The sequence below is a fragment of the Micromonospora sp. WMMD730 genome, assembly GCF_049178955.1.
GTDB classification, from domain to species: Bacteria; Actinomycetota; Actinomycetes; order Mycobacteriales; family Micromonosporaceae; genus Micromonospora; species Micromonospora wenchangensis.
Map to the genome: position 1 here is coordinate 1,085,444 of NZ_JBMHML010000002.1, position 57,671 is coordinate 1,143,114.

Annotated in this window: 46 protein-coding genes, 1 tRNA gene and 4 pseudogenes (1 of these 51 cut by a window edge); 28 read left to right on the forward strand and 23 right to left on the reverse strand. The window is 73.1% G+C overall.

Translation table 11 applies throughout. The features are described from left to right. The first annotated feature begins 58 nt into the window (after positions 1 to 58). Positions 59 to 628, forward strand: coding sequence for a TetR/AcrR family transcriptional regulator (locus ACN265_RS05015; RefSeq protein WP_421406192.1), 570 nt, complete (start codon positions 59 to 61; stop codon positions 626 to 628). Positions 629 to 731: 103 nt separating this feature from the next. On the opposite strand, the gene ACN265_RS05020 is transcribed toward ACN265_RS05015, so the two are convergent. From ACN265_RS05020 to ACN265_RS05030, 3 genes and pseudogenes are all read right to left on the reverse strand, one after another. After that, on the reverse strand, positions 732 to 2,153 hold the full coding sequence (locus ACN265_RS05020; protein WP_377687069.1) for a hypothetical protein: 1,422 nt from the start codon (positions 2,151 to 2,153) through the stop codon (positions 732 to 734). Between the two features lie 630 nt (positions 2,154 to 2,783). Continuing rightward, a complete protein-coding gene (locus ACN265_RS05025; protein WP_421406194.1) occupies positions 2,784 to 4,226 on the reverse strand; it encodes a pentapeptide repeat-containing protein in 1,443 nt (480 codons plus the stop codon). Positions 4,227 to 4,902: 676 nt separating this feature from the next. Then, a pseudogene (locus tag ACN265_RS05030) lies at positions 4,903 to 6,084 on the reverse strand (YfjI family protein); the annotation flags it as partial. Positions 6,085 to 6,245: 161 nt separating this feature from the next. Here ACN265_RS05030 and ACN265_RS05035 point away from each other — a divergent pair. After that, positions 6,246 to 6,884 carry a hypothetical protein gene (locus ACN265_RS05035; protein WP_421406196.1) on the forward strand — a complete coding sequence of 213 codons (639 nt, stop codon included), beginning with the start codon at positions 6,246 to 6,248 and terminating at the stop codon, positions 6,882 to 6,884. Between the two features lie 180 nt (positions 6,885 to 7,064). Here ACN265_RS05035 and ACN265_RS05040 read toward each other — a convergent pair. Continuing rightward, positions 7,065 to 7,137, reverse strand: a tRNA-Arg gene (locus tag ACN265_RS05040). Positions 7,138 to 7,288: 151 nt separating this feature from the next. On the opposite strand from ACN265_RS05040, the gene ACN265_RS05045 reads away from it, so the two are divergent. Next, positions 7,289 to 8,032: a hypothetical protein gene (locus ACN265_RS05045; RefSeq protein ID WP_421406198.1), complete on the forward strand. Its 744-nt coding sequence runs from the start codon at positions 7,289 to 7,291 to the stop codon at positions 8,030 to 8,032. Between the two features lie 74 nt (positions 8,033 to 8,106). Here the strand turns inward: ACN265_RS05045 and ACN265_RS05050 are convergent, their stop codons facing one another. Both ACN265_RS05050 and ACN265_RS05055 read right to left on the reverse strand, forming a co-directional pair. Next, a complete protein-coding gene (locus ACN265_RS05050) occupies positions 8,107 to 9,165 on the reverse strand; it encodes an alpha/beta hydrolase (RefSeq protein WP_421406200.1) in 1,059 nt (352 codons plus the stop codon). A 161-nt stretch (positions 9,166 to 9,326) separates the two neighbouring features. Next, positions 9,327 to 9,749, reverse strand: coding sequence for an HPF/RaiA family ribosome-associated protein (locus ACN265_RS05055; RefSeq protein WP_204928057.1), 423 nt, complete (start codon positions 9,747 to 9,749; stop codon positions 9,327 to 9,329). 395 nt (positions 9,750 to 10,144) lie between these two features. Here ACN265_RS05055 and ACN265_RS05060 point away from each other — a divergent pair, with 395 nt between their 5' ends. The 3 genes and pseudogenes from ACN265_RS05060 (at position 10,145) to ACN265_RS05070 (ending at position 13,849) form a co-directional block, all read left to right on the forward strand. Next, a complete protein-coding gene (locus tag ACN265_RS05060; RefSeq protein WP_421406202.1) occupies positions 10,145 to 11,017 on the forward strand; it encodes a single-stranded DNA-binding protein in 873 nt (290 codons plus the stop codon). Between the two features lie 160 nt (positions 11,018 to 11,177). After that, positions 11,178 to 12,155, forward strand: a pseudogene (locus ACN265_RS05065) (cobalamin biosynthesis protein); the annotation flags it as partial. A gap of 149 nt (positions 12,156 to 12,304) precedes the next feature. Further along, positions 12,305 to 13,849 (forward strand): cobyric acid synthase, encoded by a 1,545-nt coding sequence (locus tag ACN265_RS05070; RefSeq protein WP_421406204.1) that lies wholly within the window; start codon positions 12,305 to 12,307, stop codon positions 13,847 to 13,849. A gap of 135 nt (positions 13,850 to 13,984) precedes the next feature. Here ACN265_RS05070 and ACN265_RS05075 read toward each other — a convergent pair whose 3' ends face one another. Continuing rightward, positions 13,985 to 14,386 (reverse strand): rhodanese-like domain-containing protein, encoded by a 402-nt coding sequence (locus ACN265_RS05075; RefSeq protein ID WP_204928144.1) that lies wholly within the window; start codon positions 14,384 to 14,386, stop codon positions 13,985 to 13,987. On the opposite strand from ACN265_RS05075, the pseudogene ACN265_RS05080 reads away from it, so the two are divergent. The 4 genes and pseudogenes from ACN265_RS05080 to ACN265_RS05095 all read left to right on the forward strand — a co-directional run. Then, positions 14,321 to 15,128 (forward strand): annotated as a pseudogene (locus tag ACN265_RS05080) (uridine kinase family protein); the annotation flags it as partial. The gene ACN265_RS05075 and the pseudogene ACN265_RS05080 sit on opposite strands and share 66 nt — an antisense overlap. A gap of 129 nt (positions 15,129 to 15,257) precedes the next feature. Next, a complete protein-coding gene (locus ACN265_RS05085; protein WP_357928129.1) occupies positions 15,258 to 16,610 on the forward strand; it encodes a dipeptidase in 1,353 nt (450 codons plus the stop codon). Between the two features lie 77 nt (positions 16,611 to 16,687). Further along, positions 16,688 to 16,894 (forward strand): hypothetical protein, encoded by a 207-nt coding sequence (locus ACN265_RS05090; protein ID WP_088646578.1) that lies wholly within the window; start codon positions 16,688 to 16,690, stop codon positions 16,892 to 16,894. Positions 16,895 to 16,998: 104 nt separating this feature from the next. Continuing rightward, positions 16,999 to 18,591, forward strand: coding sequence for an ATP-dependent DNA ligase (locus tag ACN265_RS05095; RefSeq protein WP_421406207.1), 1,593 nt, complete (start codon positions 16,999 to 17,001; stop codon positions 18,589 to 18,591). A gap of 22 nt (positions 18,592 to 18,613) precedes the next feature. On the opposite strand, the gene ACN265_RS05100 is transcribed toward ACN265_RS05095, so the two are convergent. Both ACN265_RS05100 and ACN265_RS05105 read right to left on the reverse strand, forming a co-directional pair. Further along, on the reverse strand, positions 18,614 to 19,462 hold the full coding sequence (locus ACN265_RS05100) for a hypothetical protein (protein WP_421406209.1): 849 nt from the start codon (positions 19,460 to 19,462) through the stop codon (positions 18,614 to 18,616). A 372-nt stretch (positions 19,463 to 19,834) separates the two neighbouring features. After that, entirely contained in the window at positions 19,835 to 20,650 is an 816-nt protein-coding gene (locus tag ACN265_RS05105; protein WP_357928042.1) for an SURF1 family protein, read from the reverse strand. A gap of 129 nt (positions 20,651 to 20,779) precedes the next feature. On the opposite strand from ACN265_RS05105, the gene ACN265_RS05110 reads away from it, so the two are divergent. After that, the gene (locus ACN265_RS05110; RefSeq protein ID WP_421406210.1) at positions 20,780 to 22,210 is read left to right on the forward strand and encodes a cobyrinate a,c-diamide synthase; all 1,431 of its coding nucleotides are present in this window, start codon (positions 20,780 to 20,782) and stop codon (positions 22,208 to 22,210) included. A 40-nt stretch (positions 22,211 to 22,250) separates the two neighbouring features. Here the strand turns inward: ACN265_RS05110 and ACN265_RS05115 are convergent, their stop codons facing one another. Next, on the reverse strand, positions 22,251 to 24,383 hold the full coding sequence (locus ACN265_RS05115; RefSeq protein ID WP_204928052.1) for a transglycosylase domain-containing protein: 2,133 nt from the start codon (positions 24,381 to 24,383) through the stop codon (positions 22,251 to 22,253). 167 nt (positions 24,384 to 24,550) lie between these two features. Here ACN265_RS05115 and cobC point away from each other — a divergent pair, with 167 nt between their 5' ends. The 3 genes from cobC to cobA are packed head-to-tail and all read left to right on the forward strand — an operon-like array spanning position 24,551 to position 28,157. Beyond that, a complete protein-coding gene (cobC, locus tag ACN265_RS05120) occupies positions 24,551 to 25,684 on the forward strand; it encodes an Rv2231c family pyridoxal phosphate-dependent protein CobC (RefSeq protein ID WP_421406211.1) in 1,134 nt (377 codons plus the stop codon). Continuing rightward, a complete protein-coding gene (locus ACN265_RS05125) occupies positions 25,684 to 26,850 on the forward strand; it encodes a nicotinate-nucleotide--dimethylbenzimidazole phosphoribosyltransferase (RefSeq protein WP_421411376.1) in 1,167 nt (388 codons plus the stop codon). The genes cobC and ACN265_RS05125 overlap by 1 nt, the downstream gene beginning before the upstream one ends. Continuing rightward, positions 26,847 to 28,157: a uroporphyrinogen-III C-methyltransferase gene (gene cobA, locus ACN265_RS05130; RefSeq protein WP_421406212.1), complete on the forward strand. Its 1,311-nt coding sequence runs from the start codon at positions 26,847 to 26,849 to the stop codon at positions 28,155 to 28,157. Before ACN265_RS05125 ends, cobA begins: the two co-directional genes overlap by 4 nt. Before the next feature lie 82 nt (positions 28,158 to 28,239). Here cobA and otsB read toward each other — a convergent pair whose 3' ends face one another. Beyond that, positions 28,240 to 30,801: a trehalose-phosphatase gene (otsB, locus tag ACN265_RS05135; RefSeq protein ID WP_204928139.1), complete on the reverse strand. Its 2,562-nt coding sequence runs from the start codon at positions 30,799 to 30,801 to the stop codon at positions 28,240 to 28,242. 41 nt (positions 30,802 to 30,842) lie between these two features. Further along, positions 30,843 to 32,243 (reverse strand): alpha,alpha-trehalose-phosphate synthase (UDP-forming), encoded by a 1,401-nt coding sequence (locus ACN265_RS05140; protein WP_088646585.1) that lies wholly within the window; start codon positions 32,241 to 32,243, stop codon positions 30,843 to 30,845. A gap of 326 nt (positions 32,244 to 32,569) precedes the next feature. Between ACN265_RS05140 and ettA the strand changes: the two genes are divergently transcribed. From ettA to ACN265_RS05160, 4 genes are all read left to right on the forward strand, one after another. After that, the gene (gene ettA / locus ACN265_RS05145; protein WP_421406213.1) at positions 32,570 to 34,246 is read left to right on the forward strand and encodes an energy-dependent translational throttle protein EttA; all 1,677 of its coding nucleotides are present in this window, start codon (positions 32,570 to 32,572) and stop codon (positions 34,244 to 34,246) included. 2 nt (positions 34,247 to 34,248) lie between these two features. Next, the gene (locus ACN265_RS05150) at positions 34,249 to 34,695 is read left to right on the forward strand and encodes an acyl-CoA thioesterase (protein ID WP_421406214.1); all 447 of its coding nucleotides are present in this window, start codon (positions 34,249 to 34,251) and stop codon (positions 34,693 to 34,695) included. Next, the gene (locus ACN265_RS05155) at positions 34,668 to 35,387 is read left to right on the forward strand and encodes a hypothetical protein (protein WP_420116629.1); all 720 of its coding nucleotides are present in this window, start codon (positions 34,668 to 34,670) and stop codon (positions 35,385 to 35,387) included. Before ACN265_RS05150 ends, ACN265_RS05155 begins: the two co-directional genes overlap by 28 nt. 131 nt (positions 35,388 to 35,518) lie before the next feature. Next, the gene (locus tag ACN265_RS05160; protein WP_204928047.1) at positions 35,519 to 36,100 is read left to right on the forward strand and encodes a YbjN domain-containing protein; all 582 of its coding nucleotides are present in this window, start codon (positions 35,519 to 35,521) and stop codon (positions 36,098 to 36,100) included. Between the two features lie 39 nt (positions 36,101 to 36,139). On the opposite strand, the gene ACN265_RS05165 is transcribed toward ACN265_RS05160, so the two are convergent. From ACN265_RS05165 to ACN265_RS05175, 3 genes and pseudogenes are all read right to left on the reverse strand, one after another. Beyond that, positions 36,140 to 36,562 (reverse strand): globin, encoded by a 423-nt coding sequence (locus ACN265_RS05165; RefSeq protein ID WP_420116628.1) that lies wholly within the window; start codon positions 36,560 to 36,562, stop codon positions 36,140 to 36,142. Positions 36,563 to 36,613: 51 nt separating this feature from the next. Beyond that, entirely contained in the window at positions 36,614 to 37,975 is a 1,362-nt protein-coding gene (locus ACN265_RS05170) for an MFS transporter (protein WP_204928045.1), read from the reverse strand. 475 nt (positions 37,976 to 38,450) lie between these two features. After that, a pseudogene (locus tag ACN265_RS05175) lies at positions 38,451 to 39,386 on the reverse strand (mechanosensitive ion channel family protein); the annotation flags it as partial. 375 nt (positions 39,387 to 39,761) lie between these two features. Here ACN265_RS05175 and ACN265_RS05180 point away from each other — a divergent pair. Then, positions 39,762 to 40,307 (forward strand): HNH endonuclease, encoded by a 546-nt coding sequence (locus ACN265_RS05180; RefSeq protein ID WP_204928044.1) that lies wholly within the window; start codon positions 39,762 to 39,764, stop codon positions 40,305 to 40,307. A gap of 119 nt (positions 40,308 to 40,426) precedes the next feature. On the opposite strand, the gene ACN265_RS05185 is transcribed toward ACN265_RS05180, so the two are convergent. The 3 genes from ACN265_RS05185 to ACN265_RS05195 all read right to left on the reverse strand — a co-directional run bounded on the left by ACN265_RS05185 (position 40,427) and on the right by ACN265_RS05195 (position 42,371). After that, positions 40,427 to 41,251, reverse strand: coding sequence for a class F sortase (locus ACN265_RS05185; protein ID WP_421411378.1), 825 nt, complete (start codon positions 41,249 to 41,251; stop codon positions 40,427 to 40,429). 48 nt (positions 41,252 to 41,299) lie between these two features. After that, positions 41,300 to 41,824: a hypothetical protein gene (locus ACN265_RS05190; RefSeq protein ID WP_232378786.1), complete on the reverse strand. Its 525-nt coding sequence runs from the start codon at positions 41,822 to 41,824 to the stop codon at positions 41,300 to 41,302. Positions 41,825 to 41,927: 103 nt separating this feature from the next. Then, positions 41,928 to 42,371, reverse strand: coding sequence for an Lrp/AsnC family transcriptional regulator (locus ACN265_RS05195; RefSeq protein ID WP_204928042.1), 444 nt, complete (start codon positions 42,369 to 42,371; stop codon positions 41,928 to 41,930). Between the two features lie 147 nt (positions 42,372 to 42,518). Here ACN265_RS05195 and ACN265_RS05200 point away from each other — a divergent pair, with 147 nt between their 5' ends. Continuing rightward, positions 42,519 to 43,421 carry a tryptophan 2,3-dioxygenase gene (locus ACN265_RS05200; RefSeq protein ID WP_421406215.1) on the forward strand — a complete coding sequence of 301 codons (903 nt, stop codon included), beginning with the start codon at positions 42,519 to 42,521 and terminating at the stop codon, positions 43,419 to 43,421. A gap of 105 nt (positions 43,422 to 43,526) precedes the next feature. On the opposite strand, the gene ACN265_RS05205 is transcribed toward ACN265_RS05200, so the two are convergent. Next, positions 43,527 to 44,465: an alpha/beta hydrolase gene (locus ACN265_RS05205; RefSeq protein WP_421411380.1), complete on the reverse strand. Its 939-nt coding sequence runs from the start codon at positions 44,463 to 44,465 to the stop codon at positions 43,527 to 43,529. A 405-nt stretch (positions 44,466 to 44,870) separates the two neighbouring features. Between ACN265_RS05205 and ACN265_RS05210 the strand changes: the two genes are divergently transcribed. Together ACN265_RS05210 and ACN265_RS05215 are read left to right on the forward strand one after the other, a co-directional pair. Beyond that, entirely contained in the window at positions 44,871 to 45,155 is a 285-nt protein-coding gene (locus tag ACN265_RS05210) for a hypothetical protein (RefSeq protein WP_088646597.1), read from the forward strand. Beyond that, entirely contained in the window at positions 45,142 to 45,555 is a 414-nt protein-coding gene (locus ACN265_RS05215) for a DUF5130 family protein (protein WP_145921345.1), read from the forward strand. Before ACN265_RS05210 ends, ACN265_RS05215 begins: the two co-directional genes overlap by 14 nt. A 188-nt stretch (positions 45,556 to 45,743) precedes the next feature. Here ACN265_RS05215 and pepN read toward each other — a convergent pair whose 3' ends face one another. Further along, complete coding sequence (gene pepN, locus ACN265_RS05220; RefSeq protein WP_421406216.1) at positions 45,744 to 48,290, reverse strand: aminopeptidase N; 2,547 nt, start codon at positions 48,288 to 48,290, stop codon at positions 45,744 to 45,746. 222 nt (positions 48,291 to 48,512) lie between these two features. On the opposite strand from pepN, the gene ACN265_RS05225 reads away from it, so the two are divergent. From ACN265_RS05225 to ACN265_RS05235, 3 genes are all read left to right on the forward strand, one after another. Next, entirely contained in the window at positions 48,513 to 49,136 is a 624-nt protein-coding gene (locus ACN265_RS05225; RefSeq protein WP_357928069.1) for a DsbA family protein, read from the forward strand. A gap of 115 nt (positions 49,137 to 49,251) precedes the next feature. After that, positions 49,252 to 50,454, forward strand: coding sequence for a DUF1015 family protein (locus ACN265_RS05230; RefSeq protein ID WP_421406220.1), 1,203 nt, complete (start codon positions 49,252 to 49,254; stop codon positions 50,452 to 50,454). Between the two features lie 73 nt (positions 50,455 to 50,527). Further along, a complete protein-coding gene (locus tag ACN265_RS05235) occupies positions 50,528 to 51,013 on the forward strand; it encodes a ribose-5-phosphate isomerase (RefSeq protein ID WP_088647123.1) in 486 nt (161 codons plus the stop codon). A gap of 63 nt (positions 51,014 to 51,076) precedes the next feature. Here ACN265_RS05235 and ACN265_RS05240 read toward each other — a convergent pair whose 3' ends face one another. Next, a complete protein-coding gene (locus tag ACN265_RS05240) occupies positions 51,077 to 51,406 on the reverse strand; it encodes a hypothetical protein (RefSeq protein ID WP_204928037.1) in 330 nt (109 codons plus the stop codon). A 123-nt stretch (positions 51,407 to 51,529) separates the two neighbouring features. Here ACN265_RS05240 and ACN265_RS05245 point away from each other — a divergent pair, with 123 nt between their 5' ends. Both ACN265_RS05245 and ACN265_RS05250 read left to right on the forward strand, forming a co-directional pair. After that, positions 51,530 to 52,075: a hypothetical protein gene (locus ACN265_RS05245; protein ID WP_421406221.1), complete on the forward strand. Its 546-nt coding sequence runs from the start codon at positions 51,530 to 51,532 to the stop codon at positions 52,073 to 52,075. Positions 52,076 to 52,365: 290 nt separating this feature from the next. Next, on the forward strand, positions 52,366 to 53,163 hold the full coding sequence (locus tag ACN265_RS05250; RefSeq protein ID WP_204928035.1) for a serine protease: 798 nt from the start codon (positions 52,366 to 52,368) through the stop codon (positions 53,161 to 53,163). A gap of 93 nt (positions 53,164 to 53,256) precedes the next feature. On the opposite strand, the gene ACN265_RS05255 is transcribed toward ACN265_RS05250, so the two are convergent. Beyond that, complete coding sequence (locus tag ACN265_RS05255) at positions 53,257 to 56,307, reverse strand: Hsp70 family protein (protein ID WP_421406222.1); 3,051 nt, start codon at positions 56,305 to 56,307, stop codon at positions 53,257 to 53,259. A 154-nt stretch (positions 56,308 to 56,461) separates the two neighbouring features. Further along, positions 56,462 to 57,286, reverse strand: coding sequence for a DUF3152 domain-containing protein (locus ACN265_RS05260; protein ID WP_421406224.1), 825 nt, complete (start codon positions 57,284 to 57,286; stop codon positions 56,462 to 56,464). A gap of 140 nt (positions 57,287 to 57,426) precedes the next feature. Between ACN265_RS05260 and ACN265_RS05265 the strand changes: the two genes are divergently transcribed. Next, a protein-coding gene (locus tag ACN265_RS05265) for a SigE family RNA polymerase sigma factor (RefSeq protein WP_204928032.1) crosses the window boundary here: on the forward strand, positions 57,427 to 57,671 show its 5' portion. 253 nt of this gene lie beyond the right edge of the window; 245 of the gene's 498 nt are visible here — the first part of the coding sequence; it begins with the start codon at positions 57,427 to 57,429; its stop codon lies beyond the right edge, outside the window.

Here is a 57,671-nt window from a genome sequence, read left to right on the forward strand (position 1 = left end):
ACCATCTCCACTTCCAAAATATGGAGACAGTCTCCACTTGTCAACGCGAGGCCCCCACATGACCGACCCCAAGCCGCTGCGCGCCGACGCCCGCCGCAACCGCGACGCCCTGCTCGCCAAGGCCCGCGAACTGTTCGCCGAGGGTCGCTACGACCTGCGCTTCGACGACTTCGCCAAGCTGGCCGGGGTCGGCGTCGGCACGCTCTACCGGCACTTCCCCACCCGGGAAGCCCTGGCCGAGGCGGTCTACCGGGAAGAACTCGCCGCCATGTGCGACCGGGCCCGCGAGGCGCAGAGCACCCTGCCCGCCGACGAGGCGCTGGAGTCGTTCCTGCGGGGATTCGTGGCCCACCTGCACGACCACGAGGGCCTCGCCCGCACCCTGTCCACACTGATGGCCGCCCGCTCGGGTGCGCTGGCCGAGGGCGCCGAGGCCCTCGGTCGGGCCGTCACCGACCTGCTGGCCGCCGCCGTCCGGGCCGGGAAGATCCGCGACGACGTGGGAGCCGGCGCGGTCATGATGGCCCTGCAGGGCATCTGCGCGGCCTTCGGCCACCCGGCCTACCGGCCCGACGCGGACGGGGTGATCACCCTCGTCCTCGCCGGACTGCGCCGACCGGCGCGATGAGCGCGGCCCGCGCCCCTACCGCTGGTGGCGGGGGAACGCGGGCCGGGCAGGAGGCCGGGGCGGGGTACGGGCCGCTCGTGGCCGCCCATACCCCGCCGATGGCTCAGGTGTCGTAGCGGCAGGTGCCGCCGGTGTTCGCCGTGCAGTCGTTGAGCTGGAGGCTGTCCAGGTTGATGGCCTGGTTGCCGGTGGTGGACTGCGGCGGGACGTTCACGGTGATCCGCACGCTGGCGGCGTTCGCCGGGGCGGTGGCGGTCGTCCGGTACTCCAGCCAGTTGCTGGCGAGCGTGTCGGTCGCTCCGGTGCTGGTCGACAGCAGGGTGCCACCCGAGTTGTACCAGGCGAGCTGGAGCTGCGTGTTCACCGCCGTGCCGCTGCGCAACCGGGTGAACAGCTTGTACGTCCGGCCGGCGGTGACCGTCGCCCGGTTCGTCAGCGAGATCGACGACGTGTTGGACGGCCCGGTGTACGTGTTGAGCTGGACCGACCGACGACCGTCGAAGTAGGTGCAGGAGTTCGTCGAGATGCCGCAGGCGGGCGTCACCTGGTGCCAGCCGCCCGACGTGGTGAACGTCGACGTGCTGCTGCTCGGGGTGGCGGCCTCGACCGTACGCTGCTCGGCGGTGAGCAGGTCGTTGTTCGCGCCCACGTCGCAGCAGACCGGGGCGGTCAGCATCGGGTGGTTCGCGACGTTCACCTTCGCCGTCGACGGGCTCGGGTCGATGTAGAAGCTGGCCGACAGCTCACTCGGGTCGTAGTAGCTGCGGAACCCCGGATCGGTGTTCCAGTTGTCCCACCAGCCGTACATGATGTCCGGCACGTAGGAGGCCCCCGTCTCGGCCATCCAGGCGTGCCCCGCGCCGAGCACGTGCAGCAACTCGTGCCCGGCCACACCGGTCGTCCACGACTCGGTCACCGCCGAGCAGTGCACGCCGCTGGAGTTCCCGCCGGACGGGCACTGGTAGGCGTCGGAGTTCGACGCGAAATCGGTGAAGACCAGGTAGATCCGGTTGCTGTCCTGGTATCCGGCGGAGATCAGGTCACTGCGGACGGTGCTGGCGGGGGTGTTCGGGTTCGCCCCGGCGTCGATCTTCTCGGGCACGACCAGGGACCGGGCGTAGCCGGCGTACGTGCTGGTGTCGTAGCCCGTACGGCAGCTGAAGTTGTAGTGCTGGTCGTAGTTGGTCGACTCGTCGAGCGCCCAGTCGATCCGGTCCACCACCTTGGCGATGTACTCGACGTTGGCCTCGTAGTTGTTGCCGACGCCGTCGTGCCAGGCATAGATCACCTGGACGGCGGGGGTCGCGCCGGTCGGTGCGGCCGGGTTGGCGACGGTGGACTGGCAGCCGCGCTTGGGCACCGTGGGCATGCTCGGCTGCGCGTACGGCTGGGCCGGCTCGGTGCCGGGCCCCCAGGCCAGGGCGGCGGTCGGGGCGGAGAGCACCGCGAGAGCGGTGGCCAGGGTGGCGGCGGCGACGGCGGTCAGGGTGCGCGGTCGTCGGGTCCGGAACGGGGACCGGGGCAAGGATGCTCCTCGGTTGGTGGTGGACACCGCCGGTTGACGGTGCGTGTCCATCCAAACGAGCTGCGTGACATCCATCAATGTTGATGGATGGTGAAGAAGGTCTCTCCCAGGACCTGGATAAACGCTTGCCCTGCGACGAGTAACCTGTAGTGACCGATCCGTCACCTGTGGTGGGGTGGGTTGGTGTGGAGGTCGGCGTGGGTGCGCCCGGCAGGATTCGAACCTGCGGCCTTGGGATTAGAAATGGTATTCACATCATGATCCCTGGTTCCAGTAGCTTCTCTAGCTGCGGAAATGCCTTCACGGGGGTGCTTGACTTTCTGCAGTCGACTCGATTTCGCACCACGAATAGCTCCATGCCCATCGGGACGACGGGGTCGGAGGTGACCGAAGCGTGGTAACTCTCCGTGCCATGTTGGAGGTCTCAGCCTGCGACGATGCCTCACCAGAATCCAGTTCGAACTTCTGTTCTTTCTCAAGACGGCCTGCAGCGGGCCGCCCGCACCGCCTGGGCGCGCGCTGGCCGCTGCCGTTCTGCGGCCTTCACGCCTCATGCCCGGCGGCTGGCGAGGAGAGCGGGAGTCCGGTGGGCCGCCGCAAAACGAGAGATTGGCAATGAGGCTAGGGAAGTTATCCGGCATCCGAGTTGGATACTTCATCATTTGCGCCTTCGGGCTTGGGTGCGCCGCTGGCAGGGTGCAAGGCGGTTGACGGCCGGATTTGCGATAGTGGAGTGCCGTGAACTAGTTTCCAGCCGGAGGGCAAAATGCTTCTATTGGTAGGATCCTGGTTCAAGATCGTAGAACCCTTGAGTTCGACTCGACGCACGAATTTCGCTGAAGGAAATCGGGCCGCGGCAGCGAACTGAACGCGCGAAAATCTAGCGATTTTCTCGAAGGTTGCCCCCGTGAAGGAAACGCTAGCCTGAAAGATGGCCTTATCGAATCGCGTGGTTTCATTGAACGTCGTTCCAATGAACGATGTGCCGCTGCCGAACTTCGCCTCTTGTAATCTAGCTATGCCCTTGAATGTGGCGTTGTCAAATCGTGCCCCTTCTCTAAACCTTGCCCCCTGGCACCAGAAGCCGCCGAGTAGGGTGCAGCGTCGAAAGTCTGCCCTAATCACGTCCGCATCGTTAATTCCGAAGGCCAAAAGGGTGGCCCCTCTGAGATCGAGATGCATGTGTTCCCAGAAGCTAGGGTGATGTTTCTGGTCATCGGGGTTTTCGGTGCGGCGAAGGTGTCGTGCCAGGATCCTCTGGGCGGTCAGGCGTACTTGCAACTCACCGAGCGCTAATTGCCGTCTTGACAAGTCTTCTGGCGAGTCGGAACCTGATTGATCTCCCTCGTGCGTAGGTGCGTCGTCATACGGCATGCGCAGGTAGGCGCATAGAACATTCACGACGGTCTGCTGTCGCCCTTGATCATTCTGGCCGACGCGTTCCAGTGCGTACAGCCCTCCAAGTCGCACGGCGGCATCTGAGTGGCCGAGTTGTTCGACAGCTTTGGTGTATAGCTCAGTGACGCGACGCTCGGCAGCATCAGTCTCAGTGTGCTTCTGCGCCTTCAAGGCGAGCTGGTGAGTTCGCTCAGATAGCCGTTGGGTTTCCAAGGCGAGCTGGTGGGTGTGTTCAGCGAGCATTTGCCGTCGAACCCCGAGCAGCAATGCTGCAACTGCGCCAGCTGCGGCGAAGAAGCCGAGGCCGTACTTCAATGCCTCAATCTGTAGCCTGGCTCTTTCGATTCCAGCCTCTCCAGCAGCAATGGCCAACATTGTGCCAAGCAGGGCAGCGCCGATCACAGCCACCAACACCGCGCTGGCAAGTACCCCTCGGTTCGACAGAAGCCACGGAAACTGCACCGCAGGCTTGTCCTCTTCGCCGCGTGCAACATGGAAGGGTCGATGGGACCAAGCGCCCGCCGCCAGGAGGATGAGTGCAGGCACACCCGCTGCGAGTAGGACGACATGCCCGGACGCGACTGTCCACATTGTCTGCCAAATCGTCCAGTGCCAGGCTCGGGCGTCGACCAACACTGCCGCTGCGAACAGCGTCGCACCGCCGACGACGAGCACCCTTGCCGCTGTCCGTGTAGTCATCACGTCTCGTATCCTGACCGACCTTGCCAAGCTTGGCAGCCCTCAATCTGCCTTGACTGAAGCACCTGCCGTTCTACTTCCGAGCCCGGTAGAGCGGCAAACAAGGGGTGTACAGGGCAATACGTAGGACGGGGTAGGCCAGGTACACCGCATGGTCGCGCTCGTGGCGTGCCTCCCTCTGGCCCGATCTACCTGGTTCTCAAGCTGATTTTGCACGGGTAGCCCATAGACTGAGGCGGATCACTGCCGGAGCCTGGATCTATGGGAGGGGTTCGTTTTGGCAGCTCAGCGACGTAAGCCCTGGTTTCCAATCGCCTGGTCGGTGCTCGCTCTCCTCTGCCTATCGCTGACAGTCGCTTCGGCGGCGGACCCGGACGGGCCGTGGTGGGTGCCCGTGACCTTCGGAGCCTGCACGCTGGTCGCAGCGGGCAGTGTTATCGCCTGGCTGCGGGAGGGACGCAAGGGGAACCGCCCAACCTAGCGTTGTCGTCCATCCGATCTGGCCGGAGACCAGCGGGACGACGAGAAGGGCCGCCGCTCGCAGCAGTGGGCGGGCGCGGCGGCAGCAATCGGTCGCTGGTCAAAATGGCGAGAATGGCAGAAACCCCGACTCAGCGGGGTTTCTGCCATTGCGGCCATTTAGACCAGCGGGTTACGCGGGTCTGCGGCTGACCGTCGCGGGTAGGGCGTGGATGGTGCCGGTGGTCTGGTGTACGTCGGGGTGGACGAGGAACGCGGGCGACGGTGGCAGTCCGGCACCGGTCCGGGCCGGCAGGTCGAGCTGGCGCACGTACCCGTGGATTTCCAGTAGGGAGAGCACGGGGTCGAGGTCGGCGGCGGTGGGGATCTGGCTGCGGACGGCCCGGTACAGCTCCTTCTTGGTGAACGTGGTCGAGCCGGTGCGTTCGATCCAGGCGAGCGCGAGTCGGGCGTACCGGGTGCTCTTGTCGGTGCCCATGTCGTCGAAGGCGGCCAGGGCGTGAGCGGCGAAGTAGTCGCGGAGCAGTGCGGCCCGCTCGACCGTCTCAGCCGTGACCGGCTTGCCCCATCCGTCGCGCAGATGTTCGGCGAGGTGGATCAGCCCGGCAAGGCGGACCACTGCGCCGGTGTACTTGCTGCCCCAGTCCACAATGTGTCCCCACGCCCCGCCGGGGGCGAGGCGCGGCTCTACGGCGCGTTCGATGTCCAACACGCGATCGTTGGCTTCCGGGGTGAGTGGAAGTGCGGCGGGGTCGGTCCATTCGGCGAGGGTGGCGACCAGCGCGCCGAGGTTGGCGGCGTAGGCGGCGGCGATGGGTTCGGGTACCGGGTCGGCACCGACCTTTCGACGGCCGACCGTGTTTTCCGGCAGGCTGAACAGGATTCGGGCCAACAGCCCTTTGCCCCGGAAGCCGGGCATGTCGGCGATGTCGCGCAGCACGTCGGGTTGTACGGCCAGGCCGAGGGTAAGCGCGGGGTGCTCGACGTGCTCCGGGGCGCGGGAGCGACGGTTGACGCGCAGCATGTCCCCAGCGTGGCCCTTCAAGAACACTTCCAAGTTGGGGGTGCCGGAGTAACGGCCGGCGATGGTGGCGAAGATGCCGCCTTCCGGGGAGAGCACGGCGAGGCGTCCGCCCTGCTCGGCGAGCAGGGATGCGGCTTCCTCGCTGGTGACGTCGTCGGCAATCAGTTGCGGCAGGACAGGGACGGTGACGGCGTCGGCGTTCATCGCGGCGGCGGTCGCTTCGGCGAGCAGGGTGTCTCGGCCGGAGGTGTCGGCGTTCGCGGCGATGGCGGCCTTCTCGGCCGTCTTGCCGGCGACGCGGGCGGCCAGCTTGGCTTCCACGATCGCCGGTTAGTGCCCAGTCGCAGGGTCGAGGCGCAGGGATTTGGGCCCCTGTGCTTCCGGACGGGCAGGCCCCGCTAGACCGCCGGCTAACCGGCTGGTTTGTGCCGGTGTCGTCCGGTGGCCCCCTAGGCCTGCGTCCATTGCAGACGGGTATCAGACTGCACGGCATGGAACCAGTGGCCGGAGGAGTCGTCCTCAAGGCGGCGATCAGTGCGGCTATCAAACAGCTCCCGAAGTTGGCCCAAGGTGGCCGCCTACCGCCCACGATTCGTACTGCGGCTTATGAACACTTCACAGCATCCGTCTGGTCGATCGTCACCGGCATGATCTCAGTGCGGGCGATCGAACCGTTTGCGCGTCCCAGGATCAACTACTACCACAAGATGTTCCAGCGACTGCTTGAGTCGTCGATGGCTTCGCAGGCTGATTTCTTGGGTGCCTTCGGATCTCTTCGACTTGTCGCGCCGACCCGCGTGGCTGATGCGGCGGAGCGAGTTGCGGTTTGCGTCGGCGACCTAGCTGAGGTCGAAGTGGGTGACGATGCGTCATGGGCCGAACGACAATCAGCTCTTGGTGCTGCAATGCTCGACTTCACTCTCTTGTGCCGAATAGACCTCGGAGTCGCAAGGCACCCGATCGAGCCGAAGATGCATTGGTACCGTCCGGCGTCATGGATTCGTTCCGTCCATTGGTGGTGGTCGCGCTCACGTCGCGGCGAGTGGCCTGCCCTGCCAGAAGGCACGCATGCGGCAGGTTCACCCAAATCCACGACATTAGAGGCCAAGGCGCACGATCAGCGGAGGTGACCGGCTGTCTCCTGCCGCTGCGGCGCGAAAGTTATCCGTATAGACCCTTACGCGGAGTGACCCTCTGGGGAGCTTCGTGATCTCGCCGCGTTGCCGCTTCATGCCTGGCAGAGGGCCGACAGTAGCTCGATGGCTCCCCGAGTGGCCCCAAGCGAGCTGATCAGAAGGGGAACGTAGCGGTGCGCCCGGCAGGATTCGAACCTGCGGCCTTGGGATTAGAAGTCCCCTGCTCTATCCGCTGAGCTACGGGCGCGCGGCGTACGTGTCGCGCCAAGAGGGTACCGCCGACCCCCCGCCGTACGGCGGAACGGGTCGCATCCGGACACGCGTGATCAGCGTCGCACGGCACCCCCGATCCGGGCACCCCTCTTCCGCCCGGCGCGGCGGGCCGTACCCTCGGGTCCGTGCTACTGGAACCCGACGCCGAAGACGAGGTCGCCTACGAGCTGTGCCAGCTCCTGGGCCGTGCCATCCTGCCGGTCGACACGGCCGGCGACCCGGGCACCGCCTTCTTCCTCGGCCATCCGGCCGGCGAGTTCCTGCTCACCGCCGACGTGGTCGCCGGGCAGGCGCAGCGGCTCGGCCTGCGGTCCAGTGTCACCGAGCCGGCCGGCGTGGCGGGCGCGTCGCTGCCGCTGGCGGATCTGCCGGCGGGTTGGAACCGGGACGCGCGGCTCGGCGTGGCGGCCCTGCCCACCGGCGAGCTGCACGGGTACGCCGCCGGGCAGGGCTGGCGGTGGCGGGTGCAGCCGGTGCCCGCCGCGGTCGCCGTGACGGCGGACGATCTCGACGCGTTCGGTGCCGGGCCGGTCACCGCGATCGTGCTGGCCCTCGGCGTCGGCGGCGACGGCAGCCGACCGCTGGAGGTCGCCGTCGAGCGGGCCGTCCGCGACGGCGACCGGCTGCGGATCACCGCCGCGCTCCCCGCCGGCTACGTCGGCGCTCCAGTCTTCGGGGTACGTTCCGACGCTGCCGGGGAGGTCGGCCTGCGCTGCCTCGGCGTGCTCCTACCCGCCGACGAAGCGCCCGCCGACGACGCGCCCAACGGCGAAGCGCCCAGCCGCGAAGCGTCCAGCGACGAAGTGCCCGGAGGCGGCCACCCGGTGGCGACGCTCGACCGCGTGCTCGCCGCCCTGCCCACCTCCTGACCGCCGCCCGCCCTGCCTGTCCAGGCGGCTTGATCGACTCAAGTGGGCCGATGTGGCGTCATCCCGCCTGACGGTTAGCGCTGCATCGGCTCAGATGAGTCGATCATCGACCCGGAGGCCCCGGGCTCAGGGCCGGAGGAGGTAGCGGGCGCGGCCGGGGGGTGATCGGCGTCCGGCAGGGTGGGGCCGGCATCGAGGAACGCGTCGGCCCACCGGCCGACCTCGGCGAAGACCCGTTCGCGTACGGCGGGGCCGGAGAGGACCAGGTCGTGCTTGCCGCCGTCGAAGCGGGCCACGGTCACGTGCCGGCCGAGCCGGGGCGCCCAGCGGACCATGTGCTCCACGTCCAGCACCGCGTCGGCCAGGGCCGCCGAGTCGTGCCAGCGGGTGCCCCGGAAACTCCGGGTCGAGCAGGCCACCAGCACGGGGACGGGAATGTCCAGCCCGGCGCGGAGCTGCCGCTGGGCGGCGCGGATCGCGGTCAGCCAGCCGGCCCGGACGGGGAACCCGGCGAGCGGCTTCCAGGCCAGGTCGTACGTCCACTCGCCGCGATGCTCGGCGTGCAGGCTCTCGCCGTACACGGTGCCCAGGCCGAAGGGGAGGATGCGGTGCGGCGCGCGACGGCCCAGCCGGGAGACGGCGGCCGCGAGGGGTCGACGGACCAGCCAGGGGGCGTTGAGGTCGAAGAAGGGGCTGTTGAGGACGAGCCCGTCGACCGCTGCGGCGTCGCGGCGGGCGTGTGCCCACAGCGAGATGATCAGGCCGCCGGTGGAGTGGCCCATGGCGAGCAGGGTGTCGTGCCCGTCCTCGTCGCGGATGATCTTCGCGGCGGCGTCCAGCTCGGGGAAGTAGTCGCTCAGGTCGCGGCAGAAGTTCGGGGTCTGGTGGGGTAACAGACTACGGCCGTACTTGCGCAGGTCGAGGGCGTAGAAGTCCCAGCCGCGCTCGGCGTAGAAGTCGGCCAGGTGGGTCTGGAAGAAGTAGTCGACGAAGCCGTGCACGTAGAGCACCGCCCGGCCGGTCGGGCGGTCGGCGCGCCGCCGGACCAGGGTCGCGACCACCGGACCCTCGTCGTCGGTGCCCAGGTCGATCGTCTGCCGCTCGTACGGCGGCCCCAGCACGTCCTGTTCCACGACCGCGACGCTACGCCCGCAGGCTACCCGGCGGTAGCCCCGGGTCGGACGTCGTGGGGACGGCGTCGGCGCAGCCCGCTCAACCGCTGTCCGGACGCTGGCGGGCAGTCCGAGCCGGGCCGTTCCCCTCCGGCGGGAGAGGGGAACGGCCCGGTGTCCGGTCAGGCGGTCTCGGCGTCCACCCGGTCGAGGTTCCCGTCGGCGTCGAGATCCGGCGCGGGGGTGGGCTGGGCCATCTCCCGGATGTGCTTGTTGTGCCGGGGCTCCTGCCTGGTCTTGGCGTCGTTGAGCTTGCGGCGCAGGTCGTCCCGGGCGTCGTTGAGGGCGGCCCGCAGGTCCTCCTCGCTCGACGTGGTGACGATCTTCTGGCGGCCGGCGATCCAGCACTCCAGGGTGACCTTCTGCCCGCGCGCCTCCCGGTCCTTGACCGACACCTCCAGCTCGGTGGCGTCGGCGTGGAAGGCGGCCAGCCGGGCGTCCAGGGTGCCGAACTGCTCGACGATCCAGTTCCGGTCGCCCTGGGAGAAGCCCGCGCCCATCCGTAGGCACTCGGCCACGGTCGCCGGGTTCGCCACCGCGCTCATCGCCGCACCTCCCGCTCGGTGCGGACGGAGCCGGTCGTACGCAACGGGGTCCGAATCATCAGCGTTGCCTTTCTCGTCGGACGTCGTGCCTGGTGGTGCCTGGGTGATCAACTCTTTACCCAGCCGGGGTCGACCTCACTCCGGGTGACGCCACCTTCCCCTGTCGTCGTGACCCGAGGGGTGGGATCGGCTCCGCCCCCTGATCCTCGTCCCGGCCGGTCGGGCCATCCCAGGGCCTGATGGCCTAGCACATCGGGACCTTGATCAGGTGGTCGTCCACAGGCGCTCCGGTTGTCCACAGGACGGGGTCGGGGCCTCGCGTCGCCGTGTCGTACCGGCCAGGCTCGGTCCCGAGTCGACTCGCCACCGCATCCACAGGCCCCTGGGAGGGGACGATGTTCGATACCTACGTCACGATCGTCGGCAACGTGCTGACCGCGCCGGAATGGCGTCGTACGGCGCAGAGCAACACCCTGGTCGCCAACTTCAAGGTGGCCTCGACCGCCCGCCGCCTCAACCGGGACAGCGGTCGGTGGGTGGACGGCAACAGTCTGCGCGTCCGGGTCAACTGCTGGCGCAAGCTGGCCGAGGGGGTGGCCGCCTCGGTCATGGTCGGCGACCCGGTGGTGGTCGCGGGACGGCTCTACACCCGCGACTGGACCGACGACGCCGGCAACCACCGGGTGCTCTACGAGCTGGAGGCGGTCGCGGTCGGGCACGACCTGTCCCGGGGCCGGTCCCGCTTCCTGCGCAACCGGCCGAGCATGGCCACCAGCACGGTGGAGGACGCGGCGGCGGCCCAGCGGGTGCACGGCGAGCCGACCGAGCCGGTGCCGGCCGACCAGGTGCCCGCCGCGCCGGACGACCGCCCCCTCGACGACGACTTCGACCTGTCCGGATTCGGTCTCCCGCGCGCCGGCCACGACCTGCCGGGCAGCGGGTACGTCCCGCCGGCCGACCCGTTCGACGACGAACCCGACGACGACCTGGCCCCGCTGCCCGACGACGAACCGGCGATGCGGTCCGGCGGCGGGGACCGGCCGGGCGACGAGGGCGGCCCAGGCGACGGGGGCGCTCCGAGTGGTGAGGGCGGTCCGGGCGGTGAGGACGGTCCGGGCGGCGGGAACCGGCCGGAGGGGGAGAACGGCCCCGGCGACGAGGGGCCGGCCGGTGCGCAGGGCACGGTCGTCCCGACCCCGGGCGAGGTGGCCCTCGGTCCGGCGGGCCGGGGCCGGCGTGGCCGGGGGCGGGTGCCGGTTCCGGCCTGAGAAACACCCCACGGGTGCCCGCACCGGGTGTGGGCGCGCCCCGGAACCCGTGCCGGGGAAGGGGCACGGGTTCCGGTTCGTACGGAACGGGGGCGGGGTGGCGACGGCGACGTGGTCACCCCGCCGTACGACTAGGCTGGCCGGCCGGAGGTGGTGACGGGTGGGGCGACGCACGGCGACGGCGGACACGGTCGGGCTGGTGGCCGGGTACGCGCTGGACAGCCTGCTCGGCGATCCACGGCGTTGGCATCCGGTGGCCGGCTTCGGCCGGGCCGCCGGTGCCCTGGAACGGCGGGTCTACCGCGCCGACCGCCGGGCGGGGGTGCTCTTCACCGCCGTCGCGGTGGGCGGGCCGGTGCTGCTCGGGGCGGCGGTCAGCCGGGCCACCCGGCGACACCCGGTGGCCCGCGCCCTGGCCGTGGCCGCCGGCACCTGGACGGTGCTCGGCGGGCGGACCCTGCGCCACGAGGCGACCGTGATGGGCACGGCCCTGCGCGCCGGTGACCTGCCGGCGGCCCGGCACCGGCTCGGACACCTCTGCGGTCGGGACCCGTCCCGGCTCGACGAGGGCGAGCTGGCCCGCGCCACCGTCGAGTCGGTGGCCGAGAACACCTCCGACGCCGTCGTCGCGCCGCTGGTCTGGGGCGCCCTCGCCGGGCTGCCCGGCCTGCTCGGCTACCGGGCGGCCAACACCCTCGACGCGATGGTCGGGCACCGGTCACCGCGCTACGCCCGGTTCGGCACCCCGGCCGCCCGGCTCGACGACCTGCTCAACCTGGTGCCGGCCCGACTGACCGGGCTGCTCACCGTGGCCGCCGCGTCCACCGTGCACGGCGACCGGGAGCGGGCCTGGCAGGTCTGGCGTCGGGACCGCAACGACCACCCCAGCCCCAACGCCGGGCAGTGCGAGGCGGCCATGGCCGGTGCGCTGGGCGTCCGGCTCGGCGGCCGGAACGTCTACTTCGGGCGGTCCGAGGTACGCCCGTTCCTCGGCGACGGCCCACGCCCCGAGGCCCGGCACCTGAAGCGGGCCGCCCGGCTCTCCGGCACGGTCGGGTTGGCCGCCCTCGCGCTGGCGGCGGCCTGGCCGACGACCGGGGGCCGGCTGGTCGCCGCCGCCGGTGGCGCGCTGTGGGGTCGCCCACTGCGTCGGCTCACCGGATGGTCGGCAGCGGCGGTCGGACGTGGTCGGGCCGCCGGGGTGCGGCGGCCCGCGTGGGCCTCCGGGGCGTCCGGGGCCGTCGGCGTACCGGCCGTGGCCGGGGTCGACGACCGGGGGCGTGGGCGGTGAGCGGCGGGCTGCTCGTCGCGGGCACCACCTCCGACGCGGGCAAGAGCGTGCTCACCGCCGGCATCTGCCGGTGGCTGCACCGGGCCGGCGTCGCCGTGGCCCCGTTCAAGGCACAGAACATGTCCAACAACTCCGCAGTGGTGGTCGGTCCGGACGGGCGGGGCGGCGAGATCGGGCGGGCCCAGGCGATGCAGGCCGCCGCCTGCGGGCTCGTTCCCGACCTGCGGTTCAACCCGGTGCTGCTCAAGCCCGGCAGTGACCTGGCCAGTCAGGTGGTGCTGCTCGGCGAGGCCGTCGACACGGTCACCGCCGGCAACTTCCGGGCCCTGCGTCCGAAACTCGCCGAGACGGCGTACGCGGCCCTGGCCGAGCTGCGGACGACCTACGACGTGGTGATCTGCGAGGGCGCGGGCAGCCCCGCCGAGATCAACCTGCGGGCCGGCGACTACGTCAACATGGGGCTCGCCCGGCACGCCGGTCTCCCCACGATCGTGGTCGGCGACATCGACCGGGGCGGCGTGTTCGCCTCGATGTTCGGCACGGTGGCCCTGCTCGACCCCGCCGACCAGGCGCTGATCGCCGGCTTCGTGATCAACAAGTTCCGGGGTGATCTCGGCCTGCTCCGCCCCGGGCTCGACATGCTGCACCGGGTGACCGGCCGGCCCACCTACGGGGTGCTGCCCTGGCACCTGGACCTGTGGCTCGACGCGGAGGACTCGCTCGCCTACGGCCGGGTGCTCGGCCGGCCCGCCGCCCCGCGCGGCACCGACTGGCTCGACATCGCCGTGGTCCGACTGCCCCGGATCAGCAACGCCACCGACGTGGAGGCCCTCGCCACCGAACCGGGCGTCCGGGTCCGGCTCACCGTCGAGCCCGCCGAGCTGGCCGCCGCCGACCTGGTCGTCCTGCCCGGCTCGAAGTCCACCGTCGCCGACCTGGCCTGGCTGCGGGAGACCGGGCTCGCCGAGGCGGTCACCGCGCACGCCGCCGCCGGCCGGCCGTTACTGGGCATCTGCGGCGGCTTCCAGATGCTGGCCACCGCCATCCACGATCCGGTGGAGAGCCGCCGGGGCAGCGTCCCCGGGCTGGGCCTGCTCCCCATCGAGATCACCTTCGACCCGGTCAAGACCGTCCGCCCCGCCGTCGGCACCGCCGCGCCGGACGTCCCGGTACGCGGCTACGAGATCCACCACGGGTACGTCTCCACCGCCGACGCGGACCTGCCGCCGCTGCTGCACCACGCCGACGGCCGGCCCGAGGGCGCGCGGCTCGGCGCGGTGCACGGCACCCACTGGCACGGCGCGTTCGAGTCCGACGAGTTCCGCCGTCGGTTCCTGACCGAGGTGGCCCGGTCGGCCGGGCGGCATGGCTTCACCGTCGCACCGGGCACCAGCTTCGACGCCGCCCGCGAACGCTCCCTCGACCTGCTCGGCGACCTGGTCGAGGAACACCTCGACACCGCCGCGCTGTGGCGGCTCATCGAGAGCGGCGCTCCCGCCGACCTGCCGTTCATCCCACCCGGCGCACCACCGACGACCTGACCATCCCGCCCGCACCGGCCGGAAACCCGGTCAGTGCCCGCAGCGGTTGGGCCGCGGCTCCGTGCCCGCATCGGCCGGGCAGCCGGTCCGGGGCCAGGCAGGTCGGTCGGGCCGTCGTCGTACCGGGGCCGGTCGTCAGCGGCGCACGTCGGCGGGCTGGTCGGACAGCGGCAACCCGGCCTCCAGCCACCCCTGCACGCCGCCGGTCATGTCGGTGGCGTTGCGCAGGCCCAACGCCTGCAGGCTCGCCGCCGCCAGGCTGGAGCTGTAACCGTGCCGGCAGGCCACCACGATCTCCCGGTCGTAGCCGGTCGCCTCGGGGATACGCCACTCGCTGGCCGGGTCCAGCCGCCACTCCAGCACCGTCCGGTCGATGACGATCGCGCCGGGCAGGTCCCCCTGCTCCCGGCGTTGCCCCTCGGTACGCGTGTCGACCAGCAGCGCACCCGCCCGTACCGCCTCGACCGTCTGGTGAGGACTCAACCGGCGCAGCCCGGCCCGGGCCTGTTCCAGCAGAGCGTCCACGCCGGGACTCATCACGTCATTGAGCACGTCCAGATCATGCCCCGGCGTCCACCGCGCCGCCCGACGAACCTCACTCCCCACGGCGGAACCAGGCTCACGGGGGACACCCACTAGCGTCACCTGTGTGACGGTGGCGCTGGTCGAGGCGTACGCGACGCTGGCCCGGCGGGTGCTCGCCGGGCCGGCGCGGTTGGGGCGTACCCGACTGGTGGCCGTCGACGGACCCAGCGGCGCGGGCAAGAGCGTCTTCACCGCGCGCCTCGCGGACGCCCTGGCCGGCCTGCCCGACGGCGGACGGCCACCGGTGGTGCACACCGACGACCTGCTCGACGGCTGGGACGACCAGTTCACCTTCTGGACCCGGCTGGAGGAACGGGTGCTCACCCCGCTGCGGGACGGGCGACCGGGTTCCTACCGGCGGTACAGCTGGGTGCGCCGGGCGTTCCTGCCCCGCGAGGTGCCGGTGCCGGTCGCGCCGGTGCTGCTGCTGGAGGGGGTGAGCGCCGCGCGGGCGGCGATCCGCCCGGAGCTGACCCTGTCGGTGCAGGTCACCGCGCCGGGTCCGGTGCGGTTGCGGCGCGCGCTGGACCGCGACGGCGCGCACCTGCTGGCGGAGCTGCGGCGCTGGCACGCGGGGGAGGAGGCCCACTTCGCCGTCGACCGGACCGCCGACGCGGTCGACCTGGTGGTCGACGGCGCGCCGACCCTGCCGCACGACCCGGACCACTACTACGTCCGCCGCCCGACTCCCGCCGGTGCGCCCGGCCCGGCCGTCGGGCCGGCGGCCGCGGTCGGTCGCCGGCCCGGCCCGACCGCGGGTTCCGGCTCGCCGGGTGGCTCGCGGTAAGGCCGGCATACGATGCCGGTCATGACCTCACCGATCATGTCCGAGTCCGAGGTACGGGCCGCCGTCGCGCGGGAACTGCCCGGGGTCCGTGCCGACCTGGAACGTCTCGTCCGCATCCCCGGCATCGCGTTCGAGGGGTTCGACCACTCGCACGTCGAGCGCTCCGCCGAGGCGGTCGCCGAGTTGCTGCGCGGCTGCGGTCTCGACGTGCGGATCGTGCGGTCGGGCGGTCAGCCCGCCGTGATCGGGACGAAGGCCGCCCCGCCCGGCGCACCCACCGTGCTCATGTACGCCCACCACGACGTGCAGCCCGTCGGCGACCTGTCGCTGTGGGAGTCCGAGCCGTTCGAGCCGGTCGAGCGGGACGGCCGTCTCTACGGGCGCGGCGCGGCCGACGACAAGGCCGGCATCATGGCGCACGTCGCCGCCCTGCGCGCCTTCGGCGACCAGCTTCCGGTCGGCGTGGTGCTGTTCATCGAGGGCGAGGAGGAGTACGGCTCGGACTCGCTGGAGCGGCTGCTCGCCGAGCACCGCGAGGAGATCGCCTCGGACGTCATCGTGATCGCCGACTCCACCAACTGGGACGTGGGCGTGCCGGCCCTGACCACCTCGCTGCGCGGCGTGGTCAACCTGTTCGTCGAGCTGCGCACCCTGGACCACGCGGTGCACAGCGGCATGTTCGGTGGGGCCGTGCCGGACGCGTTGACCGCGCTGGTCCGCCTGCTGGCGACCCTGCACGACGACGCCGGGGACGTGGCCGTCGAGGGCCTGACCGGCCGGGCGGGGGCCGCCGTCGACTACCCGGAGGACCGGTTCCGGGCCGAGGCCGGGCTGGTCGAGGGGGTCGCGCTGATCGGCACCGGCCGGATCACCGAGCGGCTCTGGACCCGGCCGGCGGTGGCGGTGCTCGGCATCGACGCGCCGGCCACCGGCGAGGCGCCCAACGCGCTGGTCCCGGCGGCGAAGGCCAAGCTGAGCGTACGGCTGGCGCCGGGCGACGACCCCAAGCGGGCGTACGACGCGGTGCGTACCCACCTGGAACGGCACGCGCCGTGGGGTGCCCGGGTGACGGTGACCCTGGAGCACGACGGCGACCCGTGTGTCATCGACGCGTCGGGGCCGATGTTCGACGCCGCCCGCGCCGCCTTCCGGGCCGCCTGGGACGGCACCGAGCCGGTGGACATCGGCGTCGGGGGTTCGATCCCGTTCATCGCCACCTTCCAGGAGATGTTCCCGCAGGCGGCGATCCTGGTGACCGGGGTGGAGGACCCGCACGCGCGGGCACACGGCCCCAACGAGAGCCTGCACCTCGGCGAGTTCGCCCGGGTCTGCCTGGCCGAGGCGTTGCTGCTGGCGAACGTGGCCGGGCAGGGGCGACGGGCCGGTTAGGTCGCGGAACCATAACGTCGGGGTCGATGTCGCGGTTTGCGGCGTGTCGTTCGCGCACCTGGTATAGCCTTTCGAACATGCGTACGAACGACGTGATGACGCGGCTGGAAGCCGCCGTGAGCGCTCTGGGGGACGTCGACGTCTCCGCGTGGCCCGAGGACACGCTCAAGGAACAGCTCGGCGAGCTCTCGGCCGTGCTGGTCGCCCTGGACGGCGTGCTGTCCCGGGTCGCCGACGGCGTCCGCGCCCGTGGGCTGCGCATAGAGGAACCCGTCTCGGTCTGAGCCGTGGCACCGGGTGGTCACACCCGGTGCCACTGGGGAGGACGGCCGGATCGGGACGGCCCGGGTACGGCAATACCCGGGCGATGTCGGGGGTGGCTGGCAGGATGAGGTGCGTGCGGTTCCTCGACCTGGCAGCCACCTCCGCGGCCGTCGCGGCCACCACCGGCCGGCGGGCCAAGGTGGAGCTGCTGGCCGGCGCGCTGCGGGCGCTCGACCTGTCCGAGGTGTCGGTCGGCTCCGGCTACCTCGCCGGTGAGCTGCGTCAGCGGCAGACCGGTGTGGGCTGGGCAAGTCTGCGCGACCTGCCGCCGCCGGCCGCCGAGCCGACCCTGACCGTGGCCGCCGTCGACGCGGCGATCGACGAGATCGCCGCCGTGCACGGACCGGGTTCCCAGGCCCGCCGCCGGCACCTGCTCGCCGCCCTCCTCGGTGCCGCCACCGTCGACGAGCAGCGGCTGCTGGTCGCACTCTTCCGTGGCGAGCTGCGTCAGGGCGCCCAGGCGGGCCTGCTCGCCGACGCCATCGCCAAGGCCGCCGAGGTCCCCGTGACGGCGGTCCGTCGCGCCCTGCTGCTCGCCGGTGACCTGCGGGCCGTCGCGCTGGCCGCCCGCACCGGTGGGGCCGCCGCGCTGGCCGGATTCGGGCTCCAGGTGGGCCGCCCGCTCGCGCCGATGCTGGCCCAGAGCGCCCCCTCGGTCGACGCCGCGCTCCAGGCGACCGGGGTGCCGGCCGTGGTCGACGTCAAACTCGACGGCATCCGCATCCAGGTGCACCGCTCCGGCGACGACGTCGCGGTCTTCACCCGCAGCCTCGACGAGATCACCGCCCGGCTGCCCGGGGTGGTCGCCGCCGTACGCGCCCTGCCGGTCCGCGACGTGGTGCTCGACGGCGAGGCGATCGGGCTGGACACCGCCGGCCGCCCGCTGCCGTTCCCGCAGACCTCCAGCCGGGCGGCCCGGCGGGCCACCGCCACCGGGGTCACCTCCGCCAGCGGTGCGACCGGCGCGGCCGACGTGGCCCCGCTGGCCGAGGCGACCGCGCTCACGCCGTACTTCTTCGACCTGCTGCACCTCGACGGCGACGACCTGATCGACCTGCCGGGCCGGCAGCGGTGGGCCCGGCTCGCCGATGTGGTCGACGGGTCGTTGCTGGTCGGTCGGGCCGAGGTGGCCGACCCCGAGCAGGCCGGTGCGGTGTTCGCCGCCGCGCTCGACGCCGGTCAGGAGGGGGTGGTGATCAAGTCGCCGGACGCGCCCTACGACGCCGGTCGACGGGGCACCGCCTGGGTCAAGGTCAAGCCCCGGCACACCCTCGACCTGGTCGTGCTGGCGGTCGAGTGGGGCAGCGGACGGCGGGAGGGGTGGCTGTCCAACCTCCACCTCGGTGCCCGGGACCCGCGCACCGGCGAGTTCGTGATGCTCGGCAAGACCTTCAAGGGCCTCACCGACGACCTGCTGCGCTGGCAGACCGAACGCTTCCTCGGGCTGGCCGTGGAGCGCGGGGACTGGGTGGTGCGGGTCCGCCCCGAGCAGGTGGTCGAGATCGCCTTCGACGGGGTGCTCGCGAGCACCCGCTATCCGGGCGGGGTGGCGCTCCGGTTCGCCCGGGTGCTGCGCTACCGCGACGACAAGTCGGCCGCCGAGGCGGACACCATCGACACGGTCCGGGCGCTGCACGCCGGGCGACCGACCGACTGAGCCACCCCGGCGGGACGATCGTTCAGAGCGTGGACAGCGAACGGGCGTAGTTGACCTGGTTGTTGATCTGCTGCACCTGCCCCTGGTCGACCACCGGGATACGGGCCACGTACTGGTGGCCGCCGCTGGTCACCGTCACCTGCACCATGCCGTGGTACCGGGTCTCCTTGATCAGCAGGAAGAGCAGGCTGAAGATGGTGAGGCAGAAGAAGCCGAGGATGGCGCAGACGATCGCCCAACTGGCGATCTTCTCCTCCCGCTGCCAGTGGTCGGTGACGTACCAGGTGGCACCGGCCAGGGGCATCGCGCCCGCCGGGGTGTGGATCACCGGCGGACTCACCATGATCTCGCCGATCTGCACCGCCGCCGCCTGCTGACCACCCGCCATCCCCGGCGGCGGGGTGAACTGCGGCGGGTACGGCCCCGGCTGGCCCATCGGCGCGGCGTACGGGTCGACCCCGGCCGGCGCCGGGAACCCCGCCGGCGGCGTCGAGAACTGCGCCGGTGGTGCGGAGAAGTTCGCGGGCGGTGCGGAGAACTGTGCGGGCGGTGCGGAGAACTGCGCCGGTGGTGCGGAGAACTGGGCCGGCGGTCCCGGGTACGGCTCGGCGGTCGACGGGGTGGAGGGGTCGACCGGTACCGCCGGGGGAGGTGTGGTCGGGAACGGGGCCGTGGGAGGCGTCTGCTGCGCCGGTGCCGGGGGGAACACCGCCGGGGGCGCGGGGAACGCCGTCGACGCCGGTGGCGCGTCCGGCGACGGGGCCCAGGGATCGTAGGCGGGGCTCGCCTGCGTGGGCGGGTCGGACGGGGTGGGCGGACCGGACGGGGCGGGCGGGTCGGACGGGTACGACGGGGCGGGGTCGGAGGTCACCACGACACCTCACGCGCGTTGGACATCCTGCGGACCATACAGCGTCCGGCGTCGCCCCGCGTTCCGGCGCGGAACCGGCCCGCAGCACGCCGGCCCGCCGAGGGTTCGCCCGGTGCCGCTCCCGCCAGCCCGTCTGCCCGGCCGGGCAGGTGCCTGTCGTGGGTCCTGTCGAGGTGATGACGACAACGAGTCACTGCCGACCGGGAGTGGTGGGCCGAGCCCGCGCGGTCCCGGCAGCACCGCCTGATGCCGTGACGTCATCAGCTCGAAAGGACGCGCACCCATGATGCGACGCTGACCCGGTACCCGCCCGCACCCGCTCGCCGCCCGGGGGTGCCAGGGCGGCGCGCACGGGCCAGCCGGGCCGGGCGGTCAGGCGGAGGCGGCCGGTTCGGCGGCCCGGTCCACGGGAGGCTTCGGCGCGTCCAGGCCGGCGGCCCGTCGGGCCTCCCGCCGGGCCACCCAGCCGTAGCCGAAGAGCGTCATCGCGGCGAACAACCACCACTGGACGACGTAGCCGAAGTTCTGCCAGTTGTTCGTGTGCCCGATCGGCACCGCCCGGAACGCCGGGTCGTTCGCCGGGGTCTGCTCGTCGAGCAGCAGGTACGCCCCGTGCAGCGGGTACGGCAGTTCCCGGGCCAGCTTGTCCACGGTCACCCGCCGGGTCTCCAACCGGCCGTCGCGCCGGTCCACGCCGTTGCCGCCGCTCTCGGTGGGGTGCACCCGGCCGACGACGGTCACCTGACCGGTCGGCAGCGCCGGCACCTCGGGCATGGCCAGCGCGCCGCCGGGTGCCGGGGGGACCCAGCCCCGGTCGACCAGCACGGCCGTGTCGTCGTCGAGCACCAGCGGGACGAGGACCTCGAAGCCGACCCTGCTCTCCACCGTCCGGCCCCGGACCAGGATGACGTTCGTGGCGTCGTACCGGCCGGTGGCGGTGACCCGGCTCCACTCGGCCTGCGCGGCGGGGGCCGCGCCGACGGTGCCCGCGCCGCCGGTGGGGGCCGGCAGCGTCGACCGCAGCGGCGCGGGGGTGCCGGCGGTACCGGCGTCGATCCGCTCGTTGACGGCGGTACGTTCCCGGTAGCGGTCCAGCTGCCAGTTGCCGAGCAGCACCATGACGGCGGCGGCGACCAGGGTCAGCGCGAGGATGCCCAGCCAGCGTGGGGTCAGCAGGAACCGGTACACAGCACGAGGCTACCCGTATGACCGACGCCACCCTGCGCGACGGCCCGGCACCGGCCCGTACGGTGTGCGGATCGGCGGTCTCCACCTGTCGCCAGGGGCGGGTATGGTCACGCCTGCGGATCGCCGCCGGTGTTCCTCCCGGCCGTCCGCGAGCCACCGCCCGTCGCCACCGAGGAGTCGATGATGACCGCCGTGCCGCGCCTCGTGTTCAGCGCGCCGTCCTCCGGTCACGGCACCAACGCGCTGTCCGTCGGTCTGCTCGCCGCGCTCGCCGAACGGGGGCTCGACGTCGCCGGGTTCAAGGTCGGTCCGGACCACGTCGACGCCGCCTACCTCGGCCTGGCCGCCGGCCGCCCCGGCCGTACCCTCGACCCCCGGCTGATCGGTGGCGACCGGCTCGGGCCCCTCTTCGCGTACGGTGCGCAGGGTGCCGCGTTGGCCCTGGTCCAGGGCACCATGGGGCTGTACGACTCGGTCGGGGGCCGCCCCGAGGCGGAGTCCACGGCCGCCGTGGCGACCGCGCTGCGCAGCCCCGTCGTGCTGGTGATCGACGTGGCGGCGATGGGCCAGTCGGTGGCCGCCCTGGTGCACGGATTCCGCTCGTACGACGAGCAGCTCTGGTTGGGTGGGGTGATCCTCACCCAGGTCGCCTCCGGCCGGCACGAGGCCATGCTCCGGGAGGCGCTCGACGACGTCGGGATGCCCGTCTACGGCGCGTTGCGCCGGCACGAACTGCCCCCGGTGCTGCCCGCCCGCCGGCACGGCGTGGCGCCGGTCCTCGGTCGCGACGCCGAGGCGTCCCGGGCGGTGCGCCGGCTCGGCGAGGCGGTCGCCGGGACGGTCGACCTGGAACGCCTGCTCGGGTTGGCCCGTTCCGCCCCGGCGCTGTCCGTCCCGGCCTGGTCGCCGGTGTCCGACGCCCCGGCGGTGGACGCGCCGGTGGTGGCGCTCGCCGGTGGCCCCGGCGGCAGCTACAGCCACCCGGAGACCGCCGAGCTGCTGCGGGCCGCCGGGGCCCAGGTGGTCACCGTCGACCCGCTGCGCGACGAGGCGCTGCCCGCCGGCACCCGCGCGCTGGTCGTCGGGGGCGCGCTGCCCGAGTCGTACGCGCGGGACCTGTCGGCCAACCGGCGGCTCTGCATCGCGGTGGCCGAGCTGGCCCGCACCGGCCGTCCGGTGATCGCCGAGGGCACCGGCCTGCTGTGGCTGGCCCGGGAGCTGGACGGGCTGCCGATGTGCGGGGTGCTGGACGCGATCGGTGTGAGCCGGGACGGTCTGGTGGTCGGTTACCGGGAGGCGACCGCCCTGTCCGACAGCGCGGTCGCCCGTACCGGTGCGACGGTGGTGGGCTACAAGCAGCACGGCGCGGTGCTCACCCCCCGGGCCGGGCAGCGGGCCGCCTGGGGTTGGGAGGGCGGCACGCCCGAGGGCTTCGTCTGGCGGGGCGTGCACGCCTCCCAACTCGGCCTGCACTGGGCGGCGTACCCGGAGATCGCGACCCGGCTGGTGACGGCGGCGGCGCTGCCCTCGCCGGTCGAGGGCGTCGCCGCGCCGGCCTGACCGGCCCCGGGTGACCGGCCCGGCGGCCACCGGCCCCGCGTCAGCCGACGATGGCGTCCGACGGTGGGGTGAACTGGCGGGTCGGGGTGCCCTTGAGGCCGTCGCGCAGGGTCTGGGCGACCGCGTTGACCGGGACCTGGGACTGCCCGTCACCGACGGCGTTGAAGGGGTTGTCCGGGTCGGCGATGAAGCTCGCCGCCGCCAGTTCCGGGGTGTAGCCGACGAACCAGGCCGACCGGGTGCTGTCCGTGGTGCCGGTCTTGCCGGCGACCGGGCGGCCCACCGTGCCCCGGACGCTGTCCGCCGTCGACCAGCCGCCGCAACTGCCCTTGGCCGGGGTGTCGCCGGTGGGGCAGCGGGCGGCGTCGGTGGCGGCACGGGCCGCGTCGGCGTTGACCACCTGCCGGCAGCGGGGCTTGGCGACCTCCCGTTCGATGCCACCGGCGGTCCTGTACGTGGCCGGAGTCCCGTCCCGGTTGGTGATCGAGTTGACCGGCATCGCCTCGCAGTACCGCCCGTCGGCGGCGATCGCGGCGTACGCGTTGGCCATCTCCAGCGGGGTGGCGTCGGAGACGCCCAGGGTGAACGCGCCCCACTTCTTCGCCTTCGCGGGTGACGCCTGCTCCTTGTCGACGTCGGTACGCCAGCGCAGGCCCAGCTGCTCGGCGAGGTGCACCCCCCGGTCCGCGCCGATCTTCTCCTCCAGTTGGACGAAGTAGGTGTTCACCGACTTGCCGAACCCGGACCACATGGTCTGCCGGCCGGTCATCGCCCCGCTGGCGTTGGACGGCGCCCACCCGTCGTAGACGGCCGACTTGTACCGGTACGGCGAGTCGAACGCGGTGGACAGCGGCATCCCGGCGTCCAGGGCGGCCAGCATCGGGAACATCTTGAACGTCGAGCCGGCCTGGTAGCCCGGGAGGGTGCCGCCGCCGAGCAGCGGGGCGACCGTGTTCGGGTAGTTCGCCTTCATCTTCGGATCGGCCTCGGGGTTCGAGCTGGGTCCGTTCTCGCTGACGTCCAGGGAGTACGTCCGGTTCACCGCCATCGCCTTGATCCGTCCGGTGCCCGGTTCGGCGACCACGATCCCGTTGGCGAAGGGACTGTCGACGCGGTCCTTCGCACCGACGTTCTTCTCGGCGGCGGCCTGCACCTTGGGGTCGAGGCTCAGCACGATCCGGTAGCCGCCCCGGCGCAGCTTGTCCATCCGCTCCAGCCGGTTCTCCCCGAACGCGGGCTGCGCGCTCCACCAGTTCTTCACGTAGTCGCAGGCGAAGCCCCAGGTGTTGTACTTGTTGGGGATCGCGGCGCAGTCGTTGGCGGGGGTGGTGGGCCGGGTCCGGATGGGTTCGCTCTTGGCCACCGCGGCGGCGTCCGGGGACAGGTAGCCGAGTTGGGTCATCTTGTCGAGCACGTAGTTGCGCCGGCCGGTGGCCTCCTTCTGGTCGGAGCTGAGCGGGTCGTACTCGGAGGGGGACTTGACCAGGCCGGCGAGGGTGGCCGCCTCGACCGGGGTGAGCGTGGCGGGGGTCTTGGAGAAGAAGATCTGCGCCGCGGCGTAGATGCCGTACGCCCGGTGACCGAAGTACGCCGAGTTGAGGTAACGCTCCAGGATCTGGTCCTTGGTCAGCTCCTTCTCGATGTCCAGCGCCATCCGCATCTCCTTGACCTTGCGCAGGCTGGTCTGCTGGATGGCCTCCTGGACCTCCTGCGGCGTCTGCGCGCTGTCCCGCAGCGCCATCCGGACGTACTGCATGGTCAGGGTGGAGGCGCCCTGGGAGACGCCGCTGGAACGGGTGTTGGCCACGAAGGCGCGGGCGACGCCCTTCGGGTCGACGCCCCGGTGCTGGTAGAAGCGGTTGTCTTCGGCGGCGACGATGGCCTGCTGGATGTTCGGCGACATGTCCGACAACTTGGTGTACTGCCGGTACTCCTCGTAGAACATCGTCAGGATCGTCGTGCCGTCTGGTGCGTAGAGGTAGGACGTCTCGGCGGGCAGGGCGGTGCGCAGGATGTTCGTCTTGTGCTCCACGGCGTGCGCGGTGGCCTTGGCGCCCAGGCCGGTCACGGCGGCCAGCGGGTACGCCACGGCGGCGAGCACGATGCCGGCGATCAGCCCGGCACGCAGGAGAGGAACGGAACGACCAGCGGCAGCAAGGGGTCGATTACTCACGTGGTCAAGTTATGACATTTCCGATTCGTCCATGAGAAGAATTCATGAACGCTCGGGCGTTCCCCGGCCGGGACCGGCGGCCGTGGGTGAAGCGTCCGGTGTGCCGTGATGTGGACCACCTCGGGATCGGCTGTCCTCTGCGCCGGCTTCCCGGCAGGATCGCGGACATGCATGGGCAACTGACCGGCGTCGAGCCGTCGACCGGCCCGGGAGCCACCGCCGCGCCGGCGACCGCACCCGGGGCGACCGACGACGCCGAACCGGATCTCGCCCACCACGGGGACGCCGAGGCCACGCCCGGCCTGGTCGACCTGGCCGTCAACGTCCGCCGCGACCCGATGCCGGACTGGCTGGCCGACCCGCTCACCGCCGCCCTCGCCGACCTGGCCGGCTACCCCGACCCCCGGCCGGCCCGCGCCGCCGTCGCCGCCCGGCACGGCCGCCCGGAGGCGGAGGTGCTGCTCACCGCCGGTGCCGCCGAGGGCTTCGTGCTGCTCGCCCGCGCCCTGGCCGGGGTACGCCGCCCGCTGGTGGTGCACCCGCAGTTCACCGAACCGGAGGCCGCGCTGCGGGCCGCCGGCCACCGGGTCGAACGACTCCTGCTCGACCCGGACGACGACTTCCGGCTCGACCCCGCGCGGGTGCCGGCCGACGCCGACCTGGTCATGATCGGCAACCCGACCAACCCGACCTCGGTGCTGCACCCCGCCGCCGACCTGGCCGCCCTGGCCCGGCCCGGCCGGGTGCTCGTCGTCGACGAGGCGTTCGCCGACACCACAGGCGTCCCCGGCGTCGACGGCGAGCCCGAGTCGCTCGCCGCCCGCCGGGACCTGCCCGGCCTGGTGGTGGTGCGCAGCCTCACCAAGACCTGGGGCCTGGCCGGGCTGCGGATCGGCTACCTGCTCGGTGAGGCCGCCCTCCTGGAGCGGCTGGCCGCCGCCCAGCCGCTGTGGGCCGTGTCCACCCCGGCGCTGGCCGCCGCCACCGCCGTCGCGTCACCGACCGGCGTCGCCGCCGAGCGCGCCATCGCCGCCCGGCTCGCCGCCGACCGCGACCACCTGGTGCGCCGCCTGTCGGCCCTGCCCGGGGTACGCGTCGCGGGCCGCCCGGCCAGCGCCTTCGTCCTGGTCCACCGGCCCGGCGCCGACCGGGTACGCCAGGCGTTGCGCGACCGGGGCTGGGCCGTACGACGTGGCGACACCTTCCCCGGGCTCGGGCCGGACTGGCTGCGGATCGCCGTCCGCGACCCGGCCACCACGGACGCGTTCATCGAGGTAATGGCGGAGATCCTGGAGGCATGATGCTGGAGACGACGATCGCGGAGATCGGTCCGCCCGACCCGATGGCGATGACGGCCGCCCGGGACCTCCAGGCCCGGCTGACCAAGCCGGCCGGCTCGCTTGGCGCGCTGGAGGAACTGTCCGTACGCCTGGCCGGCCTGGCCGGGGCCTGCCCGCCGCCGCTGCCCGAACCGGCGGCGGTGGCGATCTTCGCCGGTGACCACGGCGTGCACGCCCAGCGGGTCACCCCGTGGCCGCAGGAGGTGACCGCCCAGATGATCGGGAACTTCCTGGCCGGCGGGGCGGTCGTCAACGCGTTCGCCCGGCAGGCCGGCGCCTCGGTCACCGTGGTCGACGTCGGCGTGGCCGCGCCGCTGCCGTTCCCGCCCGCCGACGCCGCGCCCGCCACCGCGTCCACCGACGCCCTGTCCGCCGAAGCCCTCTCCACCGAAGCCCCGTCCGACGACGCCGTGCCCGCCCCGACCGGCACCAGCCTGGCACCGCCGCGCCTGCTCGACGCGAACGTGCGGCGCGGCACCCGGGACATGACGGTCACCGCCGCACTCACCCGGGACGAGGCGCGGGCGGCGGTCGAGACCGGCATCCGGGTCGCCGGCGAGCTGATCGACGCCGGGGCGGGTGTGCTGCTCACCGGCGACATGGGGATCGCCAACACCACGCCGGCCGCCGCGCTGGTCGCCGCGTTCACCGGGGTCGACCCGGAGGCGGCCACCGGCCGGGGCACCGGGGTGGACGACGAGACGTACCGGCACAAGGTCGACGTGGTTCGCACGGCGCTGGACCGGCACCGCCCCGACCCGGCCGATCCGCTGGGGGTGCTGGCCGCCGTCGGTGGCCTGGAGCACGCGGCGCTGGCCGGCCTGATCCTCGGCGCGGCGGCCCGCCGGGTGCCGGTGCTGCTCGACGGGGTGATCGCGGTCAGCGCGGCGCTGGCCGCCGCCGCCCTCGCCCCCGACGCGGTCGGTGCGATGGTCGCCGGGCACCGCTCCGCCGAGCCGGGGGCCACCGTGGCGTTGCGGCACCTCGGCCTCGACCCGCTCGTCGACCTCGGCCTGCGCCTCGGTGAGGGCACCGGGGCGCTGCTGGCCCTGCCGGTGGTCGTCGGCGCGGTCCGGGTGCTGCACGAGGTGGCCACCTTCGACGCGGCGGGGGTCTCCGAGAAGTGAGCACCAGCCCGTACCCTCTCGGACTGCGGCTCGCCGGACGGCGGGTGGTCGTGGTGGGCGGCGGCGCCGTGGCCAGCCGGCGGGTGCCCGCCCTGCTGGACGCCGGTGCCGACGTGCTGCTGGTCGCCCCCGAGGTGACCCCCGCGCTACGCGCGCACGTCGACGCCGGACGGCTGCACTGGCGACCCCGCCGGTTCGCCCCCGACGACCTCGACGGGGCGTGGCTGGTCCAGGTCGCGGTGGACGATCCGGTCGCCGCCGCCTCGGTCAGCGCCGTCGCCGCCGAACGGCGGATCTTCTGCGTCCGGGCCGACGACCGGACGGCGGCCACCGCGTGGACCCCGGCGGTGACCCGGCACGGGCCGGTGACCGTGGCCGTGCTGGGCGGGGGAGACCCGAAACGGGCGATGGGTGTCCGGGACGCCGTCCGGGAGCTGCTCGCCGCCCGGACGGGCCCGCTCGTCGACCCGGGGGAGGTCGACCCGGGCGAACCGGTGGCGGACGCCCCCCTCGCGGGCCCGCCGGAGCCGACGCCGACCGGGGCCGGCGACGCCGCGACCCGTGCGGGTGGCCCGGTCGGTCGGGTGTCGCTGGTCGGCGCGGGGCCGGGCGACCCGGAGCTGATCACGGTGAAGGGGTGGCGGCTGCTCACCGAGGCGGAGGTGGTGGTCGCCGACCGGCTGGTGCCCGGGTTGCTCCTGGACGAGCTGCACCCCGACGTCGAGCTGGTCGACGCCGCGAAGATCCCCTACGGGCCGTCCCGCGCCCAGGAGGAGATCAACCGGATTCTGGTCGACCGGGCGCTCGCCGGCAAGGTCGTGGTACGTCTCAAGGGCGGCGACCCGTACGTCTTCGGGCGTGGCGGGGAGGAGTTGCTGGCCTGCGCGGCGGCCGGCGTACCGGTGACCGTGGTGCCCGGGGTGACCAGCGCCGTGGCCGTGCCGGCGTCGGCCGGTGTCCCGGTCACCCATCGGGCGGTGGCCCACGAGTTCACCGTGGTCTCCGGCCACGTCGCCCCGGACTCGCCGGTCTCCCTGGTGCGCTGGGAGGCCCTGGCCGGCCTGCGGGGCACCCTGGTGGTGCTGATGGGGCTCAAGAACCTGGCCGCCATTGCCGACACCCTGACCCGGCACGGCCGGGACGCGGCCACCCCGGTCGCGGTGATCCAGGAGGGCACCACGGGTGGTCAGCGCAGCCTGCGGTCGACGCTGGGCGCGGTGGCGGCCGACGTGGTCGCGGCGGGGCTGCGGCCCCCGGCCATCGTGGTGATCGGCGACGTGGTCGACGCCCTGACGCCCTCACCTTGATCCACCCTTGTGGGCCGATGTAGCGGTATCCCGTGTCGCGGATGCCGCTACATCGGCCCAACTGAGTCGATCGTGTGGGGCGCTACTGCTTGAGCATGTTGTCCAGCAGCAGGGCACAGCGGATCAGGCCGAGGTGGCTGTACGCCTGCGGGTGGTTGCCCAGCCCGCGCTCGGCCAGCGGGTCGTACTGCTCGGGGAGCAGCCCGGTCGGGCCGGCGGTGTCGACCATCTGGGCGAACAGCTCCTCGGCGTCGGTACGCCGACCGGTGCGCAGGTACGCCTCGATCAGCCACGCCGTGCAGATGTGGAAGCCACCCTCCCGACCCGGCAGACCGTCGTCCCAGTGGTAGCGGTAGACGACCGGGCCGCTGCGCAGATCCGCCTCGATCTTGAGCACGGTGGAGAGGAAGCGCGGGTCGTCGCCCGGGAGCAGGCCGGACAGCCCGATCCAGAGCGAGGAGGCGTCCATGTCCTCGTCGCCGTACGCGACGCTGTACGCCTCGACCTCCTCGTGCCAGCCGTTCTCCAGCACGTTGGCGCCGATCCGGTCGCGCAGCTCCACCCACTCCGGCCGGTCCTCGCCGTCGTGCTGACGCACCACGTGCAGGGCCCGGTCGACGGTCATCCAGCACATCACCTTGGAGAAGATGTGGTGCCGGGGTGGGAGGCGGGCCTCCCAGATGCCGTGGTCGGGCTCGTGCCAGCGGCGGCGGACCGCCTCGACCATGTTGTCCAGCACCCGCCACTCGTCGTCGCGGACCGAACCCCGGGCGTCGGCGACGGCCGCGATCAGGTCGGCGATCGGGCCGAAGACGTCCAGTTGGAGCTGGTGGTTGGCGAGGTTGCCGACCCGGACCGGCCGGGAGCCGGCGTACCCGGGCAGGGTGTCGATGACCGCCTCGGCGCCCAGCTCGTAGCCGTCGACCGTGTAGAGCGGGTGCAGCCGCTCGGGGTGCCCGCCGGTGCGCTCGATGCAGCCGTCCACCCAGCGCAGCAGCGCCTCGGCCTCCTCGATCGAGCCGAGGTCGACCAGGGCCCGCGCGGTCATCGCCGCGTCCCGCAGCCAGCAGTACCGGTAGTCCCAGTTGCGGACGCCGCCCAGCTCCTCCGGCAGCGAGGTGGTCGCCGCCGCCAGGATCGAGCCGGTCGCCTCGTGGCAGAGCCCACGCAGGGTGAGCGCGCTGCGGGCGACCAGGTCCCGGGCGGTGGCGGGCAGCCGCAGCGAGGCCACCCACTCCTTCCAGGGCTGCTCGGCGCTGGCCTGCCGGTCGTGGATGGCGACCGCGTGGTCCTCCAGGCTGTGCGTGCCGAAGCGCAGCTCCAGCACCACCTGGCCGCCGGTGGCGGAGAGGTCGACCACGGCGTGCGCGGTCTCGTACCCGCCGTCGTTGCGGACCTGCCAGGTCACCCCGGGGGAGTAGAGCGCGACGGGCTCGTTGGAGCCGAGCACCAGCAGGCCGTTGTCCATCGGCTGGAGCTGGGTGGCGACCTGACCGAACTCGGGGCGCGGGGCGAACTCGATCCGGGCCCGGCCGGAGCCGGTGAGCACCCGGACCAGCGTGGAGTCGCCGGTGATGACGGCCGGGCCGTCCGGGGTGGTCTCCCGGGCCGGCAGGTCCAGCCAGTCGGTGACGGTGAGCCCCGACCAGCGGGTCTCCACGGTCATCGTGCCGTTGCGGTAGCGCTGGCCCAGCGGGATGCCGCCGCGCTCCGGCCCGACGGTGAAGTGCCCGGCCGGGCTGCCGCCGACCAGGTCGGCGAAGATCGCCGCCGAGTCGGGCTTGGGGTGGCAGAGCCAGCTCACCTTGGCCTCGGGGGTGAGCAGCGCGACGGTACGCCCGTTGGCCAGCATCGAGTGCCGTTCGATCGGCACCGCCCGCTCGCCGAAGAGCCAGTGCCGGCGGGTCTCCAGCAGCAGGCCCAGCGCGCGGGCCGCCTCGATCGGCTCGGCCACCCGGTAGTGCGCCTGGGTGTCCCCGGGGCCGATCTTGATGCCCAGGTCGGGGCCGCGCAGGGTGCCGAAGGCGTTCTCGTCGGTGACGTCGTCGCCGATGAAGAGCACCGCGCTGGCCGAGAGCTGGGTGCGGAGCTGGTCGACCGCGGTGCCCTTGTGGGTGGCGACCACCGACAGCTCGATGACCTCCTTGCCCTGGGTGACGGTGACGTCGTCCCACTTCGCCGGTCCGTTGCGGACGGCCTCGACGGCGGCGGCGGCGACCTGCGGGTCGACCCCGCGGGTGTGCACCGCGACGCTGGCCGGCTTGCGTTCCAGCCGTACCCCCGGGTGGGCCTGGGCGATCTCGCGCAGCGCGTCGCGCAGCCGGGTGCGCACGGCGACCAGCTCGGGGGAGAGCCGCTCGACGAAGCCGATGTCGAACTCGGAGCCGTGGCTGCCGACGAGGTGGATCTCGTTGGGCAGCCGGGACAACGCGGCCAGGTCGCGCAGCGCCCGTCCGGAGACCACCGCGACGGTGGTCTGCGGCAGCGAGGCCAGCGCCCGGACGGCGGCGACCGACTCGGGCAGCGGCACGGCCTTGCTCGGGTCCGCCACGATCGGCGCGAGGGTGCCGTCGTAGTCGCAGGCGACCAGGAGCTGTGGTACGCGGGCGATGCGTCCGATCGCGGCGAGCAGTTCCGGGTCCATCGTCCCGGCGGCGGGGGTGATGATCTCGGCGGTGGGGGCGTTCACTCGGCCTCCGTCCCCGGTGCGCCCAACTCGGTCAGAAAGGACTTCGCCCAGTGCCCCACATCGTGGGTGCGCAGATGACGTTGCATGATCCGCATGCGTCGACGGGCCTCCGGCTTCTCTACGTGTACAGCCCGCAGGAGGGCGTCCTTGACGGCGTCGGGGTCGTGCGGATTGCACAGGAACGCCTGGCGCAGCTCGGTGGCCGCGCCGGCGAATTCGCTGAGCACGAGCGCACCGCCCTGGTCGGCGCGCGATGCGACGTACTCCTTGGCCACCAGGTTCATTCCGTCTCGCAGCGGGGTCACCATCATCACGTCGGCCGCGACGTACATCGCGGCCAGTTCGCTGCGACTGTACGACTGATGCAGATAATGCACCGCCGGCACGCCGACCCTGCCGAATTCGCCGTTAATCCGACCAACCTCGCGTTCCACCTTGACCCGAAGTGCCTGGTAGTGCTCCACGCGCTCCCGGCTGGGGGTGGCCACCTGCACCATAACCGCGTCCGGAACTGTCAACTTTCCGTCAGCAAGGAGTTCCCGGAAGGCCTTGAGTCGAAGTTCGATGCCCTTCGTGTAGTCCAGCCGGTCGACGCCCAGGATGATCGTCTTCGGGTTGCCCAGCTCCTCGCGGATCTGCTTGGCCCGGGCCTGGATCGCCGGGTCCTCGGCCAGCCGCTCCATCTCCTTGGTCTCGATGGAGATCGGGAACGCACCGGCCTTCACCTGCCGCCCGTCGACCTGGATCATCTGCCCCTCGTAGCGCAGCCCGAGCAGGTGCCGGGCCAGCCGGACGAAGTTCTGCGCGGCCAGCCGCTGCTGGAAGCCGACCAGGTCGCTGCCGAGCAGGCCGCGCAGGATCTCGGTGCGGAACGGCATCTGCATGAACAGCTCGATCGGCGGGAACGGGATGTGCAGGAAGAAGCCGATCTTCAGATCCGGCCGCAGCTCGCGCAGCATCGCCGGGACGAGCTGGAGCTGGTAATCCTGCACCCAGACCGTCGCGCCCTCGGCCGCGACGTCCGCCGCGGCCTCCGCGAACCGGGCGTTGACCAGCCGGTACGCCTCCCGCCAGCGGCGCTTGTAGGCGGGGGTCTCGACCGCGTCGTGGTAGAGCGGCCAGATGGTCGCGTTGGACTGGCCCTCGTAGTAGCGTTCCAACTCCTCGGCGCTCAACGGCACCGGGTGCAGCCGGATGCCCTCCAGGTCGAACGGCTCCGGGGCGGCGCCGGTGCCACCGGCCCAGCCGACCCAGGTGCCCCGGTGCTCGGCGAGGACGGGGTGCAGCGCGGTGACCAGCCCGCCGGGGCTGCGCCGCCACTGTCGTCCCTCGGGTGTGCTCACCTCGTCGACCGGCAGTCGGTTGGCCACAACGACAAAGGAGCTACGGACGGTCACGATCGGCCACCTCCGGGTGCTGACGGGTCCACCGCGATGAGCGTACTGAGCGTAGCTGCGGCGTCTGGGACCCCGTGCCGGACTTACCTACCCGTCCCACGGCCGCTTCACCCGTACCGTGATCTTGTCAACATCACCAGCTCAGCGGTGGCGGAAGTGACGTGGAGCCGACCGGGCGGGGTGATGTGGGCGTGGCGGGCCGTACCTGTCAGGATTGACGGTGGCGTGCGCGTGGCCGGCTCCCGGCCGGCGGCGGCGGGCGAAGGTCGCAGCCCGTGCCGCGCCGCCGTCCAAGGCGACAGCAACCGACGGAGGTAGCCCGCACCGTGGCCCAGTTCATCTACGTCCTGGAAAAGGCGCGCAAGGCGCACGGCGACAAGGTCGTGCTCGACAACGTGACGCTGAACTTCCTGCCGGGGGCCAAGATCGGTGTGGTCGGCCCGAACGGCGCCGGTAAGTCCAGCCTGCTGAAGATCATGGCGGGGCTGGACAAGCCGAGCAACGGCGAGGCCCGGCTGATGCCCGGCTACACCGTCGGGATGCTCGCCCAGGAGCCCCCGCTCAACGACAGCAAGACCGTGCTCGGCAACGTCGAGGAGGCGGTCGCCGAGACCAAGGCCAAGCTGGACCGGTTCAACGCCATCGCCGAACAGATGGCCACCGACTACTCCGACGAGCTGATGGAGGAGATGGGCAAGCTCCAGGAGGAGCTGGACCACCTCGACGCCTGGGACATCGACTCCAAGCTCGAACTGGCCATGGACGCGCTGCGCTGCCCGCCGCCGGACGCCGACGTCACCCAGCTCTCCGGTGGGGAGCGACGCCGGGTCGCCCTGTGCAAGCTGCTGCTGGAGGCGCCCGACCTGCTGCTGCTCGACGAGCCCACCAACCACCTCGACGCGGAGAGCGTCTCCTGGCTGGAGCAGCACCTGGCCAAGTACGCGGGCACCGTCATGGCGATCACCCACGACCGGTACTTCCTCGACAACGTGGCCAACTGGATCCTGGAGCTGGACCGCGGCCGGACGTACCCGTACGAGGGCAACTACTCCACCTACCTGGAGAAGAAGGCCGCCCGGCTCGCCGTCGAGGGTCGCCGCGACGCCAAGATGAAGAAGCGGCTCACCGAGGAACTGGAGTGGGTCCGCTCCAACGCCAAGGCCCGGCAGACCAAGTCCAAGGCCCGGCTGGACCGCTACGACGAGATGGCCGCCGAGGCGGAGAAGACCCGCAAGTTGGACTTCGAGGAGATCCAGATCCCGCCGGGTCCGCGCCTGGGCAACACCGTCATCGAGGCCAACCACCTCAGCAAGGGCTTCGGTGACCGGCTGCTCATCGACGACCTGTCGTTCTCGCTGCCGCGCAACGGCATCGTCGGCATCATCGGCCCGAACGGCGTCGGCAAGACCACCCTGTTCAAGACCATCGTCGGGCTGGAGCAGCCGACCGACGGCCAGGTCCGGGTCGGTGAGACGGTCTCCCTGTCGTACGTCGACCAGAACCGTGAGGGCCTCAACGGCGACAAGACGGTCTGGGAGGTCGTCTCCGACGGGCTGGACCACCTCATGGTCGGCAAGGTCGAGATGCCGTCGCGGGCGTACATCGCCGCGTTCGGCTTCAAGGGCCCGGACCAGCAGAAGCCGACCAAGGTGCTCTCCGGTGGCGAGCGCAACCGGCTCAACCTGGCGCTGACCCTCAAGATCGGCGGCAACGTGATCCTGCTCGACGAGCCGACCAACGACCTCGACGTCGAGACGCTGTCCAGCCTGGAGAACGCCCTGCTGGAGTTCCCCGGCTGCGCCGTGGTCATCTCCCACGACCGGATGTTCCTTGACCGGGTCGCCACCCACATCCTGGCCTGGGAGGGCGACGACGAGAACCCGGCGAAGTGGTTCTGGTTCGAGGGCAACTTCGACGCGTACGAGAAGAACAAGATCGACCGGCTCGGGGCGGAGGCGGCCCGCCCGCACCGGGTGACCTACCGCAAGCTGACCCGCGACTGAGCATGGCGGACCGTTTCGTCTACCACTGCACCCTGCGCTGGTCCGACCTGGACGCGTACGGCCACGTCAACAACTCGCGCTTCCTCACCCTGTACGAGGAGGCGCGGGTGGCGTTGATGTTCGCCGGCGGCAAGGCGTGGGGGGTCGGCTCGTTCGCCGACGGGGTCGTCATCCGCCGGCACGAGGTCGACTACCTGCGCCCGGTCGACTACGCGCTCGGCCGGGCCACCGCCGAGGCCGCGCCGACCGTCCGGATCGAACTGTGGGTGGAGCGCATCCGGGCCGCCTCGTTCACCGTCGCCTACGAGCTGTACGACGGTGAGGTGCTGGCCAGCACCGCCCGCTCGGTGCTGGTCCCGTTCGATCTGGTGGAGAAGCGACCCCGGCGGATCAGCGACGCCGAACGGGCCTTCCTGGAGTCGTGGGCACCGACCGGCGGGGTGGCGTGAACGGCGGGGCCACCGTCCGGCCGGAGCACGGGTTGGTGGGGGCGGACGACGCGGGGGCCTTCCTGGCCCGGCTGGTCCGCCTCGACCCGGCCACGGTGGTCCGGCTACGCCCGCTGCCCGGCGTCGGCCGTACCGCGCTCTGGGCCCGGCTGCCGTGGGACGTGCTGGTGGTCCGGACGGTGGCCGGGACCGCCCCGGCCGACGTCACCGTGGACGCGGCCGCGCTGCTGGCCCGGCTGGCCGACGCCGACACCGCGCTGCCGCCCGGCCGCGACGAGCGGTGGCGGTGGCCGCTGCCCCCGGTGGTGAGCCGCCCGGTCGAGGTGCTGCCCGCCGCCGAGCTGCGGCGCATCGCCGAGGCCGCGGCGGGCACCCTGCGCGCCGCCGCCACCGAGGGGGTACGCGGGCGCGCGGTGGGGCAGCGGATGCTGCGGGAGGCGCTGCTCGACCACGTGGCGGTGACCGTCACTCCCGACGCCGATCCGGCCGACCCGGTGGAGATCACCCAACGGCTGGTGCAGGGGCTCGTCCGGATGGGGTTCCTCGGCCCGGCCGAGGTCACCGCGGCGGGGGAGGTCCAGGTCCGGGTGGCCGGCCGGTGGGTCGGTCTGGTGGGACCATACGGAACCGCCTGGTCGCGGAAAGTTTCCGATCTCGCAATTCGTCCGGCGCGGGATCAGCCGAAAGTATGACCCCGGCTCATTCTTCCGGGCTGGGGCTGCCGTTGGGGGGGTGTCTCAACCCGGCTGTCCGGGTACCGTCCATCCTCGGATCCAACGCACCGTAGGCGATTGGATCCGCTGGGGAGTGAGGTGCGCGAGCGATGCCGTGGTGGTCATGGCGCCCTGGTCCCGCCGCTGGCGGCGAACCGGAAACTCGAAGCGGAGTCTCGGTGGACAGCATCCGGGTGGGGCCACCGCCGCCCCGGCAGCCGGCGGAGGACTGCCCCGGCACCGATCGGCCCGTCGTGACCGACCGGCCGGCCTCCGTGGCACCGGTCACCCTGGCCCGGGTGTGCGACGCGCTCGACCTGCTCGACGTGCGTTACCTGGCCGACGGTGACGGCAACCTGCTGGCCATGTGGGAACGGCACGCGGTGCTGGTGACCCTCGAAGGCCCCGAGGACGAGATCCTGGTCATGCGGGCCCGCCCGCACGCCACCGTCCCGCCGGACTGGGCCGACCGGGCCTACCGGGTGGTCAACGAGTGGAACCACACCCGCCGGTTCTGCAAGGCGTACATCGGCGACCCGACCGAGCGCGGCCAGTTGCCCATCTACGCCGAGTTGCAGGTGCCGCTCGGCGCCGGGGCGCACGACGCGCTGCTGGTGGAGATGCTCGACTGCGGCGCGGCCGTGGCGACCACCTTCGTCGACTGGCTGCACGACGAGGGTGCCCTGCTCTGAGCGGCCCGACGCCCCGCCCGCGCCGTCGCGGCGGCCGGGTCAGCCGGCGGCCGGGTCCTCCATCACGTTGACCATGAAGTAGGCCGACCGCTCCAGGTAGTCCCAGAGGGTGGCCGCCAGCTCCGGCGGCAGGCCCAGGTCGTCCACCGCCCGGCGCATGTGGCGCAGCCAGGCGTCCCGCTCGGCCGCGCCGATCCGGAACGGCGCGTGCCGCATCCGCAGCCGGGGATGCCCCCGCTGGGCCGAATAGGTGTTCGGGCCGCCCCAGTACTGCATCAGGAACAGCGTCATCCGCTCGGTGGCCGGCCCGAGGTCGTCCTCCGGGTACATCGGGCGCAGCAGTGGATCGTCGGCGATGCCGGCGTAGAACCGGTCGACGAGCCGCCGGAAGGTGGGCTCACCACCGACCGCGTCGAAGAAGGTCGTCGACGGAACGGGCCGGAGGTCGCCTGCGGAATCCACCGTTCCATCCTGCCAGGTACGGCGACGCCACGACCGCCGCCCAGCGGCCGATCACATCACAGCGTGCCGCCGAGGGGTCCGCCGTCCGGGCCGGGGCGGCGTCGAACCGGGCCGGTCGCCCGCCGGTGACCCGGCGTTGGCCAGGTCGGCGGCCTTCACGGCGGCGTCCACGGTGGCCCGGTCCGGCCAGCGCAACGCGGTGGCCAGCATCAGCAGCACCCCGGCGGCGCTCCACACCCCGACCACCACCGGCACCGAGAAACGGTCGGCGAGCATGCCGGTGACCAGCACCGCACCGCCCTGGATCACCTGGATGCCGGTGGCCATCACGCCGAAAGCACGGGCCCGGTAGCCGTTGGGCAGGGCCCGGACGAACAGACCGTTCGCCGTCGGGATCAGACCGGCGACCGCGAAGCCGCAGGCCGCCGCGAGCAGGGCGACCACCAGGGGGGGCGGGTTCAGCAGCGCCGGCACCAGGGCCAGCGGGGCGAGCACCGCCAGCGGTCGCATCAGGGTGAGCCGGCCGGCGGGCGACACCAGCCGGCCGACCAGCAGGCCGCCGACGATGTACCCGACCGGGTTGGCCGCCATGATGACGGCCTGGGCGGCACCCGAGTCCAGGCCGTTGCCGGAGCGTTCACCGGCCCACGCGGCGGCCAGTCCCTCCGGGACGATCGAGAAGAGCATGGCGCTGAACACCAGCAGGCTGATCGCCCGCAGCACGGGGGTGCCGAAGACGATCCGGAAGCCCTCGCCGGTCTCCCGCAGCAGGTGGGTCCGGTGCGCCGCGCTCAACGTCGGCTCCCGGTCGTGCACGCCGAGCTGGACGAACAGGGCGGACAACCCGAAGGTGGCCGCGTTGAGCAGCAGTGCCGCCGTCGGGCTGACCGCCGCGACCGCCGCGCCGGCCAGGTAGCCGACCACCTGCGCGGCCTGGCTGGCGCTGGCGTTGAGCGACAGCCCGAGCACCAGCCGGTCGCCGGTGAGGATCGCCGGCAGCAACGCCGAGCGGGCCGCCTGGCTCGGCGGGTTGGCCAGGGTGGCGGCGAAGAGCAACGCGAGGATCGCCCAGACCGGCAGGCCGGGCAGCACGATCAGGACGGTCAGCAGCATCCGGATGACGTCGCAGGTCACCATCACCCGCCGGTGCCGGTACCGCTCGGCGAGCGCGGCGAGCAGCGGGCCGCCGACCAGCCACGGCAGGTAGCTCACCGCGAACGCGGCGGCGGACAGGGCGACGGAGCGGCTCTCCTGGTAGACCAGCACGGTGACGGCGGCCTTGGCGACGTAGTCACCGACCCAGGACAGGACACTGGCGGCGAAGACCGCCCGGAACTCCCCCTGCCCGAACACCTCGCCGAAGGTGGCCGGCCGGTCCGGGGCGGGTCGCTGGTCGGACACCGTCGCCTCCATCGTGCCCCGGCACCGGCCACTTGTGATGGCCCGGCGGGGCCCCGTCGTCAGATTCGCGGATCAGCGATGACGTGATCACGCTCCCGGGAACGCGTGCACCGGATTCTGCCCGATCGTCTGACAACTGACTAGGGCGAACGGATTGATCGTCGCATCCCCGACTGAACGAACGGACGATACCGGAGGGGCCGCCCGGCGCGCGAGCCCCGACCATCGGACCACATCGGACAGGTGGTGAGCTGCGGTTTCAGCTACCCCCGGCCCGCCCGGCACCCGTGCCGCCGGTGCCCGCCGGGGTCCCCGGGGCCGTCGGACCGTTCGTGCCCGCCGGATCGTCCGTGCCCGTCGGGGTGGCCGGACCCGTCGTAGCCGCCGGGCCGGAGGCGGCGGAGGTGCCGGCGGCCGACGGGGCGGTCGGACCCGACAGGCCGGCGGCGGCTGTCGGGGCGGCGGTGCCGGTGGCCATGCCGACCGGCGGCAGCCCCGGATAGAGCCGGGCCGCCGCGATCCGTGCGGTGATGCCGGAGTTCTCCAACGCCTCGGCGAGCCGGCGACGCAGCTCCCGGCCGACCGCGAACTGGCCGTCCGCCGTGGTCTTCACCACCGTCCGGATCACCGCGCCGTCGACGGTCATCTGCTCCACCCCGAGCACCTCGGGCGGCTCGACGATGTCGGCGGACAGCTCCGGGTCCACCGCCACCGAGGCGGCGGCCGTGCGCAGCACCGCGTTGGCCTCCTCGGTGCCGGCGAACCCGATCGGCAGGTCCACCACGACCAACGCCCAGCCCTGGCTCTTGTTGCCCACCCGGATGATCTCGCCGTTGCGGATGTACCAGAGCACCCCGCGACCGTCGCGGACCGTGGTGACCCGCAGCCCCACCGACTCGACCACCCCGGTCGCCTCGCCCAGGTCGACCGTGTCGCCGACGCCGTACTGGTCCTCGATCAGCATGAACAGCCCGGCGATCAGGTCCTTCACCAGGCTCTGCGCGCCGAAGCCGAGCGCCACCCCGGCGATGCCTGCGCTGGCCAGCAGCGGGGCCAGGTCGAAGCTGAACTCGCGCAGGATCATCAGCAGCGCGATGCCGAAGACGAACGCGGTGACCATGCTGCGCAGCACCGAGCCGATCGCCTCGGCACGCTGGCGACGCCGCTCGGGGACGAACTCGGTCGGGTCGAGCGTGGCGGTGGGCACCCGCTCGCGCAGCGGACGCAGCAGGGTGGGCACCGCCCCGTCGGTGGTGGTCCGGACCAGCCGGTTGATCGTCCGGTGCAGCGCCCAGCGGGCCACGAACGCCAGCAGCAGGATCAGCACCACCCGCAGCGGCTTGAGCAGGATCCAGTAGCTGCCCTCGGCGAACCAGGCCGACCCGGTCACCCGGTAGAGGTACTCGCAAGAGGTGCTGCCCAGACAGTCGGCACCCGAGCCGTCCCCGGCACCCGGGCTGCCACTCGGGGCCGGGCTCGGTGCGGCGGACAGGACGACGGTCGACAGGCTGAGGGCGCTCACCCTGTCTTAGTACCGCAGCGGACGCGGGGGCCGTCGGCCGGCCCACCGGAGAGTCCCGGCCCATGATCGTACGGCGCCGAACCGGACATCTTCCTACATCGTGCGGAGGGTTCCGCGGGTACCCCGGATTAGTACGTGCATTACGCGGTCCGATCAGGGACGATTGGCGTCAACGGACGACGGTGATCCCGCCGGAGTCGGTCGTGGCCCTCGGCTGCCCGGGGCTCGGCCGGCGCTGCCAGCGGTGGGAGCGGCTGGACCGGGAGGGTGAGCACGATGCCTGACATACGACCCACGGTGGGCTCCGGCGCGCTGGTCCTCAACGCCACCTACGAGCCGCTGTGTGTCGTGTCCGTGCGTCGCGCCGCGATCCTGGTGCTCTCCGCCAAGGCCGTCTGCGTCGCCGACGGCGACGGCATCCTGCACAGCGCCCACGACGCGCTCCCCGTCCCCTCGGTCGTGCGGCTGACCCGGTTCGTCCGGGTGCCCTACCGCACCCACGTCGGGCTCTCCCGCCGGGCGATCTTCGCCCGCGACGGCAACCGCTGCGCCTACTGCCGGGGGCCGGCCGAGACCATCGACCACGTCTTCCCGCGCAGCCGTGGCGGCCGGCACGCCTGGGAGAACGTGGTCGCGGCGTGCGCCCGGTGCAACCACACCAAGGGCGACAAGACCCCGGCCGAGCTGGGCTGGCGGTTGCACTGCCTGCCGGCGGCCCCGAAGGGCAACGCCTGGCGGGTGCTCGGCCACCGCGCGCCCGACCCACGCTGGGCGGACTGGCTCGACCTGCGGGAGCCGCTGCGCGAGGCCGAAGCCGCCTGACCGCCGCGCGGGGCCGAGCCGCCTGACCGCCGGGCGGGGCTGAAGCCGCCTGACCGCTGCGCCCGCCTGACCGCCGCGTCGCCGTCGGGTGCTCCCGGGGCGGCCGGAACGACCGCGGGTCAGCGGGCCCGGACCAGGGTGGCGTACACGACGACGTTGTCGGCGTAGCCGGTCCCGCCGCCGACCCAGCGCCCGCCGCAGGTGATCAACCGCAGGTTGGGGCGGCTGAAGTCGCCGAAGATCTCGTCTACCGGCAACCGTTCCTTGCCGTACCGCTGCACCTGGTCGACCTCGAAGACGGCCACCCGGTGATCGGCCCGGGTCACCTCGATCTCGTCGCCGTCACGCAGTTCCCGCAGCCCGTGGAAGACCGCCGGGCCGGTGGTGGTGTCCACGTGCCCGACGATCACCGCCGGGCCGTACTGGCCGGGAGTGGGGCCCTGGTCGTACCAGCCGGCCTCCTGGGCGCGGGCGGCGGCCGGGACGTCGATGCTGCCGTCCGGGGCGATGCCGACCTGGTGCACCGGGGCCCGCACGTCGATCCGGGAGATGGCGATCTGGGTCGGCGGGCTGCCCGCCAGCACCGGGAACCGCTTCGGTGGCGGGCGCAGGCCGGCGACGAACCGGTCCGGCAGGACGTTGAGCCCGGTGACCCGCTCCACCCCGAGCATCGCCACGATCAGCAGCATCACCGCGGCGATCGCCAGCACCGGCAGGCCCGGCCCGGACCCGGCGAACCGGCCGCCGAACGCCGGGACCCGGGGCACCGGGCGTACCGGACGGGCCTGGGTGACCGGGTCGGCGGTGGTCACGCTGGCGGAGAAGGCCTGGCCGGCGACCCGGCGGAAACGCCGGGCGGCGCGGCGGGTGCGGGCGGCGATCCGGTGGGCGGCGCGCCGGCTGCCGGCGGCGACCCGGACGGTGCGCCGGGCCGCCGCCCGCAGCCGGTGGCCGGCCGGCCGCGAACGGGTACGGGCCATGGCGACAGGCGGTCAGGCACCGGGCCGGGGCCGTCGGCGGTTGCCGCCGAAGACGCCGAGCCCGGCCGCCACGGCCACCACGGCCAGGCCACCGACCAGCAGCAGCGAACCGCTGCCCCGGTCACCCGCCGTCCCGCCGCCGCCGGTCGCCGGGCCCTTGCTCGGCTGGGCCATGTTCAGCACGGTCAGCATGGTCGAGGCGGTGTTGCCGTTGGCGCACCGCAGGTCGACCGGGTAGTCCCCGGGCTGCTTGTTGCCCGGGACGGTGACCGCACCGGTGAGGAAGCCGTTGTCGGGCCGCAGCACCACCCGCCCGAAGGCGTCCGAGTGCACGGTGGCCTGCTGGTTGTTGGCGTTGTCGCAACTCGCCCGGACGTTGACCCGGGTGCCGGCCTGCGCGGTGTTCGGCGTGACCTCGACGAAGGTGTTCTCCCCGGCGCGCGCCGGGGTGGCCGCGGCCAGGACGAACACCCCGACCAGGGTGAGCATCGCCAGTACGGCGTGGACGGCACGACGGTGCAGAGTGAGCCCCCGCATGATTCCCCCCTCCCGGCGACAGTTCGCCGGAATCCTGCGACGGGTGTGCGGGGCTGCATTCCCGCTGGCCCGGGGGCAAACCCGGACTCGGGTCCGCCCGGGGTCAGGCGGGTGGCAGCGGGGTGACCGGATGCCACTGCAACGGGCTGGAGAGCACCATCGTGCTGGACGGCTGCCCGTACGGGGCGAGCCGGTCGATCACCGCCTCGAACTGCCCGATCGAGCCGGCGGCGACCTTGAGCATGCTGCACGCGTCCCCGGTGATCCGGTGGATCTCCTGGATCTCCGGCCAGTCGACGACGTTCGGGTCGTGCAGGATGCACCGTGGGCCGTAACAGGACATCCGGATCAGCGCCACCACTCCACGGCCGGCGCGGGCCAGGTCGACGTGCGCGTGGTAGCCGGTGATCACCCCGGACTCCTCCAGCCGGCGGACCCGTTCGGCGACCGCCGGCGGGGACAGGTGCACCCGCCGGGACAGCTCGCTGTACGACAGCCGCGCGTCGGCCTGCAACTCGCGCAGCAGGGCCCAGTCCATCTCGTCCACGTACCGACCTTATCTTCGGCAGGCCGATCGGCCGAAGTGCCTTTCGTTCGTGAAGTGAGAGCCGCTCAGCTCCATCGAAGCGGCATTCCGCCACGGGTACGTGACGGGAGATCATGTTCGGACAGCCGAACCGGAGGAGGCGAGACGGTGGAACAGACGGACCAGCGGGCGTACGCCCCGAACCCGGTCGTACGCCCGTCCACCCCGCAGCAGCGGCGGGCCCGCGCCGCCCGCAACGGCGGTGAGCCCACCCTGGATTTCGCCGACCGGACGCCCTACGACGCGTACGTGCACGCCAGCACCCTGCACACCCTCCAACAGCCGCTGAGCAGCGACCCGGGTGAGATGTCCTTCCTGATGGTCAGCCAGATCATGGAGCTGTACTTCGGGCTGACCTGCCACGAGCTGCGCCAGGCCCAGCGTGACCTGCGGGCCGACCGGGTGTGGGCGGCGCTCGCCCCGCTGCGCCGGGCCGCCCTGCACCTGGAGGGGCTCAACGCCGCCTGGCGCGGGTTGCGCTGGATGACCCCGGCCGACTTCAACCGGTTCCGCAACCTGCTCGGCGAGGGCTCCGGCTTCCAGTCCGCGATGTACCGCCAGCTGGAGTTCCTGCTCGGGCTGCGCGACCCGGCGTTGATCCGCCCCTTCCGCCGCCAACCCGGGGTGTACGACGACCTGCGCGCCGCGCTGGCCACGCCGAGCCTCTGGGACGACGTGGTCGCCCTGCTCGGCCGGCACGGGCACGAACTGCCCGCCGAGCTGCGGGACCGGGACGTCGCCGACGAGCACCTGCCGCACCCCCGGGTCGAGGCGGCCTGGGTGGCGGTCTACGACGACGACGGGCCGGACAACCACCTGCGGCAGCTCGGCGACGCGCTGGCCGACGTGGCCGAGCAGTTCGGCGACTGGCGCTGGAACCACGTCAAGGCCGTGCAGCGCACCATGGGCGCCAAGGTGGGCAGCGGCGGCTCGGCCGGGCTGGCCTGGTTGCAGCGCAGCATGTCCCGGGTGGTCTTCCCCGAGCTGTGGTCGGCCCGCACCGCGATGTGACCCCGGCGGTGAGCGCCTGCGGTGGGTGACGCCCCGGCACGCTGCCCGGTCCACGGGTGGCCGGCCCCGCCGCCGGGCGGGGCGACGGGACCGGCCGGTACGCGGTCAGGAGTGCGGGCAGGTGTCCCGGTACTCCTCGATGGCGCTGCCCCGGGGTGCCGGGCAGAGGAACTGCTCGTAGCGGGTGTCGTCGTCGACGAACCGCTTCAGCCAGGAGATGCTGTACTTCGCCACGGTGACGTTCGGCGAGGTAGGCGCGGAGTGACCGGCCGCGTTCAACTCCAGGTACGCCTTGTCCAGGCTCGCCGGCAGGCTGGTGTAGAACGGCTCCGAGTGCGAGGCCACTGGGGCGGTCGAGTCGTTCTCCGCGCCGATCACCAGCGTCGGCACCCGTACCGACGACCAGTTCTTGACGGTGTGCCAGCCGGTCAGCGGGATGGCGGCCTGCAACGCGGGCCGGGTGTTCGCCGCCGACAGGCTGCCACCGCCGCCCATCGAGTGCCCCATCACCGCGAGCCGGGTGCGGTCGATCCGGGTCCGCACCGCGCTGCTGCCGGTCAGGTAGTCCAACGCGGCCAGCAGTTGGGTGCCCCGGGAGGCCGGCTGGTCGTACACGGAGAGGGTGTCGATGGTGATGACCACGAAGCCCTGCGAGGCCAGCCGGGGGCCGAGCCAGGCGACGCTGGACTGGCTGGCGGTGTACCCGGGGGAGATCGCCACCGCGCCGAAGGTGCCCTCGGCGGTGCTGGTCGGGTAGTAGATCGTGCCACCCCGGAACCCGCTCACGGCGGACGCCGCGACGGTGCTCTGGGCGATGGCGAACGGCCCCCGGGTGGCCTCGATGCTGGCGGTCGTCGGGGCGGGGCCCCGCTCGTACGGGTTGGCGGCGACCGCCGCGACCGTCCGGCCGTCGACGGGCGCGGCGCTCGCCGAGGGTGCGGCGAGCGCGCTGCCGCCGACCAGGGCGAGCGCGAGCAGCGGACGGGTGACCAGCCGGGGCCAGGGCCGGCGGGACCGGGTGGGGTGGGGGTGGAGGGCGGGCACGGGTTGCACGGGGGCTCCCTGCGGGTGGGTGGACCGGAATCGATCGAGAACGTCCGATCGGTACGGGCCATCCTCCGGGTCCCGGCGTCGAGACCGGCAATCCCGGCCGGGTCATGTCAGCGGAATATGGGGCGGACGCCACACCCGTGCCGGTCGTGTCGTCCCGGCGCGATCGGATACCGAACCGGCAGGATGGGACCGGGTGACCCGACTCGTCCCCGCCGCAGGGCCGCTGGAACACTTGAGTGACAGGCGGGATCGGCACCCCGCAGGCTCGCGGGGCGTCGGCTCCGCTAACGTGAATGGCAGCGGAGTCGGGAGCCGGTGTCACGATCGTCCACCCGACCCGGAAGCTCTGGTCTCTCTTACCGCCTGGGGGCGTTGGGATTGTCTGTCACTGACACGTTGCTGATCTTCGTCGGCATCCCGGCGGCGGTGGTGCTGGTGATCGTCGGGCTGGTATTCGCCGCCAACCACGGCAGCGGCGGCGGCGCCAAGCGCTACCGGCCGGGCCGACGCTTCGACTTCACGCCGGTCTGGTTCCTGGGCCGCCCGGAGCAGTTGGCCGACTCGGCCGGCACCGCCCTGGCCGCCGGTGCCCAGGCGCCGGCGCTGACCAGCCACAAGCAGCAGCAGGCCGGCATCGAGGCGCCGGCCGGTGGAACCGGAGGCGCAAGTGACCGTTGGTGAGCAGGTCGACCAGGCCGGCACGGGCACCCCGCCCGAGGTGCTGGACGGGCCGTTCTCGACCCGGCAACTGCTGCGCATCGACGAGGCGCTGCGCCTGGCCGACCAGGGCAGCGGCCTGGTCTTCTCGGTCTACGTCGGCGGCCTCGACGAGCCGGTCCGGGAGCACGCCGAGCGGCTGCACCGCCAGCTCGCCGAGCCGGACAGGTCGGTGCTGATCGCCGTGTCGCCCAACCAGCGCCAGCTGGAGGTCGTCACCGGCCGGTACGCCCGCAAGCGCATCCCCGACACGTACGTCAAGCTGGCCGCGCTGTCCATGGTGGCGTCCTTCGGCGGCGGCGACCTGGCCGGCGGCATCATCCAGGGCCTCGACCAGCTCGCCAGCCACGCCGGTCGGGCCTGAGCCCCACCCGCACGTCCCGAACACTCCGGAGCCCGGCCCGCACCACGCGGACCGGGCTCCGTCGCGTCCATGGAGTCCCGTCCCGGGTGGCGCGTACCGGTACTGCCCGTGCCAGGCCGGCACCGCGGAACGACCGGGGCCGGCGTGGGCTCGCACCCGCGCCGGCCCCGGGCCGTGCCACCTCGACGTCAGCTGCTGCGGGCGTCCCGCGCGCGGGCCTTCAGCGCCCGGACCACCCCGTCGCGTCCCTCGGCCACCAGCCGGCGCAGCGGCGCCGGCTGGCCGTCGCCGGCCAGCCACGCGTCGGTCGCCGCCACCGTCTCCTCCTCGACCAGGTACGCCGGGTACGCAAGCTGCACGAACTCCTGCGCCGGCTCGCTGTCACGCTGCGCCCACACCTGCGCCACCGTGGCGAAGTACCGCTCCCGGTACGGCGCGGTCAGCGCGACCTGCGTCGGGTGGGTGAGGCCCTGCAACAGCGCCCGGTTACGCCAGTTCGGCAGCGCGTCCGGGCCGGTCAGCAGGGACCACACCGTCGCCTTGTTCTCCGCGGTCGGCACCAGCGCGTGCGCGTAGGCGGCCTCCCGCTCGCCGGAGGCCGTCCGGTCGCCGGCCAGCTCCGCCTCGATCTCGGCGGTGCCGGCCGCCCCCTTGGCCACCAGCGACTGCAGCACCGTCCACCGCAGCTCGGTGTCGATGGTGAGGCCCGCCGGCACGTCGGTGCCGGCCAGCCACCCGCGCAGCGTCGCCAGGTCCTCGTCGGCGCGGGCCGCCGAGGCGTACGCGCGGGCCCAGGCGAGCTGGAAGCCGCTGCCCGGCTCGGCCGCCGCCAGCGTGTCCCGGGCGGTGCGGGACAGTTCGGCCCAGCCGGTCGGCGCCCAGGCCGGGTCGGCGTAGAAGATCAGCGCGGTGCTGGCCTGCCGCAGGGTGGCGGTGACCAGGTTGATGTCGGTCTCGGCGGGCAGCCCGGCCAGCACCAGCGCGACGTAGTCGCGGGTGGACAGTTCCGCGTCGCGGACCATGTCCCAGGCGGCCGTCCAGCACAGCGCGCGGGCCAGCGACGAGTCGAAGCCGGCGATGTGCTGCACGACGGTCGCCATGGACCGCTCGTCGAGCCGCAGCTTGGTGTAGGTCAGGTCGTCGTCGTTGAGCAGCAGCACGTCGGCGGCCGGCCGTCCGTGCAGCACCGACAGCTCGGTCACCTCGCCGGTGACGTCCACCTCGACGCGTTCGCGGCGGACCAGCCGGCCGTCGGTCAGGTCGTACAGGCCGACGCCGATGCGGTGGGTGCGCAGCGTCGGGTGACCGGCCGGGGCCTCCTGCCGGACCAGCACCCGCTCGTAGCCGCCGTCGGCGCCGATGGTCACCTCGGGGCGCAGGGTGTTGACCTGGGCGGTCTCCAGCCACTGGGCGGCGAACTTGCGCAACTCCCGGCCGGAGGCCGTCTCCAGCTCCGACAGCAGGTCGTCGAAGGTGGCGTTGCCCCACGCGTGCTTGCCGAAGTACGCCCGCAGCCCCGCCAGGAACGGCTCCTCACCGACGTACGCCACGAGCTGCTTGAGCACGCTGGCGCCCTTGGCGTACGTGATGCCGTCGAAGTTGACCTCGACCGCCTCCAGGTCCGGCATCTCGCAGTAGACCGGGTGGGTGGAGGAGAGCTGGTCCTGCCGGTAGCCCCAGTTCTTGCGGATCGACAGGAACGTCGTCCACGCCTCGGAGAACCGGGTGGCGTGGGTGTTGCACCAGTGGCTCGCCCACTCGGCGAACGACTCGTTGAGCCACAGGTCGTTCCACCAGCGCATGGTGACCAGGTCGCCGAACCACATGTGGGCCAGCTCGTGCAGGATCGTGTTGGCCCGCTGCTCGTACTCGAAGTCGGTGACCTGCGAGCGGAACAGGTAGTGCGACTCGGCGTGGGTGACGCAGCCGAAGTTCTCCATCGCGCCGGCGTTGAAGTCGGGCACCCAGAGCTGGTCGTACTTGGGCAGCGGGTACCGCACCCCGAACTGCTCGTGGAAGAAGTCGAAGCCCTGCTTGGTGATCAGGAACAGGTCGTCGGCGTCCAGGTGCGGGGCCATCGAGGCCCGGCAGAAGACGCCCAGGTCGATGCCGTCGTGACTGTCCCGCACCTCGTGGTACGGCCCGGCGCACAGCGCGGTGATGTAGGTGCTCATCCGTGCCGAGGTGGCGAAGTGGACGGTCTTGAGTCCCTCGCCGGCCGGTTCCTCCCGCTCGACGGGCATGTTGGACACCACCCGCCAGTGCGCCGGGACGGTGGCGTGCCAGGTGTAGACGCTCTTCAGGTCGGGCTGGTCGAAGCAGGCGAAGACCTTCTGCGCGTCGGCCGTCTCGAACTGGCTGTAGAGGTACGTCTCGCCGTCTACCGGGTCGACGGTGCGGTGCAGGCCCTGACCGCTGTTGGAGTAGCCGAAGTCGGCGTCCACCACGAGCACGTTCTCGGCGGCCAGCCCGGTCAGCGCCAGGCCCTTCTCGGCCGACCAGCCGGCGAGGTCCACCGGCTCGCCGTTGAGCGTGGCCGCGCGCACCGACTCGGCGGCCGTCTCGATGAAGGTGCCGGCACCGGGTTCGGCACAGCGGAACCTGACCTCGGTCACCGACCGGAACGTGCGGCCCTCGGCCTGCACCGCCGTTGACAGGTCGAGGTTGATGTCGTACCCGGTGACCTCCAGCAGGCGGGCCCGCTCGGTGGCCTCGACCTGGGTCAGGTTGCGCACTCCTGGCACTTTCGTCTCCATCCCACTCTCGCCGCCTTCCGGCTGCGCCAGCCCCTGCCGGCCGCTCGTGGCGGCGACCCGAGCCGAGTCTTCCATGCACCGGCCCTGCGGTGGTCGACGTCACGCTCTCATTCCGCTACCGATCGATGCCGTGGGGGGTGAGGATCGAGGGAAACCGCGCCGGGTCCGCCGGCGTGTCTGACGTCACGAAGGGACTCCACCGTGACCGAACGTGTCGCCGTCGACATGTGGTTCGACCCGCTGTGCCCGTGGGCCTGGATCACCTCCCGTTGGCTCCTGGAGGTCGAGCAGGTCCGGGATGTGGACATCAGTTACCACGTGATGAGTCTCTCCGTCCTCAACGAGGGCCGGGAGCTGCCCGAGCAGTACCAGGAGATGATGAAGCTGGGCTGGGGGCCGGTGCGGGTCTGCATCGCCGTGGAGCAGGCGCACGGCGGCGCGACGCTGGCGAAGCTCTACACCGCCATGGGCACCCGCATCCACCTCGGCAAGGAGCCGCTGGGTCGGGAGATGATCACCGCGGCGCTGGCCGACGTCGGGCTGGACCCGTCGTTCGCCGACGCCGCCGACTCCACCGAGTACGACGAGGCGCTGCGGGCCAGCCACGAGGCCGGGATGCGCCCGGTGGGCACCGACGTCGGCACCCCCGTGGTGCACGCCCCCGGCCCGGACGGCGAGAAGATCGCCTTCTTCGGCCCGGTCATCACCCCGTCGCCCAAGGGTGAGGCCGCCGGCCGGCTCTGGGACGGCGTCCTGCTGGTCGCCGGCACCCCCGGCTTCTACGAGCTGAAGCGGTCCCGCGAGCTGGGCCCGATCTTCGACTGACCGCCACCCCGGTGGGGTCCGGCCCGATCGGGCCCCGCCGGGGGACGGTTCATCTGGTGGACCCGGCGCGGGGTCGGCGTCGCGCGGGCCGTCGTCGCCGGTAGCGTCAACCCCCATGACGGTCGTGCATCCGATCGCCCGGGCCTGGATCACCACTGGCGGCACCGGCGCGCAGAACTACGACGAGTTCGCCGACGACGCGGAGATCACCGCGATCATCGAGGCGAACCCGCACAGTGCCCTCGGCATCGAGATGCCCCACCGGGCGCCGGAGAGCCTGGGGAAGTCCTTCTCCGACGCGCTCGGCGACGCGGTGGCCCGGCTCACCGAGGCCAAGGCCGACGGCAGCTACACCCCCGCCGAGCAGGTGGTGGTCCTCTACCGGATCAGCGCGCCGGGGGAGGAGCCGGCGTACGGGCTGTTCGCCATGGTCGACACCGACCAGATCTCCACCAGCGCCGACGAGCCCGGCCTGGTGATCCGCAACGAGGACGTCTTCATCGCCAAGGTGCGGGAGCGGGTCGCCCTGGCCGAGGCGCTGGGGCACCTGCTCTCCCCCGTACTCCTGCTCCAGACCGGGCGCGGTGACGAGCTGCACGCCGCGCTCGCGACGGCGACCGACACGGCGGGCGCGCCGGCCGCCACCGACACCGACCAGGCCGGCCGCACGCACGCCATCTGGCTGCTCGGCCCCGGCCCCGAGCAGGACGCGCTGACCGCGTTGGCCGGCGGCGGCGAACTGGTGGTGGCCGACGGCAACCACCGCAGCCTGGCCGCGCAGACCGGCGGTTTCCCGCGCTTCCTCGCGGTGGTCACCACCCCCGCGTCGGTCGCCATCCAGCCCTACAACCGGCTGGTCAGCGAGCTGCCCTGCACCCCCGACGAGCTGCTCGACCGGCTGCGCGCCGCGGGCGCGCGGATCAGCCCGGTCGACGGCCCGGTCGAGGTCCCGGCGGCCGGCGGCACCGTGCACCTGCGGCTCGCCGGCCAGGGGTACGCGGTGACCATGCCGCACGACGCGGACGCCGCCCGCCTGGAGAACCTCGACCACGCCCTGGTGGAGCGGCTGCTGCTGCGCGACGCGCTCGGCCTCGACCCGGGCGACAAGCGGATCACCTACGTCGGCGGCGACTACCCGGCGAGCTGGCTCACCGGCGAGGTCGACGCCGGCCGGGCCGAGCTCGCCGTCCTGATCGCCCCGGTGACGGTGGACGACTTCGTCGCGGTGAACCTGGCCCGGGAGAAGATGCCCCGCAAGAGCACCTGGTTCACCCCGAAGGCGCGCGGCGGCCTGGTCGTCGCCGAGCTGCCCCGCTAGATCCTGTGACGAATCCGCCCCGGCACGCCGCCCCCACGGCGGGCCGGGGCGCGGCCCTGACAGACTGCCCGGTATGCGCGTCTACCTGGGATCCGATCACGCCGGTTTCGAGTTGAAGGTGCACCTGGCCAATCACCTGGCCAAGCAGGGCTACGAGCTGGTCGACGTCGGCCCGCACGCCTTCGACCCCGACGACGACTACCCGACCTTCTGCCTGCACACCGGCGACCGGGTGGTGGCCGACCCGGGCAGCCTGGGCGTGGTCATCGGCGGCTCCGGCAACGGCGAGCAGATCGCCGCCAACAAGGTCGCCGGCGTCCGGGCGGCGCTGGCCTGGAGCATCGAGACCGCCCAGCTCGGCCGGCAGCACAACGACGCCAACGTGGTGGCCGTCGGTGCCCGCCAGCACACCCTCGACGAGGCCGCCGCCATCGTCGAGGCGTTCCTTACCACCCCGTTCTCGGGCAACGAGCGGCACGCCCGGCGGATCGCCCAGGTGGCCGAGTACGAGCGCACCCGCGAGCTGCCCGAGCTGCCCGCCCCCGCCGACCTGTCCTGACCGCCGCCCGCGCCGGGCTGCTGCCGGCGATCCGTCGACCGGGCCGGTCACCGGCCGGCCCGGTCACCGACCCGAACGGGGCAGGTCCTCCCGGGGCACCCAGTTCCGCCGGATGATCACCAGGCGTTCCTCGGCCTCGGCCAGGTCCTGCTCGGTGGGGCGGGCCGCGTCCCGGGCCCGTAGCGCCGCCCGGACGCTGACCTGCGACGAGCCGGAACCGACCAGCCCGCGTAGCCCCCGCTCGCCGTCCTCGCCGCCCGGGGCCCGGCGGGCCCGTGGCGGTGGGGCCCCGTCGTGCACCTCGGCCGTCGCCGCCGTCGGCGGCTCACCGCCGCCGGTCGTGGGCTCCGGCTGGTGCCGTAGCCGGCGTCGCCGCCGCTCCGCATCCACCATGTCCCGACCGTACCGTCCGGTGGCCTCCGCCGGGCCGGGCCGGGCGCGGCAGTTTGTCCGCTCGCTACCCTCGAAGACGGTGGACCGGTCGACGGCCGGCACCGGTCATGGGGAGGAAACAAGATGGCAGACCAGACACAGCCGTGGGCCGAGCGGACCGTCGAGGTGCCACCCCAGCCCGGTGTCGGGGTGCCACCGCAGCGGGAACCGTTCCGCCGGGGCGTGGCCTCGGTGGGGCAGCCCCGGGCTCCGCGCACCGAGCCGTTCCCGGTGGTCGGGCACGAGCACGACCAGTCCGGCTGGTCCGAGCCCGCCGCGCCGCGCCGGCCGATGAGCTGGCACGTGGAGCAGTTGCGCCGGGGTAGCGAGTGGAGCGCGGCCGGTGCCCTCTTCGCCTTCGTCTGCTGGGGCATCTGGGCCATCTCCGGCCGGGGCGACCTCGGCGCTCCGCTGCTGACCTTCCTGCTCAGCCTGCTGGTGGCGGCCGGCCTGTTCGCGCTGTCCCGGCTACTCGGCCGGGTCATCCTGGAACGCCAGCTCGGCCGGGTCCGCCGCAGCGCCCGGGGCGCGCACCTGGTGACCGGGATCTTCCTGGCCGGGGTGGGCATCGCCTACCTGCAGCAGACCCAGTGGGTGATGGACGCCTGGAACTTCGTCACCGGCAACTGAGCCACCCGACCTCCGGTACGGCGGGCGGGCCGGGTGGTGACCCGGTCCGCCCGCGTCCGGTCGCGGGGTTGCCCGCGACACCGGTCGACTCCTCCAGGCCGGGCGCTGGCATACCCCGCCGCCCCGGCTTCATCCCCGCCCGGCCGGGTGATCCCGCGCGCCGCGCCGCACCGCCGGGCCGCGATCGTATGACCCCAACAGGATGTTGATTCACGTCGATTCGCCGCTCTAGGCTCCCGCCATCGAACCGGCGCCCCCACGAGGCGCGCCGCCGAGGGTTGGAGGCCCCCGTGAACCGTTGGCGCAGTCTCACCGGCCGGATGGCCGCCACGATCGTGGCGATCACCGCCGGGTCGCTCGTCCTGACCGCCCCGGCCACCGCCGCGCCCACCCCCGACGCGGCCCCGTCCGTCGTCGGCGGCACCCGGGCCGCGCAGGGCGAGTTCCCGTTCATGGTCCGGCTCTCCATGGGCTGCGGCGGGGCGCTCTACAGCCCCCGGCTGGTGCTCACCGCCGCCCACTGCGTGAACCGCACCGGCACGAACACCAGCATCACCGCGACCCTCGGCGCGGTCGACCTCCAGTCGAGCAGCCGTATCCAGGTCAAGTCCAACTACGTCTACCGGGCCCCCGGCTACAACGGCAGCGGCAAGGACTGGGCGCTCATCCGGCTCGCCACCCCCGTCACCTCGCAGGCCACCCTGCCCATCGCCACCACCACCGCGTACGACAACGGCACCTTCACCGTCGCCGGCTGGGGTGCCGCCCGGGAGGGTGGCGCGCAGCAGCGGTACCTGCTCAAGGCCACCGTGCCGTTCGTCAGCGACGCGAGCTGCTCGTCCTCCTACCCCGGCGAGCTGATCCCCGCCGAGGAGATCTGCGCCGGCTACGCCAGCGGTGGCACCGACACCTGCCAGGGTGACTCCGGCGGCCCGATGTTCCGCCGCGACGCCGCCAACGCCTGGATCCAGGTCGGCATCGTCAGCTGGGGCGACGGCTGCGCCCGGCCCAACGCCCCCGGCGTCTACACCCAGGTCAGCACGTTCGCCGCATCGATCGCCTCGGCCGCCGCCAGCCTCGGCGGCTGACCCACCGACCGCCCCCCGGGCCGCTGCGCCACCGACCGCCCCCGTGGCAGCCGGTGGCGCAGTGGTGTCCGGCCGTTCAGCCGTCCCCGGCCCTCAGCCGTCCCCGGCGAACCGGTACAGCACGAAGTCCCGCTCCGCCCCGCAGACGATCACCGACGTGTTCCACGCGCACGACTCGCTGCGGACGCCCTGCAGCTGCCCCATCTCGGTCAGCCCGCCGGACTTCGACACCCCGGCCAGGCTCCGGTCGTCCTCGACGCTGCTCGGCGTCTCGGCGAAGACCAGCAGGTTGCCGGCGTCGACCCGGGCCGCGACGCCCTTGCGGTCGGTCAGCACCGCCTTCCCGGCCGGGTCGAACAGGCTCACCGAGGTCTTCGGCAGCTCCCGCCGTACGAGCAGGTGCTCACCCACCGGCACCAGGCCCTGTCCGCCGGGCGCCGCCCAGCGGCGACTGCCCTTGCCCTCGGTGGCCGCGACCACCTCCGTGCGGTCGGCGTCGCCCTCCGGCACCTCCAGCAGGCAGGCCCGGTGCTCGCCGCAGGCCACCAGCGCGGTGACCCGCCGCTGCTCACCGGCGCTGTAGAGCACCGTCGGCTCGGCGAAGCTGCCCAGGTCGTAACCGAGCAGCTTGTATCCCCGGTCCTCCGCCACCACGTACAACCGGTCCCCGGACGCGACCATCCGGTCGCTGACGTCGGCGACCCCGTCGCGGCGACGCACCACCTCGCCGCTGTCCATGTCGAGCACCCGCACCGACCGGTCGGCACCCACCTGCACCAGCCGGTCGGCGTCGCCGAGCCAGGGGGTGTCGGACGTGCCGTCGAACCCGGCGGGACCGACCACGCTCTGCGCGGTGCCCACCCGCAGCACCGTGGTGCGGGTGTCGCCGTACTCGCTGCGGGGGTTGTCCAGGGTCCACTCCTGCCGGCCGTCGCGCAGCCGCAGCCCGACCAGGCGGCTGCCGGCGCGGTCCACCCAGACCAGCCGCTCCGGGGTGACGTGCACCGCATCGTCGCCCTGCACCGGCAACCGCCACCGTTCCCTGCCGTCGCCGGCGTCGAGCACCACCACGTCGCGGGGGGTGCTGTCGCCGGCCGCGTCCGCGACGACCAGCACCGCCCCCGGCACCGCCCGGACCCCCTTCCACCGCTCACTACCGGCTGCGATCGTGTTCCGCCATGCCTGCTTCCCGGTGCCGGCGTCGACCGCCACCACGGTCAACCGGTTGTCGGAAAGCTCGTAGGCCAGGTAGGCGCGGTCACCGAGCACGGCGGTGAACATCGCCGTCGGCCGGTCCCCACCGGCGGCGGGCCGGGCCACCTCGGTGAGCGTGTGGAACTCCAACGCCGGGTAGCGGTCCCGGGTGAACCAGAGGGCCGCCGCGCCGAGCACGCCGAGCAGCGCCAGCCCCGCACCGAGCCCGATCCACAGCCGGCGACGCCCGCGCCGCACCGGCGTCGAGGGGCCGGCACCGGTCCCCGGTGGTGGCACCGCCCCCGGTGGTACGCCCGGCCAGCCCGTCGGATACCCGCCCTGGGCCGGTACGCCGCCCGGCACGGTCCCGTCCGGCGGCATCCCACCCGGGGTCGGCACGGGCGTCGCGCCTGATCCGACCACCGGTGTCCCACCGAACGCAGTGCCCGCCCCGGCCACCAGGGTCGCGCCGGGTCCCGCCGGCAGGGTCGCGTTCGGTTCCTGCGGGAGGGTGTGGCCCGGACCCGACGGGAGGATGTGGCCCGGGCCGGCGGGCGCTGCGCCCCCCGGCAGGGTGGCGGCCGCGTTGGCAGGTCGGCCGTCACCCGGACCGACCGGGGCGGACGCGGCGTCGGGTGCCCCCGGCGCGGCGTAGTGCGTCCCAGCGGCCGACGCCTGTGCCGCAGTGGCCGACGCCTGCGCCGGGGCGGGCGACGCCTGTGCCAGTTCGGCCGACGGCTGTGCCGGGGTGGGCGACGGCTGTGCCGGGGCGGGCCCGGCCGCGCCGGCCGACCCGGGACGCCGGCCCGGCCGGGGTAGCGGCAGGTCGGTGAGCGCCCCCTCGGCCACCGGCAGCTCGGGTTGCTCCAGCACGGTCGGCGCGACCCCCAGCTCGGCGTGCAGCAGCCGGGCCACCAGCGGCACCCGGGACGAGCCGCCGACGAGGAACAACCCGGCCAGCCGGTCCGGGGTGAGGCCCGCCTCGGCGACCACCTCCCGGGTCCGGGCGACCGCCCGGGTCAGCAGGGGAGTCGCGAGCTGCTCCAGCTCGGCCCGGCCGAGCGGGACGGCGGTCTCCAGGCCGGGCACCGCGACCGGGGCCACGGCGACCCGGGACAGCATCTCCTTCGCGCCGCGCACGTTGTCCCAGAGCTGCTGCCGGTCCCGCCACTGCCCGGTCGTCTCCGGTCGGGTCAGCCGGGCCCAGAGCGCCGCCTGCCCGTCACCGACCAGCTCGCCGACCCGGGCGAGCAGGGCCGCGTCGAGGTCCAGCCCGCCGAGATCGGCCATCCCGCCGGTGGCGATCACCGTGAAACCCGAGTCGCCCCACGGGTCGGCGCCCTCGTTACGGACGACCGCCACGTCCAGGGTGCCGCCGCCGAAGTCGAACACCGCCACCGACTCGCCCACCGGCACCGGCCGCCGCAGCACCTCCGTGTAGTAGCGGGCCGCCGCCACCGGTTCCCGCAGCAGCCGGGTGCCCACCGGCACCGGACCGGACATGGTGTGCTCGGCGGCCGACGGCCAACCGGCCAGCGCCAACGCGTCGTGCAGCACCTGCCGCCGGGGAGCCTCCCAGGCGGCAGGATAGGTGAGCACCGCCGGGGGCAGGAACCCCACCGTCGCCACCGCCTGTTCGGCGACCGTCCACAGGGTCGCGGCGAGCAGCTCCGCCGGGGCGTACGACCGGTCGCCGAGGAGGACCGTCGGCTCGTCCACCCGGCGTTTCGGGTTCGGCTCGTACCGGGTCGGGTCCGCCTGGGCCAGCCGCTGGGCGTCCCGGCCGACGTGCAACCGGCCCTCGGTGTCGGCGTAGACCCCGGAGGGGAGGATCGGCTGCCCGTCGACCAGCAGCGGTCGGGTCCGCCCGTCCGGCCAGCGCAGCACGGCCACCGTGTTGGACGTGCCCAGGTCGACGCCGAGGGCGTATCCGTCCTGCTGGCCTGCCATCCGTCGCTACCTCCACCGGACGAGGGGATGCCCGGTCCCGCATGGTACGCAGCCCCCGCCGCCCCCGGCCGGTCCGGCCGCTGCGCCCTCGCTCCGACGCCTCCCGGGGTCCGTCGCAGCCCTGGCGCAGCCGCGGGGTGCGGCCCGGCGGCCGTCAGGCCCGGCGGCCCGGCTCGGGTGGGGGGACCCGGTCGGCGTACGCGCCGGGCGGCCCGGAGTAGCGCCTACCGTCCCGGTACGGCGAGGCGTTGGCGGTGCACCCGTGCAGGCCCAGCGTCTGCTGCTGCATCACCGGGGCCGGCCGGCCCCGCCCCGGGCACCGCTCGTGGCCGTGGCCGAGCCGGTGCCCGACCTCGTGGTTGACCACGTACCGCCGGTAGACGGCCAGGTCCGCGCCGTACCCCGGCACCCCCTTCACCCAGCGGGCCACGTTGATCACCACCCGGTCGCCGTTGCGGCACGAGGTGTACCCGTCCGCCGCGTCCCCGCACAGCTCGTCGCGGGTGCCCGGGGTGGCCAGGTGGACGGTGAAGTCGGCCGGCCCGCCGGGGCCGACCCGCCACAGCCGCAGCGTCCCGCCCGTGGTCCACCCCTGCGGGGCGGTCAACGTCGCGCTGACCTCGGCGGCGAACTCCGCCACCGGCAGCCCCCGGATGTCGCGCTCCACCGCCACCCGGTACCGCAGCAACCGGCCGGTGCCCCGGGGTGCCGCCGGTTCGCCGGCCGCGACCTGCCAGCGGTTGGTCCCGTCCGCCGGGTAGCCGACCGGGGCGGGCCCGGACCGGGCGGGCGTCCCGGCGACCGATCCGACCGGTTGGGCGGACCCGTCCGCCCGGTCGGACCCCGCCGGGGCGGGTGTCGCCGTCGACCCGGCCGGGGAGGGCGGTGCCGCCGCCGGCATCCCGCAGCCGCTCAGCCAGGCCGCCATCAGCAGCGCCGTCACCGGCCGTCCGCGCCGGGCGCTACCCTTCGTCGCCATGGTGCCTCCTCCGCCCGCCGCCGGGCGGCGTCGGGCAGCGGGAAGGACGGGCGGCCCGCCGGAACAGTTGATCCCGTCGGGACTCAACCTTTCGGTGCCCCCGCCCGTCCTGTCCGGCGTGGCAATGGGGAAGAGCGGGCATGGCCCGGGGTGACGCCGAGTTCGTCGAGTTCGCCCGGTCCGCCTCCGGGCGGCTCAGACACGCCGCGTTCCTGATGACCGGCAACCACCACCAGGCCGAGGACGCCGCGCAGACCGCCCTGGTCCGCACGTACGCGTCCTGGTCGCGGATCCGCGACCAGGACGCCTACGGGTACGCCCGCACGGTGCTGGTCAACCACCTCGTCGACGGGTGGCGGCGGCCGATCCGGGAGTACCCCACCGA

Bases quoted from the DNA above. Each gene is read 5' to 3' on its own strand.
- ACN265_RS05015 (WP_421406192.1), top strand. From the start codon at position 59: ATGACCGACCCCAAGCCGCTGCGCGCCGACGCCCGCCGCAACCGCGAC.
- ACN265_RS05035 (WP_421406196.1), top strand. From the start codon at position 6,246: ATGGAACCAGTGGCCGGAGGAGTCGTCCTCAAGGCGGCGATCAGTGCG.
- ACN265_RS05055 (WP_204928057.1), bottom strand. From the start codon at position 9,749: ATGAGCGCGGTGGCGAACCCGGCGACCGTGGCCGAGTGCCTACGGATG.
- ACN265_RS05060 (WP_421406202.1), top strand. From the start codon at position 10,145: ATGTTCGATACCTACGTCACGATCGTCGGCAACGTGCTGACCGCGCCG.
- ACN265_RS05075 (WP_204928144.1), bottom strand. From the start codon at position 14,386: ATGAGTCCCGGCGTGGACGCTCTGCTGGAACAGGCCCGGGCCGGGCTG.
- ACN265_RS05085 (WP_357928129.1), top strand. From the start codon at position 15,258: ATGTCCGAGTCCGAGGTACGGGCCGCCGTCGCGCGGGAACTGCCCGGG.
- ACN265_RS05090 (WP_088646578.1), top strand. From the start codon at position 16,688: ATGCGTACGAACGACGTGATGACGCGGCTGGAAGCCGCCGTGAGCGCT.
- ACN265_RS05095 (WP_421406207.1), top strand. From the start codon at position 16,999: ATGAGGTGCGTGCGGTTCCTCGACCTGGCAGCCACCTCCGCGGCCGTC.
- cobC (WP_421406211.1), top strand. From the start codon at position 24,551: ATGCATGGGCAACTGACCGGCGTCGAGCCGTCGACCGGCCCGGGAGCC.
- ACN265_RS05125 (WP_421411376.1), top strand. From the start codon at position 25,684: ATGCTGGAGACGACGATCGCGGAGATCGGTCCGCCCGACCCGATGGCG.
- otsB (WP_204928139.1), bottom strand. From the start codon at position 30,801: ATGGACCCGGAACTGCTCGCCGCGATCGGACGCATCGCCCGCGTACCA.
- ACN265_RS05150 (WP_421406214.1), top strand. From the start codon at position 34,249: ATGGCGGACCGTTTCGTCTACCACTGCACCCTGCGCTGGTCCGACCTG.
- ACN265_RS05160 (WP_204928047.1), top strand. From the start codon at position 35,519: ATGCCGTGGTGGTCATGGCGCCCTGGTCCCGCCGCTGGCGGCGAACCG.
- ACN265_RS05170 (WP_204928045.1), bottom strand. From the start codon at position 37,975: ATGGAGGCGACGGTGTCCGACCAGCGACCCGCCCCGGACCGGCCGGCC.
- ACN265_RS05180 (WP_204928044.1), top strand. From the start codon at position 39,762: ATGCCTGACATACGACCCACGGTGGGCTCCGGCGCGCTGGTCCTCAAC.
- ACN265_RS05190 (WP_232378786.1), bottom strand. From the start codon at position 41,824: ATGCGGGGGCTCACTCTGCACCGTCGTGCCGTCCACGCCGTACTGGCG.
- ACN265_RS05230 (WP_421406220.1), top strand. From the start codon at position 49,252: ATGACGGTCGTGCATCCGATCGCCCGGGCCTGGATCACCACTGGCGGC.
- ACN265_RS05235 (WP_088647123.1), top strand. From the start codon at position 50,528: ATGCGCGTCTACCTGGGATCCGATCACGCCGGTTTCGAGTTGAAGGTG.
- ACN265_RS05240 (WP_204928037.1), bottom strand. From the start codon at position 51,406: ATGGTGGATGCGGAGCGGCGGCGACGCCGGCTACGGCACCAGCCGGAG.
- ACN265_RS05245 (WP_421406221.1), top strand. From the start codon at position 51,530: ATGGCAGACCAGACACAGCCGTGGGCCGAGCGGACCGTCGAGGTGCCA.
- ACN265_RS05255 (WP_421406222.1), bottom strand. From the start codon at position 56,307: ATGGCAGGCCAGCAGGACGGATACGCCCTCGGCGTCGACCTGGGCACG.
- ACN265_RS05260 (WP_421406224.1), bottom strand. From the start codon at position 57,286: ATGGCGACGAAGGGTAGCGCCCGGCGCGGACGGCCGGTGACGGCGCTG.